This is a genomic window from Natrinema salinisoli (assembly GCF_020405205.1).
Lineage (GTDB): Archaea > Halobacteriota > Halobacteria > Halobacteriales > Natrialbaceae > Natrinema > Natrinema salinisoli.
The window spans coordinates 3,494,083-3,548,715 of record NZ_CP084469.1 but is presented as its reverse complement, the minus strand read 5'-3'; the positions used below and the strand labels follow the sequence as shown (position 1 = coordinate 3,548,715).

Genomic DNA, 54,633 nt, shown 5'->3' with positions numbered 1-54,633 from the left:
CGACGGCCTCCAGCTCTCCATCGGATCCGACCCCGCGGTCGCCCTCGAGCATCTCCGGGAGGTGATGCCGTAGATGCGCATCTCGAAGGGGGCGCTGCTGGTCGTCATCGCCATCCTCGTCCCGTTCATCGTCGAGTTCCGGACGGTGCTCTCGTGGTTCGGCGTCGAGATCTCCGTCCTCGAGTCGCTCGTACTGGGCGCGGTCGTCGTCCTCGCGATCGTGATCTGGGCTGTGTGGCCGCCCAACGGTGACGCGGAGGCCGAACCGACCCGCTCGAGCTGACCCGCGGTCCGATTTTTCAGAAAGCGTTGCGTTCGCGAAGGCGGGCGACGACGTCTCGAACTCGCTGTGACGAATCGCGCGGAGCGACGAGAATTCGATCGTCGAACGCGGCGACGATCAGGTCGTCGACGTCGAGCAGGGAGACGTGTGCGTCGGGCGCGGCGACGACGTTGTTCGACGCGTCGACGGAGAGGACGTCTCCGCCGACAGATTGATTCTCCGCGTCGTCGTTATCGGTCTCGAGCACCCGTCCGATGGCGTCCCACGTCCCGAGGTCGTCCCAGGTGACTGACAGCGGCGTCACGAAGACGTCGCTCGCACGCTCCATAATCGCGTAATCTACGCTGGCGGGGTCGATAGCGTCGAACCCGCAGTCGGGATCACCGTCCTCGAGCGCGTCGACCAGCGGCGCGAGCGGGGAGTCGCGCGCTTCGCGTAACAGCGCGCCGGGCGTCCAGGCGAAGATGCCGGCGTTCCAGTACGCACCGGACTCGAGGAGCCGGGTCGCCTCCTCGCGGTCGGGTTTCTCTGTGAATCGCTCGACTGAGGCGAACTCACCACTCTCGCTGAACTCGGTTCGGTCGGGGACGATGTAGCCGTACCCCGTCGCAGGTCTCGTCGGCGCGACCCCGAGCGTGACGAGGCCGTCCGTTTCGGCCGCTATTTCGGCGGCGCGCTCGAGTCGAGCTGCGAACGCCGCGTCGTCGTCGACGTGGTGATCGCTGGGCAGACAGACCAACACCGGCTCCGTCTCGAAGCGATCGCGCAGCCGCCATGCCGCGTAGACCAGCGCCGGGCCGGTATCCTTGCCGTCGGGCTCGACCAGCACGCCCGCTTCCGGTGCGTGCTCGTGAATCTCGCCGGCGAAGGACTCGCGCGTGAGGACGTGTCGTTCGTCGGCGAACGCCGTTCGGTCCATCGTCCGCGAAAGCAGCGACCGCTCCCCGACGAGCGGGAGGAACTGTTTCGGGCGATCGCTTCGGCTCGCGGGGTAGAGTCGACTTCCGGTTCCGCCGGCGAGGACGCACGCGATGACTGGCCGCTCCATCTTACCAGGTCTCGATCCGTCCTTCCCGGACGTCCTCGGCACAGCCTTCGCAATCGGGATGACCCTGCTCGTAACAGGCCGGTCGGAACTCCTCGTCGAGCTTCGCCGCCCGCTGTTCGGCGTACCGCCGGCAGACGATCTTCGCCCGTCCCGCGTCGTCCGACGGCAGCCCGCGAGCGTTCTTCGCCACCTCGTAGGAGTCTCGCGCCTCGTCGAGTTGCTCGTCGGTCGATCTGCGGAGCTCCTCGAACTGCTCGCCCGCCTCCTGAAGCGTCGAGCGGAGGAACCGCTCGATCTGACGCCGATCCGGCATTGGCTCACCATTTGGCCGCCGGGAACATATACTGTTGGCCGTCGGTATCGATCCGTCGTCAGCGGGACTCACCCGATCGCGCCGACCGGAGAGGACGACCGCGATGGCAACGACTTTGACCGAATGGACGAACGTCCGAACATGGACATTCACGATGCACTCCGGGGGATCACCTGTCCGACGGTGACGCCGTTCGACGACGGATCGATCGACGATGCCGCTCTCGCCGACCTGCTCGATCACCTGCAAGCAGGCGGCATCGACGCCGTCTTCCCCTGTGGAACGACCGGCGAGTTCCCCGCCCTGACGGCCGACGAGCAACGACACGTCATCGAGACGACGGTCGACCACGCCGAGGTCCCCGTCGTCGCGGGGGCGGCGGCGACGAGCGTCGAGGACACGATCGCGGCCATCGACCGCGCCGCCGACGCGGGTGCCGACGCCGCCGCGATCGTCGCGCCGTATTTCACGACCGCGAACGCGCCTGCTGGCAACGAACAGTTCTTCGAAGCGGTCCTCGCAGACGCGTCGCTCCCCGTCTTGCTGTACAACATTCCGCAATGTACGGGCCAGCGGATCGAACCGGAGACCGTCGCCGCCGTCGCGGACCACGAGCGGGCGATCGGAATCAAGGACTCGAGCGGCGACCTCGAGTACTTCCTCTCCGTGCTCGGGACGACGCCCGACGAGTTCCTGTGCCTGCAGGGATACGACGCGCTGCTGGTCCCCGCGCTGCGAATGGGTGCCGACGGCGGAATCAACGCGCTATCGAACGTCGTCCCCGAGGTTCTACGGGAGGCGTTCGAACGGGCCGACGACGAACGGGGTCGAGACCTCCAGCGCGACGCCATCTCGCCGCTGTTCGAGGCCTGTACGACCCACGACTTCGCCCCGGCGACGAAGACCGCACTCACCGAACGCGGCGTTATCTCCTCCGGCGAGGTCCGGCCGCCGCTCGTCGCCGTCGACGACCCCGGTTCCGAAGCGATCGGCGACGCCCTCGAGGCCGCACTCGCGGTCGGCGAGCGGTAGTGGAACCCGCCCGTTCCGATAGCGGCGGTACTCGCCCTACTGGAACTGACTCCACGACGCCGTCATGCGGTTTCTTTCACCGCCGTTCACTTCCGCTCCGGTGGCGGTAGTTTAAATACTATCGGGCGCGAACGGACGTATGCCTCCCAGTGAAACCAAAGAGGAGGCGTGAGACAATGAGCGACGTACGACAACACGCGGACGACATCCACGAGCAGTTTTCGGATCACCTCGACGTGAGCGTCGAGGACGTCGAAGAGCGCCTGACCACGCTCGTCGACGAGTACAAAGTACCGATGGACGAGGCGCGCCGGAGCGTCACCAACCACTACCTCGAGGAGGCCGGCCTCGAGCGCGAGGACATCTCGAGCAGCGACAGCGAGAAAGCCAGCGTCGAGGACGTCGACGAACCCGAGGAGTGGATCGACCTGACGGCCAAGGTCATCGAACTCTGGGACCCCCGCAGCGACTCGGTCGCGCAGGTCGGCCTGCTCGGCGACCCGACGGGGACGATCAAGTTCACCAAGTGGGCCAAATCCGACCTTCCCGCGCTCGAGGAAGGCGGCGTCTACGAGCTTCGCAACGTCGTCACCGACGAGTACCAGGGCCGGTACTCGGTCAAGCTCAATTCGACGACGGTGATCGAGGAGCTCGACGAGGACCTCGAGGTCGGCAACGACACCAGCGAGGTCGAGGGCGCACTGGTCGACATGCAAAGCGGCAGCGGGCTGATCAAGCGCTGTCCGGAGGAGGGCTGTACCCGCGTCCTCCAGAACGGCCGCTGTAACGAGCACGGCGAGGGCGAAGGCGAGTTCGATCTCCGCATCAAGGCCGTCGTCGACGACGGCATCGACGCCCACGAGGTCATCTTCGACAAGGACGCCACCGAGGACCTGACGGGCCTGAGCCTGGAGGAAGCCAAGGACATGGCGATGGACGCGCTGGACACGACCGTCGTCGCCGACGAGATCAGAGACGACATCGTCGGCACCTACTACCGCATCGAGGGGCCGACCTTCGGTCGCTACGTTCTGGCCGACGACGTCGAAGAACTGGACGAGCCAGCGGATCCAGAGGAACTGCTGATCAAAGCGAGGTCGATGTAACATGAGCCAGTCAGAACTCACCCGCGAAGTCGCCCGCCGCGTCTTCGCTTCCGAATTCAACGATTCGACGTACGCGTTCAAAGAGAGCGACGACGAGCGAGCGCCGAACTTCGCGCTCCTCCCGACGGGCGACCGCGCGAACCGCGTGTTCGTCGTCGGCACCCTCACCGAAACCGAGGACGTCGGCGACGACAGCGAGTACTGGCGCGGCCGCGTCGTCGACCCGACGGGGACGTTCTTCGTCTACGCCGGCCAGTACCAGCCCGAGGCCGCCTCGGTGCTCCGGGACACGGAGCCGCCGGAATACGTCTCCATCGTCGGCAAACCGCGCACCTACGAGACCGACGACGGGACCGTCAACGTCTCCTTGCGACCGGAGTCGATCGCGGTCGTCGACGACGCCACCCGCGACCGCTGGGTCGTCGAAACCGCCCGGCACACGCTCGATCGCATCGAGGCCTTCGAAGAGTGGGAAGCCGAACAGGAAGCGCCCGAAAGCGGTTCGACCGCACCGACGAACGAATACGCCGAGATGGCCCGCGAACGCTACGACTCGCCCGTCGTCAACTACCGCAACGACGTGATTCAGGCGCTCGAGAGCCTCGAGACCGTCGAGGACGACACGGAAGCGACGGTCTGAGCGCAGCCACTCTCGGTTTTTTTGTTTTCAGCTCGATAGCGACTTCCTCGGTCAGACCGCGATGGCGGTATCGATCGCCGCGTGAACCGTTACTCCTCCAGAACAGCCTCGAGCATCGCGCCGATCGCGTCGAACTCGTCGTCGGTGACTTCGTGGCCCGTGTCGGGATAGCACCGCTCGTCGACCGCGGCGTCAGCCTCCTCGAAGATTCGAATCGTCTCGGCGACGCGCTCGCGATCGACGCGCGGGTCGTCCGCGCCGTAGCCCACGAGGACCGGCGTGTCCTCGAGCGAGCCGTCGATCGAGGTCGAACGGAGCTCGCCGGTCGACCCGGGGAGCAGCCCCGAGAGGACGGCGAGTCCGCCGTAGCGGGCCGGATTTCGGCGGACGAACTCCGCGGCGACGCACGCGCCCTGCGAGAAGCCGGCGATGACGGTCCGCTCCGGTGGGACGTCGATTGCTCGCGCGGCCTCGACTGCGTCGGCCACGCAGTCGACGCTCGAGGAGAGCCACGGTTCGTTGTCCGCTCGCGGTGCGGTCGACGGCCGCGGATACCAGCGGCTTCGCTCGGCCTGCGGCGCGAGGACGGCGACGCCGTGTCGAGAGACCGGTTCCATGAGGTTGATGACGCCCTGTGCCGTCGCGCCGCGACCGTGACAGGCGATCAACGCTGCGTCCGCGGCCAGTGCGGGCGCACCGGCCGTGAGGAGCGGCTGACCGGCGTGGGGTCCCGAGACGGCATCCATCGAGCGGCCCGATTCCGTCATCGGTCCTCGGTACCTGCGGGTTCCTCGTCGGTCGATCGCCCCGTCGGGACCGTCAGCGCCGGGAGCTGGCTCTCGATCAAGTCCCGATCGTCCTCGAACCAGTCGGGCAGGTACAGCGATTCGCCGGGGTCCGTTCCGGCCTCACTCGCGGCGACGCCGTCGGTCTCGGTCGCCAGTTCGAAGAGGATCCCGCCCGGCTCGCGGACGTACAGCGAGTGGAAGACGTGGCGATCCTTGACGCGGGAGACGTCGTAGCCGCGGTCGTCGAAGAGGTCTCTCCACTCGTGGAGATCGTCCTCTTCCTCGACTCGGACCGCCACGTGGTGGAGCGTTCCCGTCCCCTCGCGGCCGAACGGGGCGTCCCGATCCAGCACGTCGACGACCGTGGCCCGCGATCCGGTGGCACGATACCGGATCCGATCGCCGTCTTCGGCCTCGTGTTCGAATCCCAGCGTCTCGAGCGTCCCCGCAGTCGCGTAGGGATTGACCGACAGCGCCGCGACACCGTGGAGCCCGCGGATCGCGTGCTCCGTCGGAACGGGACCAGCGGTCCAGCGTTCGATGTCCCCCGGAACCGGCGGCCCGGCCACGAGTTCGACCTGCGTCCCCGCGGGATCCTCGAACCGCAGCACTCGCTCGTCGAATCGCTCGAGCGGCCCCTCGACCGCGACGTCGTGATCCGCGAGCCGCGTCTCCCAGTACTCGAGGGAGTCGGTCGGAACCACGAACGAGACCGACTCGAGCTGTGGTTTTCCGGCCCGGCCGGGATCGCCGTGCGGGTCCGGGAAGTGAGTCAGGACCGTCCCCGGCGTCCCGTTCGCGTCGCCGAAGTAGAGGTGGTGCTGGAGGATGTCCTCGAAGTTGACCGTCTGCGTGACGAGTCGAACGCCGAGCACACCCACGTAGAAGTCGATCGCCGTCTGTGCGTCCCCGACGATCCCCGTCACGTGGTGGAGCCCCGGCGTGTCGGACAGCATGGGCCTCGATTGGGTCTCCAGATCAATAGCCTGCGTGGTCGTCGTCACCTGTACGCTGATTCGGTCGTACGAACCCGTTCACTCGTCCGCCCGTGCGCTCGCGTCGACGGCTCCCTCGTCGACGGCACCGCTCGTCTGACGAATTGTTAAGTATCGGGAACAACGAATGTAGCTATCGATGGGGAACAAGAACAAGACCATCTCGTTTCGGGTCAACGAGGACGCGTTCGAGGCGCTCCAGGCCATCGCCGAGGAGCGCGACATCTCGCTGTCCGCCGTCTTCCGGGACTACGTCGACCAGCTCGTCGAGCACGACGGGCAGGTCGAGGTCGTCCCCGAGGCCGAACTCGAGGCCCGAACCAGCGGCGACGGCGAGGGCGACGACATCTCGTTCCCGCCGACCGTCGAAGTCCCGAAGCGCTTCATCCGCGAACACGAGCGGCTGGAACTCGAGGCCGAACACCTGAGAGAACAACTCGACGAGTACAAGGGGTACGTCAACGACCTGCAGGATCGGCTCGAGGACGAGGAAGACGAGGTCCTGTTGCTCGACGAACTGGACGAGTTAGACGACGAAGACGAATCGTACCAGCTGCGGTAGCGACCCGACGACGGCCGTTCGAGTCGGCTTTTCGAGGTAATGCAGGCCGACGATAGGCACGTATCGGGAGGGACGGAACGCCGTATCTGCACTGCCACCGGAGAACTCAAAGCACGAACAGCGCCGTCAAGATCCCGAGGCCGATCGTCCCGGTCAGCAGACCGAAGAGCAGACTTCCGCCGCCAGACCGGACGTCGTCGAACGGGCTGGGAGACAGGTGGAGCGTCCCGTCGGGCGGTTGGGCCACGGTGAGGTCCCCGCTCGCCGTCGAACGCGCACTGTCGTCTCGAGTCGCGTATCCGAGAACGCTGACCGTGTTCCCCCGCTGGAGCGTCTGTTCGGCGTATTTCCGTTTACTCGCGTCGACTACCGTCCCCGTCGCCATCGGGTCCGCAGAGAGGCCATCAGTCGCGTCGATGAACTCGGCGACCCGCGGCGGTGGCGACTCCCCGTAATCAGTTTCGACGTGCACGTCGAACGAATCGAAGGAACATCGCAATCCCGCCACGGAAACGCCGTTCGACTCGAGCACTCGAGCCGGCGTGAACGTGTCATCCGTATCGTTCCCGACGGTTCGATCGGCTATATCGACGAGGACCCTCCCGCTTTCGTCTTCGACGTAAAACGGGACGGACCGAACGCCACACGCCGCGGCCTCCCAGCTTCGCGTCTTCGGGGTGTCGTACAGTTCGTCGATTTCCCACGCGGAGAGGACCGACCCCGGATCGCCTTTGATCGGGGACGTAAACGTGCTCCCCTCGCCGTTCGGGACGACCGTCCCTCGGACTCGGACGACGTTCGACGATTGTACGTCCGCGATCTCCGATCGCGGTGTCTCGCCGACCAGCATCGCTTTCTGGCGCTGTTTCCACCCGATATAGACGGAGAGGCAGCCCGCGAGCAAGAGGAGAACGCCGATCCACATCGCGAGTTCCCTGAGGACGCTACCGACCCAGCCCCCGGCGAACGATACCGATAGCAACACGAGCGGTGATAGTTACCGAACGATGATAATTGTACTCCACCGCACCCAGCGCGGCTACAAAACGGACTTCTCACCGTGGTCTGCAGAAACGGAAGTCGAGAGGAACCGATCCGAGACCGGTCAGCGCCCACTACTCGAGGAGTCCAGTTATCGCTCGAGTTGTTGTTTCGCCCGTCGAATCTCGTCGTACTTCTCGTCCGCGCCGTCGACGCGAGCGAGTCCCTCAGCCGCCTCGAGCGTCCGAACGCCGTTGTCGAGGAAGGAGAGGACGTCGCCGGAGTAGGCGTAGACCATGTAGTCGTCGGTCATCACGTCGACGATCGCGTCCGGGCCGAGTCCCTGCGCGCGCAACTCGAGCAGGTACTGGATGAACTTCCGCTCGGGGCAGCCACAATAGGGGTTGTTGTCACAGCCGCAGTCGAGGAAGTCCTGCGTGAAATCGAGAACCCGGTCCCGCGTCGCGTCGTCGAGTTTCTCGAGGCCGTCGCCCTGGAAGAGCATGTCCAGCGTCGCGCCCTTGAACGCTCCCTTGGGGATGTTCGTCTCGAGCTGGGAGCTGAGCTGACGGTGGTTCTTGATGTAGATCTTGTCGGTGATGGCCACGCTTGTCGGGTCTACCGGCCGTGTGCCGAAAAACGTCTCGGTCGCGAGCGGGGCTCGAGTGGGGTGAGATACCACGGATCACTCACGACGGTCGAAATCGCGCGGCACGGAGTCGCACACACGATCGCAGAGTCGTAACGTATTTTAGTCCAACCGGCTGTAGAGTAACCTGTAAGCGTGTCCGGGTTGGGGTAGTGGTTATCCTTCAGCCTTGTGGAGGCTGAGACGCGGGTTCGATTCTCGCACCCGGACTTTTTCGCGACGAGTAACACGAGGAGCGGAAAAGCCGGAAGGCGAGAATCGAATCAGGGAGTGGAGCGAACGCAGTGAGCGGAACGACCGTGGTTCGATTCTCGCACCCGAACGTTCTGTAGCGTCATCGCGAACGGAGTGAGTGGCGGTTCTCGAGTTACAGCGTGATCGTCTCTCCATCGTCGGGGACGAGAACGTTCTCCGTCCCCGAGCGCAATTCCTCGCGTGTGAGCAGGCAGTGGTTGATGGCTTCCATGTGAACGACGACAACCGTTGCGTCGGTGGCTTCGCGGACGGTGGAGACGTCCTCGACGCCCATCGTGATCGGCTCGCCCTGATTGAACTGTGCTTCACCGCCGTTGAGGACGACCATGTCGGGGTCGAACCGCTCGAGCGTCCGTTCGACCTGATCGTACCAGACCGTGTCGCCAGCGATGTACAGCGTCTCGTCGGCCTCGAGAACGAACCCCGAGACTGGCCCCATCTTTTCGGCTAACTCCCCGTGCCCGTGACGACCGGGCGTCCGGGAGATGGTGACGCCGTCGAACGAGACCGAATCGTCGACGGGACGCACGTCGGTGAACCCCTCGTCGGCGAACGCATCCGCCTCGGCGGGCTGACAGAACAACGGGACGGCTGCGTCGAGTTCCGCTTTCGCGGCGTCGTCGAAGTGGTCAGTATGACGGTGGGTGACGATCACTGCATCGTAGGACAGATCCACGTCGGGCATCGGGACGAGCGGATTCCGGCGATCGTTCGGTGTATTCTGTATCGACGGGTTCTCTCCGGGGGACGCAAACAGCGGATCGACGAGAAACGTCGTCTCGCCGACGGTCACGAGGAGCGTGGCGTTACGGACGAGCGTGACGCTACTATTGGAGTTCGGTGACATACGACGTATCCTTTAGCGAGGGGCAGGTTGTGGCTTGCGGTGGATCGGCCCCAATGCACCTGTTGTGTGAACTCGACCTCGTCGCCAACGAAGTGAACGCGGTTCGTTCCCGTCGATTCTCGCATCCGGGCCGGTTCTCTATTCGCCCGAACTGTTCGTCTCACCGAAGCGCAGCTTTTTATGTCTCGTTCCGCCAGTAGATGGCATGGTTCACGGGCTGGAGCCGACCGAGGAGTACGACGGCTCCATCGTCGTCCATCTCCTGGACGACACGGCGGGGAGAGAGAAAATCCGCTGCGGATCGTACGAGGAAGCGATCGCTGTCGTGAAGGAGAACTACCGCTCGGTCACGGTCGCGAAGATCGTCGACCGGGACGGAAACGTCGTATTCACGTCTTCGGACATGAATATCGACGACTGGGAGACCGAGTGGGAACACGCGAAACGTCGCCTGTCCGTCGACGTCGAGGAGTACGATTGTCCGTACGACAACGTCGCCTGTTTCGCCGACGATCACTGCATTCAGTGCCAGATCGACGCCGTCAAGGAAGCGTACTGAACTCGAGTCCCACCGGCGCCTCGAGGTACCTGTTCACTCCGCGCCCTCGAGGAACTCGGTCAGCCGTTCGACGAAGTACGCCGGTCGCTCCTCGGGGATCCAGTGGCCGGCGCGCTCGATGACCTCGCTTTCGACGTCGGTCGCGACCGCCTCCATGTCCCTGACCGGGAGTTCGCGGAAGGACGCCGCGCCGCCGAGGGCGAGGACGGGGATCTCGAGGGGGTCCTGAGCGTGGTCTTGGTTGTGCTCTGCGTCGGCATCGTAGGCGCGGTAGTACTCGAAGCCGCCCCGCAGCCCGCCGGCCTGGGAGTAACAGCGGACGTACTCCTCGCGGGCGTCGTCGTCGATCGCCGTCGGGTCGTACGCCCCTTCGCCGTAGAACCAGTCGAGATAGAGCCGCTCTCGGCCGGCGACCAGCCGTTCCGGCAGGTCGCGAACGCTGTGAAAGCGGGTGTGCCAGAGTTTCTTCTTCTGATCCTCGTTGACGCCCGGGAGTCCCGCCTCGAGAACGCAGAGGGCGCGGACATCCTCGCGGTACTGAGCGGCGTAGGCGTAGGCCGTCGGCATCCCCCAGTCGTGGCCGACGAGCGCGATCGGCTCGTCGTCGAACCCGAGGTGGGCGACGAGTTCCCGCACGTCGGTCGCGACCGTGTCCTTGTCGTACCCCGAGACTGGCGCTTCGGAGTCCCCCAATCCGCGAAGGTCCGGTGCGATGACGGTGTACTCCGCCGCGAGTTTCGGAATCACGTCTCGCCACTCGTACCAAGTCTGTGGCCAGCCGTGGAGCAACACCAGCGGGGGGCCGTCACCGGCGGTCACGTAGTGCAGTTTGACACCGTTGACGCGGGCGCGTCCGTGCTCGAGATCGTCACCTGTCATCGTACAACGGAATGAGGTGGCTAATATATCAGCCTTCGGCTGTGAACCCGCCGACATGCAGTCGGTACGATCGGCGATCCACCCCACGGATAGATATCGAGGGACAGTGTACCAGTGATCGATGACCGAGACGGACGAGACGTTCGAATGTGACGCCTGTGGCGATCGGGTGTCGCTCGACGAAGCGCGCCGAACGAAGACGATAGGCGGACTCGATCCGAGGACGTGGTAGACGCTTTGCTGTCCGGTCTGCGGATCGCGACTGAAGACCGTCTTCGTCGGCGAGTGAGGTCCCGGCGAACTGCGCGGTGGGACGCGCTCGAGCGGAACCGATGATGGCTCTTTCATGGTCTCGGGTTTAGGAGGGGCGGCCCGTACGTCGGTCTATGGCGGACGCTCGACTCGGCGGCACGCTCGAGGGGACGCGGCGGAACGCCGCGCTGGCCTGGGGTATCACGGTCGTCCTCGTCGTACTCGCGATCGATCACGGATTGACGGACTCCTACCGCTGGTTCGCGTTCACCGGGTTCGCGGTCGCGATCGTGGTGCTTCCGGTCGTCGCGTTTCGGGATCCGCTGGTGATGCCACCCTGGGAGCTGTTGGCTCTCGTTTTGCTCCCCGTCCTCAACGCCACGGTGCTCGGCGAGACGTTTCTGACGTCGATCACCGTCTACGTCGCCGTCGCCGCGGTCGCGCTGGTCGCCACCGTCGAGATCGACCGGTTCACTGCGGTCCGAATGAACCACCCGTTCGCGGTCGTGGTGGTCGTCCTGACGACCCTCGCCGTCGCCGGGGCCTGGAACGTGGCACAGTGGGTCGCCGACGTGACCGTCGGGACCGACTACCTCCTGGGCGGCCGCTCACAGGACGCGGCCAACCGCGCGTTGATGATCGAATTCGCCTACGCGGCGCTTGCGGGTCTGGGCGCGGGCATCGTTTTCGACCGCTATTTTCGATCCTACGGCGTGGAGGGGCGCGATCGACCACACGAACCCACGGCACAGGAGACATCGCCCGACGCCAAATCCGATCCCGTCCCGGCGCTGATTCGCGGTCGGTTAGACGTTCCCGACGAAACCGTTAGACGGCTCTCCCGCGTCATGCAGCTAGCCCTCGCCGCCGTCCTGCTCTACGGGATCGCTATTCGCGACATGACGACGGTCTCGAACGCCGCCATCGCGCTGGCGATCACTTTCCTTCCCGCTATCCTCGAGCGGGACTACCGGCTGCCCCTCGAGCCGGGGCTCGTCTTCTGGCTGACGGCGGCGGTATTTCTCCACGTCCTCGGCTCGGCCGGGTTGTACGGGAGTATCGGCCAGTGGGATAGCCTGACGCACACGGTTTCCGCGTCGATCGTCGCCGCCGCGGGGTACGCCGTCGTCCGGGCGATCGACCTCCACACCGACGAGATCTACGTTCCCCCGGCGATGCTGTTCGCGTTCATCCTCGTGTTCGTGCTGGCCTTCGGCGTCGTCTGGGAGCTCATGGAGTTCGCGATCGACTGGAGCGCCCAACGGCTCGGCCTCGAGGCGGTTCTCGCCCAGCACGGGCTCGACGATACGATCGTCGATCTCGTCTACAACGTCGTCGGTGCCGTGATCGCCGCGATCTGGGGCTCGTTCTACCTCACCGATCTCTCCCACCGCATCGCCGGGCGACTCGGAGAATAGCGTCGTCTCGATTCGCGCTCACAAACGATGGAGCACGGGACCGCGCTCACTCCGCCGCGTCGGTCAGTCGCTGTACCTCCTCCTCGCGGAGCGAGAGCTGCGACGCGGCGACGTTCGACTCGAGGTGCTCGGTGTCGGACGTGCCCGGGATCGGCAGGACGACGTCCGAGCGCTCGAGCAGCCACGCCAGCGCCACCTGCCGCCGCGTCGCGTCGTGATCGTCGGCGATCTCGTCGAGGAGATCGCCGTGTTCGGCCAGATCGTCGCCGTTGATCGGGGCCCACGGGATGAAGCCGATGCCCTCGTCGTCACAGATCTCGAGGACCTCTCGACTCCCGCGGTCGTTCAGATTGTACCGGTTCTGGACGGTTTCGACCTCGACCTGTTCACGGGCGCGATCGAGGAGTTCGGCGGAGACGTTACTGACCCCGACCGCGTCGACGAATCCCTCGTCTTTGAGTTCCGCGAACGTCGCGACGGAGTCCTCGAAGTCGGTGTCACTGTCCGGCCGGTGGAACTGATAGAGATCGATGGTATCGGTCTGGAGTCGGTCCAGCGACGTGAGTACCTGATTGCGGATGTAGTCCGGATCGCCGTGAGCGATCCAGTCGCCCTCGCTGTTGCGCAGCAGGCCGGCCTTGGTCGCGACCAGCACGTCGTCGGGGTCGCCGATCGCCTCGCCGATGAGTCGTTCGCTCACGGCCGGGCCGTAGGAGTCGGCCGTGTCGATGAGATCGACGCCGCAATCGACCGCGTGCCGGACGACCTCGCGCGCGGTCTCCTCGTCCTCGGGCGATCCGATGATGTCTTCCCCGGTGATCCGCATCGCACCGAACCCCAGCCGGTTGACGGTCGAATCGCCGATCTCGAACGTGCCGCTCTCGTTTGTGATCGAGTTACTGCTCACGTTTCTACTACCGAGCCACGGGCGGATAACCGTTGGCGGTTCCGAGGGACTTGCCGGAAACCGAGGGGACTCGGCTCTCGTCGCTGCCAGTCCCTACGAATCGGACAGTTCTCGAGTGCACCACCATACTGTCGCCTGGCGTGTGTCATGGTACCTACCCACAGTGAATAAATAAATACGGATCCAAGATACCGTGTGGTGGCGCTCGAACAACTCCACGCCGCACTCATCGGCGTCCTCCTGCTCATCGCGGTAGGGGTCAGCATTCCGGTTCTCGGGCGGATCGTCCGGGACGGCCTCGAGCGACGGCGCAAACGACAGGCCGGAGAACTGGAACGCTATTCCGAAGACGAGGAGTACGACCGAGCTGCCCGTACCCCCAGACCGGGCGACGATCCAACGGCGAACCGCCGTGTGACGTGTCGCGAGTGTGGGACGAAGAACGATCCCGCGTTTACGTACTGTCGTCACTGTACAACCCCTCTGTGAATCACGGGTTCGAACGAACGCGAAAACACGCGGCTCGGAACCGAAACCCAGCGGGCGATCCGTCTGACGGATCGCGAACTACTACTATTGCTCTGGAGACTTCCGCGATTCGCGACGAACGGCGTACTCGAGCCCGCCTTCCGACGTCGAATCCAGTTAGACGCCCCCGTCCAGTCGTGCCGAACACGTCGAGATCGAACGGAGCATCGATCCGCCAGTGTCGAACGCTCGCTCGTCGATCGGAGCGCCTGCACCGAGGACACTCGAGCGAACCAACGAAAGTCTGCGAATATGAGAAGCGGTAGCATTCTCCGCACCTTCCCGATAACGGTAATCGAGATGGTGACCGGTACCGTTCAGGTGCTGGCACCCGTTACGGTAACCGATGTCCGAGGACCACTCCGATCACGACCACCACCACGAGCGAGTCGACGAGGGCGTCGACGACCGCGAAACCTGGGCCCGCCGTCGTCGCGAGGGCGTCCCGACGAACGAGAACCTCCTCGTCGTCGCCTGCATGGACGAGCGGATCCCCATCGAGGACGCGCTGGGGATCGAGCTCGGCGACGCGCAGGTGTTCCGAAACGCGGGCGGAAAAGTAACGGACGACGTCATCCGCTCGGCCGCACTGACGACGAACTTCTTCGACACCGACGAGATCATCGTCATCAACCACACCGACTGTGGCATGATGAGCGCCCCCGACGACGCCGTTCGCGACGGACTCGAGGCACAGACCGGCGGTCTCGAGGACGCGGATCTCGATCCGTCGCTCCCCGAGTTGACCATCGGGGACGCCGACGTGATGGACTGGGTGAAGATGACGGACGACATAGACGAAGCCTGTGCGGCACAGGTGGAGTTCCTCCGCGAGTCGTCGTTCATCCCTGACGACGTGACCGTGACGGGATACGTCTACGAGGTCGAATCGGGCGAACTCCGCCGGCCCGGCGACCGCGTCGGCGAGGAGATCAGCGAGCGCCGAGTGTAAGCCGAAGCGGTTCCGTCGCGGTAGTCGTCGATATCGGCCCGCGATGGGCCACGTGACGGGCCACCGCAGTCACAGTCGAGCCGTCACCTGACGATCCAGTCGAACCCGCCAGCACAGGTCGTTGTACTGCCGAGTCCGCCGTCGTCGTCGAACCTGAGATCGTGTTCCTGACCGCGCTCGCCACAGGAAACCGTTTTCGACCACGTCCGCGCGTGCTCGTCGGGGCCCTGGATAATATAGACGGTGACGTCACCACGGGTCCAGCCCTCGAGCGGTTCCGTGGTGGTCTCGTTCGGGCCGACGACGAACGACTGACTGTTGACGCCCTCGTCGATCAGTGTCACGTTCCGGTAGCCGCTCGGCCAGACGAGTTCGGCGTACGTCACGCGCGTTCGCTCACCGCCGCTCGTCGTCACCTCGAAGTTGAGATAGCCGGCGGCATCTAGATCGTCGACGGTGTAGGCGGTCACGTGGTAGGTGACGTTGTGGTCGTTTTCGAGCGTGACGACCGGTTCGGGGGTTCCCGTCGTAGCGGCGACACCGACGAGTACCGCGCCGAGGAGGAGCGCACACAGGAGCAGTACGGAGCGGCGGGTGACCATAGTTCCGGTTTAGAACGTGATCGTAAAAATACGTCTCTTTCGGCGGAAGAGACCGATCGGTTCGGCCCGAGATGGTTTACTCGAAGGAGTACCGATAGGAATAATTACAGGGCGCGATGACTGCGAGTAGAGAGCGAATGCCCTCCAGACGCCAGCTCCTCGCCGGTCTCGGAGTCACGGTGGCCGGTGGAGCCAGTGCAGCAACGACGGCAGCGCCCGAGCCGGTATCGTCGTCACCGTTCGACTGGCCGATGTTCCAGTACGATCCCGCCGGAACCGGCTACAACCCCGACGCGGCCGGACCGAAAGATGACGTGCAGGTCGCCTGGGTTCACGACTCGACGGACTGGTTTCGGGGCGCGAGTGCGCCCGTTCGACTCGGGGACACCCTCTACGCCGTCGGCGACGGGTTGCTCGCACTCGAGGTCGACAGCGGCGAACGACGGTTCGGGCGGCGGGGGCCGTATACCTCGAGTCCGGCCGCCGCCCACGCACCGTCGTATCGGACGGCGACGCTCGCGGCGACATCGACCGGTGGCGTGTACGGCCTGAACGCGGACGGCGGGATCGGCGTTCCGGGACTCGATCGCGGCCTCGGGAGCCAGCGGTGGGTCGGACCGGGACCCGGTCGGGCGCGGCCGACGATCGAGCACCAGCCCGCGGTGAATCCCGTTACGGTCGATGACACGGTGTACGCGGCGGTTCACGGCACGAACGACATCGTGGCACTGGACGCGAACAGCGGATCGGAACGCTGGCGCGTTACACACCACGAAGACGACATCGTCAGCGTCTCGTTCGGGCGGCCGACGGTCCGCGACGGGACGCTGTTCGTCGCCAACTGGCCCAATCAGGTTTCCGCCTACGATCGCGAAGACGGGACGGAACGCTGGCAGCGGAAGCTCGAGGACCAGATGCAGTTGTGCACACCGGCGACGGATCAGGGGATCGTCGTCACGTCACGAAACGGCGTCGCGTTACTGGACGCCGACGACGGAGAGGCCCTCTGGCGGCGCGACCTCGACGGCAACGCGATCGACGGGACCGCCGCCGTCGCCGACGGAACGGTCTTTCTGAGCGACGGCGACGAGCGTTTCTATGCGCTCGACCTCGAGACGGGCGAGACGCTGTGGTCGGTGCCGTTCGAGCGGGAAACGACGCCGGTCGTCGCCGACGGGATGGTGTACGCCGTGGAGACGAACGAGTCACTGATCGGCCTCGACGCCGAAACCGGGACGAAACGGTTCAGATACGAGCCGCCGGAAATACCGCTGTCGCCACCGATCGTCGGGAACGGAGTCCTGTACGCGGTCAACCGAGGGCGAATCGTCGCGCTGGAGGAGTCGCGATGAGAGACGAACGGGAGCACGGATCGAGCGGTCGCCCCGAACCGATGCCGGTCGAACGCGGTGGACCGACGATCTCCAGCGCCGTCGCTGCTCGACTTCGCGCCGACCCGACGCTCTGGACGCCGTTTCTCGTCGCGGGCTGTCTCCTCTTCCTCATCGACCTCTGTCGGCAGCGCGACTCCATCCCCGCTGTCACGGGGATCGAGGAGTCGACGGTTCACGTCTCGTACGCCGTATTTCCGAGGGGAACGACCACGCTACATCGACCGCTCGGTGCTCTCGTCGACCTTCAGCAACCGCTGTTCTGGTACGCCCTCGGTCTCGAGATCGCGGCCATCGTTGCGATCGCTGTCGCCGGCTGGCTGACGATGGCGCGAGCGAGCGACGAGCCGTTCCAGCCGAATCGATTCCTCGTCTACGTCAGTAGCGTGTTTCTCCTCGACCTGCTCTTTCGAGTCGTCGATGCGATCGGGCTCGAGTACACCGGCGGAAGCCTACTGGTCGAGCTGGCGATCCTCGCACTCGTGATGGGCGCTTTCGTTCGTCTCTTTCTGGTTCCGGTGACGATGCTCCGCCAGGGCGGGATCGTTCGTCCGGTCGGCGCGAGCTGGCGGTACTCGCGGGGACACGGACTCACGCTGTTCGGGGTGATCGTCGTCGTCGGTATCGGCTCGTGGACGCTCGCACAGGTCCCGACGTTCGTCCGCGTTCCGGAACTCGGGACGGTCCTCAGCACGACGATCGCCGGGACCGTACACGCCGTCTCGCTGGTCGTTCTGTACGACCAGTGTACCGACGAGTGACGAAGAGTGTCCTCGCTCATACCGACATTTGGTCGAAGGAGTCACCGTCCTCAGGGCGGCGACCACACGCGACGACCGGCTCGAGACCGCGATGAGGGAGCCAGCCACGAACTCGTGGAGGCCCACTCTCGATCACTCACTGGGCGTCGCGGTGCCCCGAGCGAACTCCCGAACCGGCCAGTAGCCGATCGTCGGACGATCGAATTCCGCCAGCGTCAGGTGTTCAGATCTCTCTATTAGCGGCCGGAGTCGACGATTCAGATGGCAGTTGCCCCCGATCCGTCGCCACAGCGGTGTGAGAAAGTCCTGGCTCCGTCCGATCAGGCCGTCGGACCGGACGTGGTCCAGAAACCGGAACTCGCCGTCGTCTCGAAGCACTCGAGCGATCTCCGCCAGCATCGGCTCCATCGACGGCACCGAACAGAATACGCCGCATTCCACGACGTAGTCGAACGCGTCCGTCTCGTAGGGGAGCGACTCCCCGCGCCCGCTGACCAGCGCCATGTCGACGGTGCTGTCTGCGATCGTCTCGCGAGCGCGCTGCCGCATCGTCGGATCCGGCTCGAGGCCGTGGAGGGTCGCCCCGTGCTCGAGCGACGCCTCGTAGTACGGCACCATCGACCCCGTTCCCAGGCCGATCTCCAGGATCCGCCCCTCGAGCCCCGCCGCCAGATACTCCCGATGTTTCGGTGCCTGCACCCGCTCGAAGTACCACTGTACCGGATCGTACAGCGCAGCAACGACGGGATGGAACTCGATATCTCCCCCAGACATATTCCCTATCCAGACACGTTCGTAGGTATACAAATGCGTTCGGGTGCGCCGTTTTCGACCGGCTTCGTTTCTCACCCTTTCCAGCTGATTAGCGTCGTGACTCGAGCGGATTCCCGATCACAACCGGCTCTCGCCTCCCGAATTCGGGTGTCACCGAGACGATCGCAAAACTACCAGCGGTTCCGTCTCCACTACGCAGTTTCGGGTGTCGATATCGATCGCCGCGGCCGCCACTCGTGACCGATATCACGCATCAACAGCGCATTATCGAACGCGACTCCGTCGGCCGGAATTGCCGTCTCGAAAAAGCTCGCGTGGACGTCCTCGACGGCGAGGGGTTTCACGTGCCACTCGTCGGTGGCGAGCTCGATACCGTTCAACTGCGTGCCGTCCGGCGACGGACAGTAGCCGACGCCACCGCACTCGTGATACGCGGACGCGGACGAGAGGTCCGGAAAAATACTGTCTTCGGGAAACGTGTCCGTCTCGGTAGCTGAAACCGACATACTGACGCCGTCCGTCTCGTTTTCCATCCGAAGCTCGTAGCGACCGCCGCCTTCCGTGACGGTGAAGTCCGCGTGGAAGTGTCGACCGAAGGTTCGTGATCCGACGAGACTGTTCAACCGTGACGAGGTATCCCGTCGCGGCACGTACACGCCCGTCTTCGTCGCACCACCTTCGTCCCACTCGACTCCGATTCGATGGGCCGCGTTCTCGGAGGTGACCCCTACTGCTGCGGGGAGCCCACGCAATCGCATCTCCCGCAGACGGATACAGCAGATACCGCCGATGGCTCGAGGACCGTCGGGCCCCGCGACAGTGCGGGGGCGGAACTGATCGGGAAGAACCGACTCGAGCGGTTCGGGACTAATCCGGAAATTTACGAGGATGCGCCGATCGATGACCCCGCGGATCGTAGGCGGCCAGTACACGGATACCAGTAGTGTAACCGGACCAATATACCGTTCGATTACAACGGAACTCACGATAGCTGTTCAGATGTGATTCGCAGCGAGGTGGTCCGGGTGGCTTCGCTTCCCGGTCATTGGCGACGCACTGACTGCTCGAGTGGTCTCTGATCCCTCGCTGGCAGGGACCTGTCTGGTTCAAATCCGGTCGAATTCCATACGTGCGACTTGCAGTGTTGCTCACCGCAAAAGTATGCCGCCTCCCGGATTTGAACCGGGGACAGCTCGATCTTCAGTCGAGTGCTCTCCCAGTCTGAGCTAAGGCGGCTCACTTCTTCCTCCGTCCATGGTATAAAAAAGGATTTCGAATCGGGATCGTCGTTCCGCCCCGCTTACACGACCCCGCACCACGATTCGACAGTTCGAGTACATCAAGAATAACCAATAACGAAGCCAATACACGCAAATCCATGTGAGATTACCGCTGTCTGTTGGAATTATAGATATTCAAGGCACCCTTTTGCGCCCTGGGGGGTAATATCGTGTTATGGAAGCTCTTACCTCGAGTCAGGAGGTGCAAGAACTCGACGCCGACACGATCCTCGAGTTGCTGGCGAACCGACGCCGGCGGTACCTCCTCTACGCGTTACGCGGACGGGAGGACCCGATCGAACTCTCGACGTTGGCCGAAACCGTCGCGGGGTGGGAGCACGACGTCCCGCCCGACGAGGTCGCAAAAAACGAGTACAAGAGCGTCTACGTCTCGTCGGTTCAGTGTCACGTCCCGAAACTGGACGATGCGGGTGTCGTCGATCACGACGAAGACAACCACACCGTCGTCCTCGCGGACAGCTTCGAGCAACTCGAGCCGTACCTGCGAGTCGTCGTCGAAGACGAGCCCGAAAACTCGACGCTGCACGCGGCCTTGCAGACCGACTCGGGAGACGGGCTCCTCGGCCAGATTCGGGAGAACGTCGCCCGACTCAAGCAGTGACTACTCCCGATTCGGATCGGCGTAGCGGGATAGTAACTGATTATCCGACTCGAGATCTCGACTGCGGTCGTGTACCGATCACGGCTTTTCTCTCGACCCCACCCGATCGCGTCACGTGAGAGTACGCGTCCGGTCGACAGTGCCCGGCGACTCGAGTGAAGTCGACTTGTCATCGTAGCGGGTCTGTACTCGCAGTTGTTCGCGACAGCAACAGTGGGCTCGGGCGGGTTCGAACCGAAGCAAGACGGTCGCTCTCGTATTCGCTCGAGCGCTGCGACTTGCAGGGTTCGAACCGCTCTCGCATCCATTTCTCTGGCTCACTGTCGTTCGCAAGAGAAATGGGCTCGGGCGGGTTCGAACCACCGACCTCGGCCTTGTAAAGGCCGCGTCATGACCAGCTAGACCACGAGCCCGTATCCGGACCGAGACGGTCCGTCCGAATAACCTTTACTCTCTGGCGGTGGAGAAATCGTCCATGGCACTCGAGTACGTATGGAAAGGGCTTCTCGTGATTGCCGCTCTCTCCATCGTCGGCGTCGTCCTCGTTCAGGCCGGATTCGTCTCTGCACCGTGGGGCCCCGACAGCGGAGAAGTCCGCATCTCCGATGGTGGGTCCGACGGGTCTGCCAACGAAACCGACGAGCCGAAGGCCGTCGTCGACGTCGAGATCGCGGACGATCCCGCCGAACGCTACACGGGACTGAGCGACCACGATTCCCTCGAGCCCGGCGACGGGATGTTATTCGTCTACGACGAGGAACAGGACCTGACCTTCGTGATGCGAGAGATGGACTTCGACATCGATATCATCTACATCGGCGCGGACGGCGAGATCACGTCGATCCACCACGCCCGCGCACCTCGTCCGGGCGAGGACGGCGAAACCCTCCAGTACCCCGGCCGCGGGAAGTGGGTTCTCGAAGTCCCACGCGGGTACGCGAACGAGACCGGCATCGAGGTCGGCGACGAGGTCGAAATCGACCTCGAGTCGAACCAGACTACCATCACGAGCGTCTACTCGAGCGGGCTCGATCGACTCGCCGCGACGACGGATTCCGACGTGAGCCCACCGAAAGCCATCGCAGCGGGACCTCATTCGATTCGTCGGTAATCCTTATTGCCGGCGATCCCTGACCCCAGTTCAATGAGTGACGCCGACTGGGAGGAGGACGATCCGTTCGAGGAACAACGGGAGGAGATCGAGAACCCGATGAAGCGGCTGTTCCTCGAATACGGGTCGAACTACACCGGTGCTGCGGTCATCGGCGTCATCGCGAGTTTCTTCGCCCGGATCCTGGATCTGCTCCCGGCGCTCATGCTGGGGGTCGCGATCGACGCCGTGATTCGACAGGACATCGGGTACGTGGAGGCGTTCCCGATCGGCGGCGGACTCGTCGCACCCGTCGTCCCCGACGGACGGATGGCACAGTTCTGGCTGACGGTCAGCATCATCGCCGGCGCCTTTCTCTGTTCGGCGGTCTTCCACTGGACCCGAAACTGGGGGTTCAACACCTTCGCCCAGAACGTCCAACACGACATCCGGACCGACACCTACGACGAGATGCAGCGCCTCGACATGGGCTTCTTCGCCGACAAACAGACCGGCGAGATGATGTCGATCCTCTCGAACGACGTCAACCGCCTCGAGAAGTTCCTCAACGACGGGATGAACTCCCTGTTCCGGCTGCTCGTGATGGTGCTCGGCATCGGCGGGCTCTTGCTCGCGATCAACTGGCAACTGGCGCTCGTGGCGCTCCTTCCGGTACCGCTGATCGCCGTCTTCACCTACCTCTTCATCCAGACCATCCAGCCCAAGTACGCCCAGGTGCGCTCGACCGTCGGCAAGGTCAACTCCCGACTCGAGAACAACCTCGGCGGCATTCAGGTAATCAAATCCAGCACGACCGAGTCCTACGAGTCCGACCGGGTCGAAGGCGTCTCGCGGGAGTACTTCGACGCCAACTGGGGTGCGATCCGTACCCGGATCAAGTTCTTCCCCGGGCTGCGCGTGCTCGCGGGGATCGGTTTCGTCATCACCTTCCTCGTCGGCGGCCTCTGGGTCATCGAGGGGCCGCCCGGCCCGTTCTCGGGCGACCTGAGTACCGGGATGTTCGTCGTCTTCATCCTCTACACCCAGCGCTTCATCTGGCCCATGGCCCAGTTCGGGCAAATCATCAACATGTACCAGCGGGCTCGCGCCTCGAGCGCCCGCATCTTCGGCCTGATGGACGAACCCAACCGGGTCGGCGAAGAGCCCGACGCGCCGGATCTCGAGGTGACAGCGGGCCACGTCGAGTACGACGACGTCTCCTTCGGCTACGACGAGGAGACGATCCTCGAGAACATCGACTTCACCGTCGCGGGCGGCGAGACGCTCGCACTGGTCGGTCCCACCGGTGCCGGCAAGTCGACGGTTCTCAAGCTCCTCCTGCGGATGTACGACGTCGACGAGGGCGAGATCCGGGTCGACGGCCAGCGGGTCCAGGACGTGACCCTTCGGAGTCTCCGCGAGTCGCTGGGCTACGTCAGTCAGGACACGTTCCTCTTCTACGGCAGCGTCGAGGAGAACATCAAATACGGCACCTTCGACGCCGACCGCGAGGACGTGATCGAGGCGGCGAAGATGGCCGAAGCCCACAAGTTCATCGAGAACCTGCCGGAGGGGTACGACACCGAGGTCGGCGAGCGCGGCGTCAAACTCTCCGGCGGCCAGCGCCAGCGGCTCTCGATCGCCCGCGCGATCCTCAAAGACCCCGACATCCTCGTCTTGGACGAGGCGACCAGCGACGTCGACACCGAGACGGAGATGCTCATCCAGCGCTCGATCGACGAACTCGCCGAGGATCGAACCACGTTCGCCATCGCGCACCGACTCTCGACGATCAAAGACGCCGATCAGGTGCTCGTCCTCGAGGGCGGCGAGATCGTCGAGCGCGGAACCCACGACGAACTGCTCGCAAACGGCGGCCTCTACTCCCACCTCTGGGGCGTGCAAGCCGGCGAGATCGACGAGCTTCCCGAGGAGTTCATTCAACGCGCCCAGCGCCGGCAGGCGCGGACGGAAGTCGGCGACGACGACTAAATCCCGGGTCGACGACCGCCTCAGAAAGACTCCTGTTCGCGCTGTCCCTCTTGATCCGGTGCGCCCTCGTCCTGTCTGTCCTCGCCCCCCGCAGGGGGTGTGCGATCGCTGTAGTTTTTCCGACCGATCGCCTCGTCGCCGACCATGTTCATGATCGCCCCCTCGACCTCGCCGTAATCTCGATACTCGTCCTCGCCTAGCGGACCGATAAGCTCCTCGAGCGTCGTCGTGTTGCCGCTCATCTCGATCGTTTCGTCGCCGTGTTTCTCGAGGAGTTCGTCGTGACCGATCGGATACTCTTGATTCTCGAGTTTCTCCTGCAGGTCACCGAGTTCGATGCCGAGCTCGCGGCTATCGTCTGGCATACTCGGAGGTCGGTCACGCGGCGGAAACCGGTTGGCCCTGCGCACGCCACCGCCGCGGGGAACGCCGTACGCGGGCCGCAACCCCGCTCGCCACCGCGGGTTTCATGTCCGCACGCCCGGGATACTCCGCCATGGACCTCACAACCGCGACGTGGACGGACGTTCGTGACCTCGAGACGGACCTCGCGGTCGTCCCCGTCGGGAGCACGGAACAGCACGGTCCGCACGCTCCCCTGGGAACGGACGTGCTGACCGCCGAGGCGGTTGCCGACGCCGGGCTCGAGCGGGTCGACCGCGAGGTCGTTCGCGCGCCGGCGATTCCGGTCGGGATCGCCGAGGAGCACCGCCAGTTCCCCGGGACGATGTGGGTCTCCGAGGACACCTTCCGGGACTACGTCGGCGAGGCCGTCGCGAGCCTCGCCCACCACGGGTTCGACCGCGTCGTCCTCGTCAACGGCCACGGCGGTAACGTCGACGCTCTCCGAGAGATTAGCGGGCGACTCACGCGGGACGGCGACGCCTACGTCGTCCCCTTCACCTGGTTCGACAGCGTCGGCGACCACAGCGCCGACATGGGCCACGGCGGCCCCCTCGAGACGGCGCTCCTGCGCCACTGCGAGCCCGAATCGGTCCGCGAGGATCGGATCGAGGTCGCCCGAGCCGGCGCTGCCGACGGCTGGGGCGAGTGGACGAGTCACGTCAATCTGGCCTACGACGCGGCGGAGTTTACGGAAAACGGAGTCGTCGGCGATCCCGACGAGGGCGACGCCGAGCGGGGTGAGGAACTGTTCGAAATCGCGTCCGATGCGCTGGCTCGGCTGCTCGAGGCCGTCGCCGAACGCGACGTGTCACGGCCCGAGAACCGATAACGTCCGGTGGTGGCTCGTACAGCGTTCGACCGCTGACTATCGACTTGTTGGCAGCGAGACGAGATCGACCGATTACTCCTCGTCTTCGTCCTCGTCCGCAGCGTCGGCCTCGTCCGCGTCGTCGTCCGCTGCCTCCGAATCGTCTTCTGGGCCGGCGTCCTGGAGCGTTCCGCGAAGGGCCGGGATCGTCGACGTGAGCTCGCCGACCTGCTCGCCGGCTTCCGAGATGTCCGTGATGGCCTCCTCGAGATCGGCGATCTCTTCCTCGAGGTCGTCGGCGTCGTCGAAGGCGTCGGCACGCTGGCCCATGGTGAACCACTTCTTCGCGTCGCGGAGGTTCTCCTCGGCGTCACCGGCCTCGAGGGCCGAGTTGAGTCCGTTGAGGACGCCCAGCACGTTGTCGGCGTCGGTGTCCCAGATATCGTCGGCGTCGGGAAGCGCCGCCCAGGCGTCCGCGAGCGAGGATTCGACGTCCTCGCGCATCTCGTTGGCCGCTTCCCCGAACAGTTCCTCGTCGTCGCCGAGCGTCGCTTGGCTCATGTCACCGTCTTCACGGGCGTCGAGGTTAAAAGGTAGCCCGAAAGTGAAAGTGAAAATGGCCGGGAGCGAGTCGATATCCGTCGAACGGCGGCCAGATTTCGAAAGGAACGTCCTCGGTCGAGTACCGATCGTCGACCAGTCGGGAGCCGCGTCTCGCCGACAGAAGTGAGACGGTTTCAGAAGAGTCCGAGAAGGAATCCACCCCCCATGACGACGAGAACGACAGCGGAGACGAGCGGCAGATACGGCGTGTACGTTTCGACCGTCTCCTCGAAGTGGTGATAGCCCGCGATCAGGGCCATCGTGAGGCCGACGATTCCGACGACGACGGTGATCGCGTACGCGCTCATCAGTTCGAGACACCGGTTCGATCCGGCACAGAGCGCGATGATCTCGAACTCCTCTTCGTGTGCAAACCCCAGGACGAACGCGACCCAGGCGATGCTGAGTAACCCGCGGTCGGCGGCCTCCTCGAGGCCGTCGCTCGAATGGGAATGCGAGTGCGAGTGGGAATCGCCACCGACGAACGGGACGAATCCCGACAGTCGAGTCAGAACGCTCCCCTCCGAGTGGGACTCATCGTGGTCGTGATCATGATCTCGGTGCTCGTGCTCGTGGTCTCGATCCGTATGAGCGTGTGACTCGCCCGTGTGCGAGTGGCCGTGGAAATACTCCCGAATCCCGAGGGCGATGAGGGCGATCCCGGCGACGATACTGACGGGACCGCCGATCCGAACCCCGCCGAGAACGGTGAGCGGCTCGTTGACCTGCGTGAGGTCGAAGTACGACTTGGCGTAGAAGAATACGCCGACCATCGCGATGCTGCTGATCAGGTGGCCAATCCCGATGAGGAGACTCGCTGCCAACCCGTATATCCACTTGTTGGCCTGATCGAGGGCATACGCGGCGGCGATCGGCCACCCGTGACCCGGCTCGATACCGTGAATCGCTCCGAGTGCGATCGCACCGACGAGAAGCCCGGATACCTCCGTCCCGATCATGGATAATTGCGTATGCGTATATCAGAAAGCAGTCGCTATAGTGGTTGTTAATACCGAAACGGGGGAACGATCATACGAGCAATCTTGTGTCGTCACCGCGAACCCGTTCGTATGCGAACGAGTTTCAACATCCCCGACGAGATCGTCGAGGAGTTCGACCGCGTCTGGGCCGACGAAGGGATCGAGAACCGCTCGCGAGCGGTGCGAGAAGCGATGTCTGAGTACATCGAAGCGCACTCGAGGCTCGAGGAACGGGCCGGCGAAATCGTCGCGCTCGTCGGCTTCGACTATCGCCACCACGAGGTGATCGGGGAACTCCACGCCGTCCAGCACGACTATCAGGACGTGATCCAGAGCACGAGCCACACCCACCAGGGCGAGTGGTGTCTCGAGTCGCTGTTCTGCCGCGGGGACGCCGAACAGGTGCGCGAACTGACCTACCGGCTCCGGGATTTCGACGGCGTACAGCGAGTCAAAGTCATGGTCATTCGCGATCCGAGCCCGTAGCGCCGACTACCCGAGACCGGGGTCGCCGGGCCGGCTACGCTCGACCGCGAACGGACTCGAGTCGCATCAGCGGATAGCCGTCCTCCATTTCCATCCGCGTGACCACCTCGCAGCCCTCGTAATCGACGACGATCTCGACGTCGAGGAACCGGCCCGTCAGTTCGGTGTAGTCGGCCGTGGACTCGGCGAGCGCGGCCTCGAGTTCCGCGGTCCGAACGTCGACGGATACCTCGGTGCAGTGGGGCTGGTTCTCGATCGATTCCTCCATCGCCGTCTCGAGGCTGGCCGCGCTGTCGGGCGAAACGGGCGTGCCCGCGAACTGGTGGTAGAGCGAGCCGAACTTGATTCCCGCCTCGAAGCAGGCGGCTTCGGCGTCCGTGGGTACCGTGTCCGGTGACATGTGCGAGTGCTCGAGTGCGGTGGGCAAGGGGATTGCGATGCGATTGTGGATTGTGATCGGTACGCTGGTACTCGCAACGACGAGCGTTCTGCGTCCACTGGCAGCACGGAATCGCCACGCCCTCTCCGACCGATTTCGTCTCACGGGTGCGACGCACCCGTTCGCACGGTTCGCGGGACCGTCGGTCCCGCGCTATTTCCTCACTCATCCACCGGAAGACGCATCGCGTCTTCCGAGCAGTCGCTCGTTGTACTCGTGACGACCACGTACAGTTTCGAGTCGGGGCTCACCGTTGGCTCGTCACGACTCAGCGCGCGCCACAGCTAGCGGATCATCGGTCGAGAACGATCCGTGAGATGTCGGCGAGCCTCCGAGAGGCGATTGCCACCACCGCCCGTACCGACGCGGAACCGCATGGTACTTATCGGCGCTTTCCCTTCCACCGAACGAATGGCACAGTCAGTCCTGCTCACGGGGGCTGCGGGGCGGGTCGGAGAGGCCATCCTCGGTGGCCTCGCTGAGGAGCACGAGTGGCGGTTACTGGACCGAGATCCACCGACCGAGGACCAGCCGGGCGAGTTCGTCGTCGCGGACATCACCGACGAGGACGCCGTCCGCGAGGCGATGGAGGGGATCGACGTCGTGATCCACCTCGCGGGCGATCCGCGTCCCGAAGCGCCGTGGGACAGCGTCTTGACCAATAACATCGACGGCACGCAGACCGTCTTCGAGGCCGCCGTCGACGCGGGCGTCGAGAAGGTCGTCTTCGCCTCGTCGAACCACGCCGTCGGAAACTACGAGACCGACGAGCGGACGCCGGACATGTACCGCGAACACGACGAGTATCTGCTCGACGGCACCGAGCTCCCCCGACCGAGCAACCTCTACGGCGTCTCGAAGGCCGCCGGCGAGACGCTGGGCCGCTACTACCACGACGAACGCGACCTCTCGGTCGTCTGCGTCCGTATCGGCAACCTCACCGAAGGCCACCCGCCGATCGACTACGAACGCGGGCAGGCGATGTGGCTCTCCTACCGGGACTGTGCGCACCTGTTCGACCGCTGTATCCGCGCCGACTACGAGTACGAGATCGTCTACGGCATCTCCGACAACGACCGGAAATACTACTCGCTCGAGCGCGCCCGCGACGCGCTCGGGTACGACCCGCGGGACAATTCCGCGTACTACGACGGCGAGGAACGGGTCGTCGAGCCGGACGCCTGACCCGGGATACGGTCCCTACAACTCCGGGAGCCCCTCACCGAGAGCCGGCAACCGGCTCGGTAGACCACGACGTTTTGTCGCCGGCCGTCGCAACTGGTTGTATGGAGTACACGACGCTCGGATCCACCGGGATGACGGTCAGCCGGCTCTGTCTCGGCTGCATGAGCTTCGGGACCGGCAGAGAGTGGATGCTCGAGCCCGACGAAAGCAACGAACTCATCGAGCGCGCGATCGACCTCGGGATCAACTTCTTCGACACCGCAAACGTCTACTCCACGGGCGAATCCGAGGAGATTCTCGGCGACGCCCTCGCGGGCTACGACCGCGATTCGCAGGTCGTTGCCACGAAGGTCTTCGCCGAGATGGATCCCGACAATCCGAACGCGAGCGGCCTCTCCCGCAAAGCGATCGAACAGGAACTCGAGGCGAGCCTTGACCGCCTGGGGATGGACACCATCGACCTCTACCAGACCCACCGATGGGACTACGACACGCCGATCGAGGAGACCCTCCGCGCCCTCGACGACGCTGTCCGGCGCGGACAGGTGCGCTACGTCGGCACCTCCTCGATGTGGGCCCACCAGTTCGCCGAGGCGCTGCACACCAGCGACGCGCTCGGGCTCGAGCGGTTCGCGACGATGCAGAACCACTACAACGTCCTCTACCGCGAGGAGGAGCGGGAGATGTTGCCGCTGTGCGATAGGGAGGAGATCGGCGTGATTCCGTGGTCGCCCCTGGCTCGCGGGGTTGCGACTCGCCCCCACGAGGAGATCGACTCGACGACGCGCGGACAGACCGATCAGTATCTCGCACAGATGTCGTACCTCCAGGGCGGCGGCGAGGAGATCAACGAACGAATCCAGGAGCTCGCCGCCGAAAAGGGCGTCTCGATGGGACAGATCTCGCTCGCATGGCTGTTGCACAAAGAGTGGGTCGACGCCCCGATCATCGGGACGACCAGCATCGACCACCTCGAGGACGCCGTCGAAGCGCTCGAGATCGACCTCTCCGACTCGGACATGGAATACCTGGAAGAGCCGTACGAGCCGCTACCGGTCGCGGGCCACGAGTAATCGTCGGTCGTCGGCGGAACCTCCTCAGAGCAGGTCGGTTTCGGCCAGCACCTCGGCGACCCGTTCGACGTGAGCCGTATGTTCCTCGCCCTCGAGTCCCTGGTACATCGTCGTGACCGAGAGGTAGTCGGCGCCGAGGTCTCGCCAGGCCTGCGCGCGGTCGATCCACTCGTCCTCCTCGTCGGGAACGGCGTACATGCGGCCGCCGAGGCCGATCTCGTCGGGGTCGCGGCCGGCGTCCTCGGCGTACTCGTAGAGGTCCGCGAGGTGGGCCTCCGCCTCCTCGCCGGGCTGGAACTGGGGCAACCAGCCGTCGGCGATACGGGCGACGCGGCGCTTGACCGGCTCGGCCATGCCCCCCATCCAGATCGGAATCGGCTGTTGGACCGGCAGCGGTCGGATACCGGCGTCCGGAATCTCGTGGAACTCGCCATCGAACTCGACGAGGTCATCCGTCCAGAGGCGTCGCAGGACGTCGACCTGTTCCTCGATGCGCCGCCCTCGCCGCGAGAAGTCCTCGCCGAGCGCGACGTACTCGGGTTCGTTCCAGCCGACGCCGACCCCCATGCGGAACCGGCCGTCGGTAAATCGATCCAGCTGTGCGGCCTGCTTCGCGACGAGCGCGGTCTGGCGCTGCGGGAGCACCAGAATGCCAGTCATGAACGTCAGCTCGTCGGTCTGGCCGGCCAGATAGGAGTAGGTTGTCAGGGGCTCGTGGAACGTACTCTCGTAGTCGTAGGGTCCGTCCCAGTTCTCCCGGTCCGGATTCACGCCGAGGACGTGATCGTACGCCAGCACGTGTTCGTATCCCGATTCCTCGACTCGCTGGGCGTAGTCGGTTATCGTCTCCGGGTCGTGACCGATCTCGAGTTGAGGAAGTACGGTACCGATTTCCATACGTTGCCTTCGACCGGGTCGAACTTGAAAATGTAGCCGTCGCTGAAGCTACGACGATCGGACGATCGTTAGAACAGCCCTTCCACGTCCTCCTCGCGGGCCCGCCGTCTGCCGACGTGGTCACTCAACCGCTGGGAGATGATCCCGCGGTTCTCGTCCTCGCGGACGAAATCGAACAGGAGCGTGATGAATACGCTGTCGTCCTCGCCGGCCTCGAGGTCCTGCCGTGCGTACCCCCGTGCCCGAGCGACCGGCTCGTCGTCGTAGCCGAACTCCTCCGCGAGGACGACCGCCGCGATCGCCGTCGCCTCGAAGCCGAGCGACGGCAGCGTCGGATGATCGCCGTCGTGTTCGATTCGTACCGGCTTCCGGCGCTCGAGGAGTTCGGGATCCGCCGCGAGTCGAGACAGAAACGACCGAACCGGCTCGAGTCGAACGTCGCGGTAGTCGGCGGGCAGACCCGCGAGGTACTCGCCCGCGCTTTCCGCGAGCCCGACGGTCCCCTCCCAGTTGCGCTCGCGGGCGTGGAACACCGCACCGCTGTACTGGATCAGGCCGTGGAGCAATCGCTCGTCGTCGCTCCCCGACTCGAGTTCGAGCCAGCGGTTCTCCCAGGCGTCGTGAGCGGCGTGGTAGTAGCCGTCGTTGAAGATGGCAGCCCCCGCCCGGAGCCGATCGCGCATAGCCCTCGTTGGTGCTCGAGACTCGAGAACGTGACGAAAACGGTGGGTGCCGGATATCCTGCCCCAGCGGCGACCGGATCCACGGGACGCAAGTGAAACCGGCTGTCGGGAGCCGATCTCCGGCCGATTGCTGTCTGCCGGCGGTTTCGGATACGATCGGACGTCCACACGGGAGGACGCAGCGACGTCTCGTCTCGAATAATGTGCTTTCCGCGCGTGGTAAGAACGTAGTACCACATCCCGGCGGTCGAAAATCGGATCCTCTCTTTTCGGCCGCTGCTCGGCGCCGTTGCTACGCTTCGAATCCGTCCTCGAACCGAAACACACCGTTGCGCTGGACGACCTCGCCGTCGACTTCGAGTCGGGAATCCTCGCTGACGTCGGTGATCAGGTCGACGTGGACGGCCGACTCGTTGCCGGACTCGCCGTCCGGCAGACAGGCGTCGTAGGCCCGTCCGAGCGCCAGATGAACAGTATCGCCCATCTTTTCGTCGAAGAGTATGTTGTCCGTGTAGCGGTCGATCCCGCGATTCATTCCGATTCCGAGTTCTCCGAGTCGACGCGCCCCCTCGTCCGTCTCGAGGATCTCGCCGATCACGTCCTCACCCTGCTCGGCGTCGTACCCGACGACCTCGCCGTCGGCGAACTCGAGGCGCACGTTTCGGACGGATTCGCCGCGCAACGTCATCGGCACGTCGAAGGTCACCTCGCCCTCGGTCGCGTAGGGCGCGGTGAAGACCTCACCGCTCGGCAGGTTGTGGGAGTCGTAGGCGACCGAAGCGGCGCTGTTGACTGCCGTTCGGCCCCCGATCTGCATGGTGAGATCAGTGCCGTTCGAAACGAGCCGCACCTCCGACCCGTCGTCGAGCAGTTCCTTGAGTCGGGCCATCTCGTCGGCCAGCGCTTCCCAGTCCCTGAGGATGGCGTTATAGGCGAACGTCTGGTACTCCTCGTAGGCCATGTTGGCCTGCTGGGCCAGCGAGCGCGTCGGGTGGACCGTCGAAACCCAGCGGGTTCCCAGTCGAGTCTCGCGGATCTCGGTTCTGGCGTTGTTGTACGACCGTCGCTGATCCCCTGAGACGTCCGCGGTCGCACTCGTGTTCCGCCCGCCACCGAGCGAGAGGTAGACATCCGCGTTCTCGACCAGTGCGAGTTCGTGGGCCGGGTTCTCGTCGAACTCGCCGTCGTGGGCCCGCAAGTAGGCCCGTGTGATCTCCCCCGAACTGTAGGTCGCGAGGAGGTTGGCACCCCGCTCACCGAGTTTCTCGGCGACGGCGACCGCCAGTTCGTGAGCGTCCGGCCCCACCGAGCAAACGACGTCGTCGCCCGCTTCGACGCGAGCGCTCCAGTCGACCAGTACCGCGGCGTGTTCGCGTACGCGCTCGTCCATACTTCCTCCTCTCGAGCGGGCTACTAAACGCTCCCCGTTCGGAACGCGGAGACGAGGATCTGCTCGCAGAGACCGTCTCGAGACGCGGGGAATCAGGCAGTCGATGCGTCGTCGGTGACCAGTCCCTCGCGCGAGCGCACGACCGAGACGATCGCGTAGACGATCGGCGTGTCGAGGACGGCGATCGCGAGCTTCAGCAGGTACTGACCGACCATCAACGAGAGGATGACGGGCGTCGGAAGCACGACACCGACACCGAGGACGGCGGGCGCGATGGCGAACGCGACCGAGACGAAGATGACGGTATCGATCGCCTGGCTGCTCGCCGTCGACGCGATGTTGCGGAGCCAGAGCTTCTCGGCGCCGGTATACTCCCGAATGCGGTGGAACACGAGCACGTCCCAGTTCTGGCTGACGAGATACGCCAACAGGCTCCCGAGAACCACGTTCGTCGACGCTCCGAGCACCGTCTCGAACGCCCCGGGATCGACGCTCGAGGCGGCGGCCGGCGCAGCGATCGTCGACCAGACGAGCGCGAGGACGACGAAGTTGAGGACGAACCCTACGTTGACAACGATCTGACCCGCTCGCCGGCCGTACAGCTCGGTGTAGCAGTCGCTCGCGAGGAACGTCAACGCGTACGCGAGCGCCGCACCGGGCAACGCGAGCTGTGCGCCCGCGACCGGGAGCGCGAACGGAAGTTCGAACGCCAGTACCTTCGACGCGGTCAACTGTGCCGTTACGAGCGCCGTCACGAAGAGACCGATCAGCGCGACCTGCGCGACCGTCGGCCCGGTGTGAGACTGCCGCGGACTCATACCGGCGCGTACCGATCGGATCCACCTAAACGATGCTATTCGGCTATTACTCGAGGAAGATAACCCACAGTGGTATTTGTTATCGTGGGTTACACAGGCTGTGGCCGCCGAATAGCCCTCGAAACGGGTACGACTGGCTCGTGAATCGTTCTGGACGAACGGTCGATTGAAGATAGGTACTATTCGAGAGCATTGACTCATCTTTGTCTGTTTTCACCCTACAGTGGAAGGAGATGTCTCGACGTCGAAACAGCTACTGTCCCGCTTGAAGGGGGGATTGCGAGTTGAACCATCCGCTAAGCCTTGTCGACGGACGAACAAACGCTGACTTAGCGATAACTCTGGATTCTGGACAGCGACTGTCGTATTCCACGCTCGAATTATTTCGTTTCGACATATTATCTATAACACAACTGTTATACGTATCCCGGGCCTCGATTGAATTGCAATGGCGAAAGGAAACGTTGATTTCTTCAACGACACAGGCGGCTACGGTTTCATTGAGACGGACGACGCGGACGATGACGTTTTCTTCCACATGGAAGACGTTGGCGGTCCGGACCTCGAAGAAGGCACAGACATCGAATTCGATATCGAACAGGCCCCCAAGGGCCCCCGCGCCACCAACGTCACCCGCCTGTAATACGGCTTTTTACGTTCGGTAACGGGTTTCACATATCACTATCATTTTTCGGGACGCTACCTAACTGCCAGCGAGAGCCGTGTCGAACGGACACGACGACCGGCCCCTCGAGAGTGACGCCACTCGCTGTCCGCGTGTCGCCCTCGAGTATCGAGTGAATACGCCATCACTCTCCCCTATCTGCCTCGTGTGTTTGCCGGTAGAGATACCGAGCCGGTTGGTAACGAAGCGAATTCATCGAACGTAGGCAGTCGTTACTAACCGTAACGACAGACGGTATCACGATTATCTCAGTTAGCTTCGATGAACGTACTGAAAACAGTTGATACGAAATCGATAACAAATAGTCGGGTTCCCGTCCGTCCACCCGATACAAAATGGACGATTTGACAGGGTTTCAACGCGACCTTCTGTACGTGATCGCAGGGGCCGATCAACCGTCGGGTCAGGACGTCAAAGACGAAGTCGAGACGTATTACAATAGTGAAATCAATCACGGACGATTATATCCGAATCTCGATACGCTGGTCAACAAGGACCTCGTCGAAAAGGGGCAGCTCGATCGACGGACCAACTACTACGAGATCAGCGATCGCGGCCAACAGGCTATCGAGGAACGTCGACAGTGGGAACAGGAGTATATCGAAACGTAAATCATTGCCTCACCGTCCCGTGACCCGCCACTGGTAGCAACTTCACGAACAGCCGATAACGCAATACGGTCGACGGCAAGAGCGATATTGCCCCCACCGATCAGCCTAGCAGACGCCCGAGCGGCGAAGCCCCTGGTACGAATCGCCACCCCTTCGAACGCGTGATCTCACAGTCGCACTCGATGTGATTCCGGCGACGAACACTGTACGCTACTGATACACTAGCCGCCGAAACGGGTAGCACACTACTCGCACCGCCGTCGTGTGATTCGATGTGTAGTGACTACGGTGGCGACGATAGTGACTGGAAGCCACTGGGAACAGTCCCTCGAGATATCCCGATTCGTTGCCTTCAGTTTGAAACCCAGAACTACTTACGTCGGGAGAGTCGTTGATTCACTAACCGAAATAGGCGCTGTCCCTGGCACAGTTGGGACTGGCCTTCGATTCGACCCACCGAGGACGTGATCGAAGCCGTACTCACGTCGGAAGACGTCTCTCCCAGCAGCCCCTCCGGCTGCACGACTGTCCACAGGACTGCTATGATCGGCCCTACCCATGGAAATTGAAATTGCGACAATTGGCGGCTACGAGGAAGTCGGGCGACAGATGACGGCTGTCCGCGCCGGTGACGACATTGTGATCTTCGATATGGGGCTCAACCTGTCGAAGGTCCTCATTCACGACAACATCCGAACCGAAGGGATGCACAGTCTCGACCTGATCGATATGGGCGCTATCCCGGACGATCGGATCATGAGCGACCTCGAGGGAGACGTCAAAGCGATCGTCCCCACCCACGGCCACCTCGACCACATCGGTGCGATCAGCAAACTCGCACACCGATACGACGCACCCATCGTCGCGACGCCGTTCACGATCGAGCTGGTCCAAGGCGAACTCGAGGAAGAAGGCAAGTTCAACACCGATAACGAACTCGTCAAGATGGACGCCGGCGAAACGATGTCGATCGGCGACACCGGCGCGGTCGAGCTCGAGTTCGTCAACGTCACCCACTCGATCGTCCAGGCGATCAACCCCGTTCTCCACACCCCCGAAGGCGCCGTCGTCTACGGACTCGACAAACGGATGGATCACACGCCCGTCATCGGCGACCCGATCGACATGGAGCGGTTCCATGAAATCGGCCGCGAAGGCGAGGGGGTCCTCTGTTACATCGAAGACTGTACCAACGCGAACAAGAAGGGACGTACCCCCTCCGAAAACGTCGCCCGCGAACACCTCCGAGACGTCCTCTACAGCATGGAGGACTACGACGGCGGCATCGTCGCGACGACCTTCTCGAGCCACATCGCTCGCGTGAAATCGCTGATCGAATTCGCTCGCGACATCGATCGGACGCCGATCCTCCTCGGCCGCTCGATGGAGACGTACTCCGGGACCGCGAAACAGATCGGGATCGACTTCCCCTCCGACGTCGAGATGGTCGGCTACCGCCAATCCATCGAACAGACGTTCGAGCGCATTATGAACGAAGGCAAGGAGAACTTCCTGCCCGTCGTCACCGGCCATCAAGGTGAGCCTCGCGCAACGCTCACACGGATGGGTCGCGGCGAAACGCCGTACGAGCTGGAAGACGGCGACAAGGTCGTCTTCTCGGCTCGCGTGATTCCGGAGCCGACGAACGAGGGCCAACGCTACCAGGCCGAAAAGCTACTCCGCATGCAGGGTGCACGCATCTACGACGACATCCACGTCTCCGGCCACCTCTGTCAGGAAGGTCACTACGAGATGCTCGATGCACTGCAACCCGAGCATATCATCCCAGCCCATCAGGACATGAGCGGATTCTCGGGGTACGTCGAACTGGCATCCAACCGTGGCTACAAGCTCGGACGCGACCTGCACGTTACCTCGAACGGTAACGTCATCGAACTGGTCTAAGCTGTAGCGACTCCGGCTTTTATTCCCAAACCCGTTGAAATGTGAGTGGCGGCGCTACTGAAACGAAATAAATAGCAAAACCCACACAGCAGTTGCTGTGTGGGTGTAAGTATGAGTGGAAGCGGCGAATCGGGGTTCCCAGAGGCTCGCGCACTCCAGTACTGACCGAAACGTAGGCGAGCTTATCTTCCGTGTTCGGGATGGGTACGGGAGGAACCTCGCCACTGTGGCCGCTGTAATGCCGATCGGCGGAATCGAACCGCCGTTAGACCACGATCGGTCGCTCGACCATATTGGTCGATATGAGTGGTGGCGGCGAAACGAATTTCCCAGAGGGTCGCCCACTCCAGTACTGATCGTAACGCAGGCGAGCTTATCTTCCGTGTTCGGGATGGGTACGGGAGGAACCTCGCCGCTGTGGCCGCCGTAATGCCGATCAACGGGATCGAACCGTTGTGATACCAATATCGGTCGGTGTGTCCAAGACCGTAGTATACGTGTAGTCCAGTTTGCGTCCGGACCCGTTCTCGCGTCACGGATCCAATGCGATGTAGTATGAATGTGTGGCTCGATCGATTAGTGCTCGCGGGCTCAACACCTCGTTGCCTTGGTGCGTACACCCCGAGTCTATCGAACTCGTCTTCTACGAGTGATCTCAGTGGTATCTCTTTTTCAGGTGGGTTTCGAGCTTAGATGCGTTCAGCTCTTACCCCGTGGTGCGTCGCTGCCCAGCACGTGCCCTTCCGGACAGCTGGTACACGAGTGGCACCCATTCGTAGTTCCTCTCGTACTATACGAACGTTCCCGTCAGATACCGTAACACCCCCAATAGATAGCAGCCGACCTGTCTCACGACGGTCTAAACCCAGCTCACGACCTCCTTTAATAGGCGAACAACCTCACCCTTGCCCGCTTCTGCACGGGCAGGATGGAGGGAACCGACATCGAGGTAGCAAGCCACTCGGTCGATATGTGCTCTTGCGAGTGACGACTCTGTTATCCCTAAGGTAGCTTTTCTGTCAGCAATTGGCCGCATCAAGCAGCCTAATTGGTTCGCTAGACCACGCTTTCGCGTCAGCGTCCGTCGTTGTGCCGGACACTGTCAGACTTCCTTTTGCTCTTGCGCTCTTCCTCGGGTCTCCGACCCGAGTGAGGAAATCTTGGGGCGCGCCCGATATCTTTTCAGGCGCGTACCGCCCCAGTCAAACTGCCCGGCTACCAGTGTCCTCCGCCAGGAGTGAGAGTCGCAGTCACCATCGGGTAGTATTTCAATGTTGGCTCGGTGGCCCGCTAGCGCGGGTACCTGTGTAACGCCTCCTACCTATGCTGCACAATGGCGACCACGTCTCAGTGACAGCCTGCAGTAAAGCTCTATAGGGTCTTCGCTTCCCCTTGGGGGTCTCCAGACTCCGCACTGGAACGTACAGTTCACCGGGCCCAACGTTGGGACAGTGGCGCTCTCGTTGATCCATTCATGCAAGCCGCTACTGAAGCGGCAAGGTACTACGCTACCTTAAGAGGGTCATAGTTACCCCCGCCGTTAACAGGTCCTTCGTCCCCTTGTACGGGGTGTTCAGATACCTGCACTGGGCAGGATTCAGTGACCGTACGAGTCCTTGCGGATTTGCGGTCACCTATGTTGTTACTAGACAGTCGGAGCGCCCGAGTCACTGCGACCTGCCTCTTCGCGAGGCAGGCATCCCTTATTGCGAACGTACGGGACTAACTTGCCGAATTCCCTAACGTCGGTTGATCCCGACAGACCTTGGCTTTCGCCGCCATGAGTACCTGTGTCGGATCTCGGTACGGACAGTGTGCTCGCTTTTTCACGGGCTCTGGGTAGACCTGACTTGCGCGATCCTGCCATTCGAACGCTTCGTGCCATTACGGCTTCCACGCTCTTCGACAGTTCGACCGGGCGAAAGCCCGGCTCAGGCGGCCCCAAAGCGTCAGCTTTGAGTGCACACTGGCATAGGAATATTAACCTATTTCCCTGTTGTCTGCGTCGACTTACGGGCAGACTTAGGACCGGCTAACCCTCAGCTGATCAGCATTGCTGAGGAACCCTTACTCGTTCGGCCGTCGGGGTTCTAACCCGACTAACGCTGCTACTATGACCAGGATTTTCGTTACTGAACGGTCCACACGAAATCTCTTCCGTGCTTCCACCCGAACAGAACGCCAACCTACAAGATTGCGGTGTGAACCGCACTGCTAGGTCTCGGTGGTAGACTTGAGCCCCGATCATTTTGGGCGCCTCAAACCTCGGCCGGTAAGCTGTTACGCTTTTCTTAGAGGGTAGCTGCTTCTAAGCTCACCTCCCGGCTGTCTAGGGCTTGAGACCACCTTCGATCGCACTTAGTCTACACTTGGGGACCTTAACCCAGCTCTGGGTTGTCTCCCTCACGGTACACAGGCTTACCCCGTGCACCGGACTCCCTGCGTCAAACGACGTTTGTAGGTTCGGAGTTGGACAGGGGGGCGCACTCCTCTCGGAGTGCGGTCCCCCAATCCGTTGCTCTACCCCACAAACTATCTCGGCAGAGGTCATGCTTCGACATGTTTCGGTTGGAACCAGCTGTTTCCGGACTCGATGGGCCTTTCACCCCTAGACGTAGGTCACGAGAGGGTATTGTAGGACACCAACTCTAACAGACTTCCACGTGCCTTTCGGCACGCTTCATCTTGCCCACGCCTAGATCGTCCGGTTTCGGGTCGTACCCGTTTGACTCCCCGCGCTTGAACACGGTGGTCCTGGTGCAAAGCACTGCGACCATATCGGTTTCCCTACGCCTTCCCAGATGATCTGGTTAGACTCGTCAAACAGCACACTCCCTGGTTCGTTTTTCAAAACGTACGACAGAACACCGGCTTCCCAAACTTCTTACTACAGGTTCGCACCTGATTCATTTTGTCCGGGACCTTGTGTGCCCTGTCGCTCCATCGCCAACTGATTTCACGCCCTATTGCACCTCCCTTCGTGGGGTGCTTTTCAGCGTTCGCTCACGCTACTTGTTCGCTATCGGTCTTGAGGAGTGTTTAGTCTTCGCGGTCGATGCCCGCGATATTCACGAGGGATATCCAACCCCCGCTACTCTGGAACTGACTCGTCTCTTACTCGTCGACAATACGGGACTGTCACCCTGTTTCGTGCTCTATTCCAAGAGACTTCCTGTCGGCTTCCGGAGAGTGATTGTCAGTCCGAACACCACATTGCCCGTGAAGGCTTCGGTTTGGACTGTGTCGCGTTTATTCGCCATTACTAACGACATCGCGTTTGCTTTCTTTTCCTGTCGATACTAAGATGTTTCAATTCTCGACGTTCCCCATTGCGCGAAGCAATTGCGGTGGGGATTCCCATTCGGAGATCCTGAGTTCTTCGCCTCCGTGCGGCTCCCTCAGGCTTATCGCAGCTTGGCACGTCCTTCGTCAGCTCTCAAGCCGAGCGATCCACCAGCTGGCACAGTAGCCACGTTCATCGGATCGGCAGTCGTAACGGATGTTACGACCACGTAGTGACCCGGGAACGGGTCCAGTGGACGCCTGGACTACACGTACACACGGTCTCATCTGCACGCCGTAGACGCGGCATGCATTAACCCTTCCCACCCGCGTTTACACGGGGTGGTGCATCGGTTCGTTCGGATTCAATCGTCGGGCCGTCTCCCACTTAAGGGGCACGATCCGAGATTTCCTCCGAGACATGGACCCACAGGGATTCGAACCCTGGGCATCCTCCTTGCAAAGGAGGCACTCTACCACTGAGCTATGGGCCCACGTCCGCCCACGATGGGCGGACAGAGCGTATTGTGTTAGCCTCGGTAGTTCAAAGGTGCCCGATCGGCCGAACGCTGGTCGATCGAACGTGGACTGCGTGGCGCAAAGCGCCACGAGTCAAGGTGGGTCAGGCACGACGGCCTGATCCCGGTCTGTGGAGGTGATCCAGCCGCAGATTCCCCTACGGCTACCTTGTTACGACTTAAGCCCCCTTGCGGAGCCCAGATTCGACCAGCGTTGCACTGGCCTCATCCGGACCCCACTCGGGTGCTTTGACGGGCGGTGTGTGCAAGGAGCAGGGACGTATTCACCGCGCCCTTCTGAGGCGCGATTACTACCGAATCCAGCTTCATGAGGGCGAGTTTCAGCCCTCAATCCGAACTACGACCGAGTTTCGGAGATTAGCGCCCCCTTTCGGGGTTGCATCCCACTGTCTCGGCCATTGTAGCCCGCGTGTCGCCCAGCACATTCGGGGCATACTGACCTACCGTTGCCCGTTCCTTCCTCCAGTTTGGCACTGGCAGTCCTCCTAATGTACCCAACCACCACAAGGGTGTTGCTGGCAATTAGGAGTGCGGGTCTCGCTCGTTGCCTGACTTAACAGGACGCCTCACGGTACGAGCTGACGGCGGCCATGCACCTCCTCTCAATGGCTCCAGTAAGATCATCAATCTGACCTTCACTGCACATTGTCGATGCTGGTGAGATGTCCGGCGTTGAGTCCAATTAAACCGCAGGCTCCTCCGGTTGTAGTGCTCCCCCGCCAATTCCTTTAAGTTTCATCCTTGCGGACGTACTTCCCAGGCGGTCTGCTTCACGGCTTCCCTACGGCACAGCACAGGCTCGTAGCCTGTGCCACACCTAGCAGACATCGTTTACAGCTCGGACTACCCGGGTATCTAATCCGGTTCGTGACCCGAGCTTTCGTCCCTCACCGTCGGATCCGTCTTCCAGAGGCGCTTTCGCCACCGGTGGTCCGTCCAGGATTACGGGATTTCACTCCTACCCCGGACGTACCCCTCTGGTCTTCCGGTCCCAAGCCACACAGTTTTCACCGGACGCCCGCGCGTTGAGCGCGCGGATTTCCCGATAAACTTGCGTGGCCAGCTACGGACGCTTTAGGCCCAATAATAGCGGTCATCACTCGTGCTGCCGGTATTACCGCGGCGGCTGGCACCGGTCTTGCCCAGCACTTATTCTACGACCACCTTACGGTCGTGAAAAGCGAGGGCTATATGCCCTCGCACTCGGAGTCCCCTTATCGCACTATCGTGCAGTGTAAAGGTTTCGCGCCTGCTGCGCCCCGTAGGGCCCGGTATCTTGTCTCAGATACCGTCTCCGGGCTCTTGCTCTCACAACCCGTACCGATTATGGGCACGGTGGGCCGTTACCCCACCGTCTACCTAATCGGCCGCAGCCACATCCTATGGCGCCGTAACGTTTCGCGTTCAGGCCACTCCAGGCGATGAACGGTATCCCGGATTAGCCTCAGTTTCCCGAGGTTATCCGGATCCATAGGGCAGTTTGGCCACGTGTTACTGAGCTATCTGCTACGAGTCTGAACTCGTGCAACTAGCATGGCTAAATCGGACTCCAATAGCAATGACCTCCGGCAGGATCAACCGGAATGCTATATGTTACTCCCCGTGAGGGGAGGGTCTGTTGGCGGTGAATGTTGATACACACTCACACATAATGGTCCACGTTCGATGACACGTTGATCGTCGACCGATCGGGCGTCACCGAACTACCAAGGCTAACATCAGATCCCATCTGTACGGCGGACCGCAGGGGTGGAATCCTCATCTCTTGCGGATGTATTCGTAGTCCGTCTGGGGTACATAACCCCTTCGGACTCGAGCCATCCAAGGTGGCGAAGTGCGTCGTGCACCTCGCCTCTTCCTTCGTATCTATTCATAGTCCCGGATCACTACTTAAGGCCTGCGAACCGCACCGTCGAAGGTAGATAGTAACACACAACGCGACAGTGGAGATTGCGTACTTATAGAATGGAACTAGAGAGGATACGCATCGATTAGTTCCATCTCGAGACCGGTATAGCATCGTTCGGAGAGACCAAGTCCGAAGCGCTGGCGATGCTCGCGGAGGCCCTCGAGTTGCACGAGGGGAGGGTGGTGAGCCGGTCACCGACGTAGACCTCGAGGAATAAGAGCTCGATTCCGATGCAAGCGGAGAGAAAGAACGCCCTGAGTTCATACAGTAAATGGTTCGGACGACGTTCTCCGGACAGGAAATCGCGAACGTCCTGCAGGATCACGGCTACAGACCGGTCGACCGAAGGGGAATCACCTGAAGCTTCGGTACGAACACCCCGAAACGGACGAGACCCGGATCGCCACTCTAGCGGCCGTTCAATGCGAATCGTGGTAGTTCACCCCCGAATACTGCCCTGATTCCCTCTCAATAACCCGCTCGAGACGGTCGGTAACCTCGTCGTAGTCCCGGAGATACGACAGCCGGGCGGGTGGACCGTCGTCCGTCTCGATGACCACCGTTCCGTATCCCCCAATCCAGGCATCGATCCCGCGTTCGAGGGACACTCCCGTCATATCCTCGTATGCGAGTCGCCAGACCGGTTCCTCGAGCCAGTGATCGTGACAGACCAGTTGCTCGTCGTAGAACTCGTACACCAGAGTCGCGTGTCGTGGTAATATGAACACCAATACGGGGACCACAGCGAACACCAGTGCAGTAGTGAACGAAATAAGTGGGAGGATCAGTTGAACGTCCACTACGAGAGTAAAGAGTGCGAAGATAAGGAAGAAGATGGCTTCCCCAGTACGAGAAATTAATAGCCCGAGAATCGGGCTAACTCCGAGAATCCGCCAGATACTATGACGGACCGTCGCTTGCGGCTGCCTAGTCGGTCGCTCCACACGAGGTAGTGTAGTGGCCGTCACGCCAACAGCCTGGAAGTCTAACCCACCACCGGTCTGGTCTTCGAACGGGTTCACGTCGTGTTCGGTCACCTCGAACCGGTTCCTGTCATGACACCGGAACAACAACGTCATCGCGATTTTTCCGGCAACGAGTATGTATGACAGTCCGGAACCGGTGATATCCCCATCTCGAAGCCACAATAAGACAACGAGAAGAGTAACGCCTACGCCGGTCCTGAACCACGATTGAAACGCCTGCCTCGCTGGGGCTCGCTCGTACGTTGCTCGTCAAAGTATACCTTTGCGGTCAAGAAATGTGTCCCCGCCAGGATGCCAGCGATGACTGCAACGCTCTCGACCGTCTCGTGTGATGAATAGTAGACTGAAGATGACGGAACGAACAGCGCGAGCCCTGAAATGCAAAAAGCGAATAGAAACCCTAACTGAGCACCAACAACTGACGCGTTTCGAACATAGCCTGTGAGAGGCCCCATACTGAGTGTTCCATGTCGGCTCTTGAGCAACGGCTTGGAACGTGGCTCTGGCAGTGGGGTGTCTACGAGTCGGGTCGGAAACGTTTTTGCAATACCGACGATGGTGCCGACCACGGCTTCGACCCAGTAGACAACCAACAACTCAGTCACTCCCCACTGGAACCCCGCTACCCCGATCAGCGGGGGGAGATTTGCGATCATGACGACACAGACGACCCACGAAGGAAATGCAAAAAGCCGTTTCTTTCTTCGGAAGCCATACTATACATGAGATATTGATACGATATTTGATAAAAAGTTGTACGAACTAGATTTCGGATTCTCCAGTCGATATCGTACAGTTCGCTCGCTCGAACGAACTCGCTACACATCGACCCCACCTCCGTAGCGGCCGGGCGATGTCTCTGGATCTGGAACTGGTACGTCGACGCCAGCTGCAGAACCCCGGCTCAACCGACCGTAGCTATCGCAGTCGCCACAGCGGTGAGCCCGGTCGTCATCGTCACCGAAGACGCGACGGAACTGGTCCGTGACGTGGGCACCGCAGTGGCGACACGTCGAGTTGTCGACCGACGGCCACGGTGCGACCGTCACGCTGACCACCCCGTTTCGGCTACTAATTTCGCAGGACGGCGACGACCCGGAACTGGTGACTTGTTCGGATCCGGTTCAGTGACCGGTGATATCGAAGTGGAATATTGACGTTTCGACCCGTTCAGAAACCGCTCTGAAGCCAATTCAATTCGGCTACGCTTCGTGTTTTTTGCGGATGGGCCCTGACGGATTCGAACCATCGACCACTCGGTTATGAGCCGAGCGCTCTAACCAGACTGAGCTAAGGGCCCTCCAATCGGGAGAAATCGCGCGTGCTAATTAACGTTTGCTGTCCAGTCTGCACGATAAAAAGGATGGACGACGCCTACGCACGCAACGCCTCGAGTTCGTCGTCGCTCAGTGCAGCGTCCAGTTCGTCTTCGCTGTGGTTCTCGAGTACGTCCGCACGCTCCTCGGCTTCGAGGTCGGCCAGGGATTCGAAGTGATGACACATAGCATTCGAATGGACGTGTTCGCGTTCAATAAAGGCTGGTTCAGGGATGTTGACTGCTCGCCGGTGGAGTCACTGCAGACTCTCTGATGAAGGAGGAGACGAGCGTCGAGGCTATTCGTGCTGATAGTCCGCGAGCGTCTGGTCGCTCGTTCCGGCGCGGTGACGTGTCGCCAGTCCGGCGAGGTGTGGCGTCTCGGGGACGATCAGTTCCTCGCAGGCGGTTTCGCAGGCGCTCTTGCTGCCGGGAAGGCAGAAGACCGGCGTGTCGACGGCGATCCCAGCTGTCGCGCGCGAGGCCATCGCCCGAGTACCGACTTCGTCCCACGAGAGCGAGCGGAACAACTCGCCGAATCCCGGTAGTTCCCGCTCGAACAGGGACGCCGTCGCCTCCGGGGAGACGTCGTCGACGGTGACGCCGGTACCGCCAGTAGTACACACCACGTCGATATCTCGGCGCGCGACCAGCCCTCGAACAGCAGTCCGAATTGCTGAATAATCGTCGCGAACCAGCAGGCGTTCGCTGATCTCGTGGCCCCCGGCCTCGAAACACGCTTGAATCGTGTCTCCGCCAGGATCGTCGGGATCGTCTTCGCCCGCGCGTGAACTCGAGACGGTGACGATCCCGACGTGGAGCGGGTCGATGATGTCGTGGCCGTGATCGTCGGTACTCCGTCGGTCGTCGTGATCGCTGGTCATGTATTCACATCGCTGCTGGAGAACGATAATACCTCCCTCGGATAGCCGAGTGATGTGCCACCATACCGGGTAGTCATCCACGTCGATCGCGGATCGGGAACGATCACGGTTGTCGAAGTTCCTCGAGCGCCCCGTCCTCCTCGTTCGCTCGAACCGGATGGACACGCGCCCGATTGGTGGCAGATAGCGAATAGTGTCCGGAGAGCGTTCGACAACGAACTCACAACGGAAGTCTACCGGGAGCAGTAGCTCGCACTATCGATCGTGAGTCAGGAAGAAGCGCCGAAGCCAGGACTCGAACCTGGGACAACCTCGTTAACAGCGAGGTGCTCTACCATCTGAGCTACTTCGGCTCATCTTCTGATAGCCGGGTGCATTTGATAGGGCTTTCGTTTTGCCTGCATCGGGTTCGATACTCTTTCACGCACCGCTCGAGTACGCTCACCCAATGAGCGAGGAGGACGACGAGTCCGACGATCGAGACGGGAATCGCGACCTCGAGCGAGTCGTCGCCGAGGTTCGAGACCGCGTCGATCCGAAAGCGGACGAACGCGCACGGCTCCGCGAGGTGGCCGATCGGCTCATGGACCGTGCCGAAGCCGCGGCGACGGAGCGGTGTGCCGGCGCTGACGTGTTGCAGGTCGGGTCGACCGCCCGCAACACCTGGATCAGCGGCGACCGGGATATCGACATTTTCGTTCGGTTCCCGCCGGAACTCGACCGGGAGACTCTGGAGGAGTACGGCCTCGCAGTCGGCCATGCGACCCTCCCGGACGGGCACGAAGAATACGCCGAACACCCCTACGTGAAAGGAGAAATCGACGGATTCGACATCGACGTCGTCCCTTGTTTTCGGCTCGAGTCGGCCACCGAGATTCGCTCGGCCGTCGATCGGACGCCGTTCCATACGCAGTACCTTCGAGAGCGACTGAACGACGACCTCGCCGGAGACGTCCGCGTTACGAAACAGTTCCTGAAGGGGATCGGGGCCTACGGGAGCGATCTCCGAACCCGTGGGTTCAGCGGCTACCTCACGGAGCTGCTCGTCTGTGAGTACGGTGGCTTCCGGTCGCTGATCGAGGCCGCGGCCGATTGGCATCCACCGGTCATCCTCGATCCCGAGGATCACGGGTATGCGAGCGAGACGGCGAACTCGTCTCGGGATGCAGCGGTCGGCGACGCCGACCTCCCGTTCGACGATCCGCTGATCGTCATCGATCCCACCGACCCGGAACGCAACGTCGCCGCCGTCTGCTCGGCGGCGAACGTCGCCCGGTTCCAACACTACGCCCGCGAACTCCTCGAGGCGCCACAACTCGACCGCTTCGAGTCCGACGAGCCGGAGCCGTTGGCCGAATCAGAACTCCGTGAACATCTCGACGGCCGAGGGACGACTCCCGTGGCGATCCGATTCGAAGCGCCCGACCTCGTCGAGGATCAGCTCTATCCGCAACTCCAGAAGTCTCTCGACGGAATCACGCAGGGGCTGGACGACCGCGGATTCGATGTCTTCCGGGCGACGGCGATCGCAGACGACACCGCCGTCGTCTTCGCGGAACTCGCCGTCAGCGAGCGTCCCGCCGTCGAGCGCCACCAGGGACCGCCGGTCCACGTTCGCGACCACGCCGTCGGATTCTACGACACCTACGCGGACGATCCGGCTGCCTACGGTCCGTTCATCGAAGCGAACCGCTACGTCACCGAGCGCGAGCGGGAGTTCACTACCGCTCGCGAGTTCCTCGAGAGCGATCGGCTCTTCGACGTTGGACTCGGCGCTCACGTCGAGACAGCGCTCGAGGACGGGTACGAGGTACTGGTCGATGAGGACGTTACCGGGCTCCTCGAGGAGTTCGGAACGGACCTTGCAGCATACTTCGAGCCCCACCCCTGAATTCGATCGGGGAGGACGGCTCAGCTGATTCGACTCGCGCTACAGCTCGTCGACGTCCAAATCGAGATCGTGTGCCTCGCAGACGTCCTCGAGCGCCGATTCGACGTTCTCGTCCGGCTCGTCGTCGGGTTCGATCGGCTCGCGGCCGTCGAACGTTTCGTGGACGAGCGCGACGCTGTCGGCGAGCACGTCCAGTCCGTAGCCGCCTTCGAGGACGAACGCCAGCGCGGCGTCGGTGTCTTCGGCGAGCGACCGGACCCGGTCGCTCATCAGGGCGTAGGCCTCCGTCGAGAGTCGAATACGCGAGATCGGGTCGTGGCGGTGGGCGTCGAAGCCGGCGCTGATCAACAGCAGATCCGGATCGTACTCGGTGAGTGCGGTGGCGATCGGCCCATCGAAAGCGGCCAGATACTCGCGGTCGTCGGTTCCGGCCGGCATCGGAATGTTCATCGTCGTCCCTTTACCCTCCCCCTCGCCGGTTTCGTCGACGTCGCCGGTTCCGGGATAGAGCCCTTGCTCGTGAAGCGAGACGAAAAAGACGTCGCCGCGGTCGTAGAAGATATCCTGCGTACCGTTACCGTGGTGGACGTCCCAGTCGATGATCGCGACCCGGTCGACGTCGTACTCGTCGTGATCGAGCGCGTGTTGGGCAGCAACGGCGACGTTGTTGACGAAACAAAACCCCATCGCGTTGTCGTAGACGGCGTGATGTCCCGGCGGGCGACCGATCGAGAAGGGCGTATTCCGACCCGTCGCACCCTCGAGAGCCGCTTCGGCGGCCCAGCAGGCGAGCCCGGCGCTCCGACCGGCCGCCTCCCACGTTTCTTCGACGGCGGTCGTGTCGGGGTCCCAGCTGCCGCCGCCGTCGGCGCAGAATTCCCGGACGGACTCGAGATAGTCCCGTTCGTGGACGGCCGCCATCGTGTCGAGGTCGCAGGCGTCGGCCTCGACGTACTCGACGCCGTGTTTCTTCTTCAGTCGCTCCCGGATCGCGCGTAGCCGGTCCGGCGACTCTGGGTGGCGCGAACCGGGATCGTGTGCGAGACAGAGCTCGCTGTAGCCGAACTGCATCTGCTTACTCGAACAACGAGAAGTACGTCTCGATGTCGTCGTCGGTGATGGTCCGCCGGTCGGCGTGGTGCGCGAGAATCGCGGCCGCCCGGGCGACGTTGTCCGCGTAGTCTTCGAGAATATCGGCCAGTGCGACGCGGGCGTCCATCGAGACGCGATAGCGGTCGTCGATTTCGAGTCTGGCGATTCGGTCGACCGGGGCGACCGGTAGCTCGAGGTCGTCCTTGTCGACGACCCGCTCGACGCCGAAATCCTGGGCCATCAGCGTCTTGCGGCCGTCCGTCGTCGCCTCCTCGGCCGCGTCGATTGCGAGGTCGCTCCCGTGTTCCTGAATCCGCGTTGCGAGTTGCTTCGACGCGTCAGCACTCACCCGAAGGTCGCCCGCGTTCCGCCGGATGATCGTATCCACCGGGGCGAACGGGAGTTCGACGTTCATATCATGATAGGCGAAGCTAACTCCCTTAACGCTTTTCCTAGGTGGCCGATGAGGTTGCTCGCGGCGTCAGAACACGTCGTTTGCCTCGAGGCGTCCGTCACGGACGATCCCTCGGGCGGTTACCTCCTCGCCGAGCCCGACGTCGACGTCGGTCGTGACGCTCATCGTCGTCTCGCCGTCGTCGAGAACGATCGGATCTCCCGCCTGCACGACGACGCCGGTGAACTCGAGTTCCTCTCCATCCGAGGGGTCGTCCGATTCGGTATCGGTACCGTCGGTATCGTCCTGCTCGGTCGTGGCTTCGGTAGCTGTACCGGACGCGTCACTCGAGTGAGTCGAACCGGTCCCGTCCGCCGCCGTCTCCTCGTCCGATCCGTCGTCACCGGCGAAGGCCGACAGACCGGCGTTTTCGTCGCTCGAAGCGTCGGTATCGGTTTCGCCACCGCCGGAGCCGGCCGAGTCCGACTCGAGGACCGCGATCGTCGACTGCCAGCCCGCGGAGGCTTCGAGGTCGTCCTGCCAGCCGTCCTGGATCTCGACGTCGCCGAGTGCAACTTCGTCGCCCGGGCCCACGTCGATGTCGGCTTTGTCGCCCCAGAGGGCGACGCGGATATCGCCGGTCGCGTCCTGCACGCGGATGTTTCGAACCTGTCCCTCGGAGCCGTCGTCCCGGTCGAAGGTTCGTTTCGGATCGGCCGAGCGGACGACGCCCGCGATGTCGACCATCTGGTCGATCTCGAGGTCGTCGATCGGCGTACTCTCGGGGACGTACTCGACGTCTTCGTCGACTTCCTCGACCGCCCCGCGGTTGCCGACGTGGAGTTCGAGGCTCCCGTCGCGTTCCTTGACGTAGCCGTCGATCACCTCGACAGTCGTGCCGGCCTCGAGTTCCGTCGCGAGGTCGGCCTGCTCGTCCCAGAGCGTGACCCGGATGCGACCCGTCGAATCGCCCAGAACGAGGTTCGAGACTTTCCCCTCGGAGCCGTCGTCCCGGTCGAAGGTACGCACGCTGTCGGTGTCCAGGAGCAGCCCGACGAGATTGACGTTCGAGAGGCCGAGCGAGAGGTCCTCGACGGTGTACGTGTCGGAGATCTGGACGTCGATCTCGGTGTCCGGATCGGGTTCGACGTTGTCGACGCTGATCTCGACGCCGCTGAAGCCCTCCTTGGGTCGGCCCTTGATTCGCAGGACCTGTCCCTCTTCGAGCTCTTCGATCGCGGCTTCCGCGTGATCGTCCCAGAAGGCCGCTCGGACGGAGCCGGTCTCGTCCGCTACCTCGACGTTGACGACCTGTCCGTCCTCGTCCTCGCCGTCGCGTTCGAATGTCCGTTTCTCGCCGATCGAGAGGACCTTGGCGACGAACTTCGCCTCCTCCATTCCGGGTTCGATGTCGGCGATACCGCCGACTTCGCTCTCGCCGACTTCGTGAGCGACGAGCATCGCCGCCGTCTCCTCGTCCGCGAGTCCACCCATCTGCTCGACTTTCGCCTCGACGGCCTCGCGAAACTCCTCGAGAGAAACGTCGGCCTCGAGGTCCTCATATACGCCCTCGATGTCGCTCATTCTATGCTCGTGCATGGGTAGCCCGCGCATAAGCGTTATCCATTCGGTGTCCCGGTGTCGTACCGCGTTCGACGTGAACGGGACCCACGAAGCGAGAATCGCGGAAATCGTCCGGGGCCGATCCGACAGAGACCGTCGGTCGAGCGCACACGCCAGCCGTCCTCGAGCGGGGAGTCATACCACGCTCTGCCCTCGTGATCCTATATAAATCACGGCACGAAAATCGGACGGACGGCCGACTCGAGCATGGCTCGATCCGCGTCGCCGCGGTCAGTCGCTCCCGGCGGTCGCGTTCTCGATCTCCGTTTCGCCGTCAGCAGCGTCGTGCGTCACCGTGACGGTCTCGGGAATCGTCCCCTCGATCTCGATCGTCGCCGTGTAATCGACCCGACCGAGGCAGTCTCGACAGACGCCGCCCTGCGCCTCGAGGCCCACGGTCACGGCGAGTTCGCTCGCAGAGACGAACTCGATGGTCGAGAGCGCCGCATCGTAACACGGCGTCGGAGATTCGATCGACCCGGAGAGTTCGACGCCGGCCGCAGTAATCGTGACGAGCGCGTCCTGATCGGCCTCTGATCCCTCGGCACAGACGCTCTCGGAGGCGACTCGTTGCCCGACGACCGTTCCCGGTTCTTCGGTTTCCGAATCCGATTCACCCTCTCGAGCCTGTAGACAGCCCGCGACGGTCCCCATCGTAATCGCCCCGGTACCGGCACCCAGCCGCTCGAGAAGTCCCCGTCGTCGCATACGTCGTCTCGGTACTCGGCTGCTAAATCCGTTCCTATCGTTTCGGCGGGCGGGAGGAGGCGACTCGGGTGGAAGATACGGTACTCGAAGTGCCGAAAACGTCGACGGAGCGGCACGAAACCCCGAGGCGGCGACGGGAGCCTTTCGAAAGGGCTTTAATGTTCACCGGGGTATGAAGAGATGAGTCCTGATAGGGTAGTGGACTATCCTCTTGGCTTGCGGAGCCAGGGACCGGAGTTCAAATCTCCGTCAGGACGCTCACTCCTTACGAGTGCTTCACGTTGCTCAGCACTCGCTTCGTCGTTCGGTCCTGACGTGCCTCACGCTCACTGCGTCACCGGCGGCGAAGCCGCCGGTTTCCAGCGGGACCTCCGGTCCCGCCCGGTTCGCGTGAGACTCCGTCAGGACGTTTCTGTCGACACCAAACCGCGAGTGAAGCGTGGCGCGTTAAGCTGTCGCCGGAAGGTCGATAGCACTCCCGACGCCGACGGAGCGGAACGCATCCGGAAGACGGTCCGAGAGGATTTTCTCTGCCTCGAAGCCGGTGCAATGCGTCCCGGCGAATAGCTCGAGTTTGCCGTCTAGCCAGTCCGCAATGTCGTGGATTTCCGGCTCCTCCTTGGCGACGAGATGAGTGCCGCCGATGACATAGCGAACCGCCGTCCCCGTGACCGTCTCGGCGTACTCGACGGTGTTTCGAAGCCCCGCGTGACAGCACCCGAGGACGAGCGCCGTGCCGTCGGTCGTTCGGACGGCGACGGCTTGATCGTCCGTGACCGGATCGTCGACCAGTTCGCCGTCCTGCCTGCGGAGATGGACGGGATTATCGGCGTGGTCCCGGGGGATTTCACCGAGGGCGAAGACCCCGTCGCGTACCTCGACGGGGTCGCGGTGTTCGACGACATCGGCTCCGGTGTCGACTTCGGCCCGCGTGTAGGGGATTCCGATGTGGATCGGATCCTCGAGCGTCCTCCCGTCCGCCGGTTCTCGAATGAATCGCTCGCTCCAGATGTCGGGATGGCAGTACACGGTCGGCTTGTCGGACGGGTCGAGGAACGCGTCGAGGCCCATCGTGTGGTCGTAGTGAGCGTGGCTCAATACGATATCGTCGAAGTCAGTGGTGACGCCGAGGCGACGAGCGTTGTCGAGTGCGCTCGAGGATTGGCCAGTGTCGAGCAACACGTCTCCGACTGCCGCCGCGAACCCCCACTCGCCGCGAAGCCCTTTCGGAATCCCGGTCGCGACCGTATTATCGGCCAGAATCGTAACTGTCACCATCTGTTTTCGGGACGGCAGTTGCGACGAGGAGTATCGGAACGGTTCGGTGCAGTGCGTCGGTCGTCCGTGGAACAGTGTCCACGGGGCGATCGGTCGTTCGAGAGCACGATTATAGAGACGGAAACATAATTGATTGCTGTTTTCACTTCAATTCTGAACTCAACACGTTGAGAATATAACAATCGTAACTGTCACGCCGACCATCCTCGAAGTAGCGCCGGAAATTCGAGCGAAGAGCGAACGCTACACGCTTGGCAGGTGCCTTTGAAAATACTAAGCCACCTCATAAAAAATACCGCCGATAGGGTCGGTGGACGGACTAACGGATGGGAGGGACATGTGGCTTGCCAACGGAATCGAGCGACCTCATAACCGGCTATTCTGACTGGCTAGTCTCGGAAGAGAGCAGTCCGAGGACGTCGAACGGCGTCGTCACTCGAGGATTCGAAACTGGGTGAGAGGAGTAAGCCCCCTTCTGTTCGTCCCGGCATTCGGCTGAGCGTCCGCGCCGTCCGCGGCGACGCCGCGGGGTGTTCGGGCTACCACGGCACGGACTTGCACCGGTGGGGATTCGCCGTTCCATCGCTCCTCGGCCGTCTGTGTGCGGTCGATCACGTCGAACGTGATCCATGGGTTCGAACCATGCGTCGTCGACCGCACGCCCTCTGCGGGTCAACTCCCCTTCCTCTCGGTCGGGTTCGCACGCATCATCGGTCGGGCCGAGACGTGTCGTTTCTGTTCCAGAGCCAGCGGTCTCCCGCTCCGGACTTGCGTCCGGTCACCTGCCCGAACAGGTGGGGGGACTTTCCTCGCGAGCGTTGCGCGTCCCAGGGGGACGGGCAACGTTGGGGCCGTGAAGCGTCCCGAAGAGACGGGTCACGATAGGTGGTGGTTCCACCGTTGCCGGAGGAACCATCGCGGCAGCCAGGCTCTCTCTCCCAGTCCTGATAGGAACCTCTAGCGAATAAGTTCCCCGGTCGTCGGAGACTGGTTCTGCAACGCCAGCCCTCGTCGCTCGTTCGAACGTCGATCCGTCCGACAGTTCCCGCGACCGAAATTCAGGAATTTATTTCAATTCAGTGTCGTAACATAGTCTCGAGAGGAATGGAAGCGTTTTAGGACGACTAATCCCTTGTCCATCTGTATGTCCCAGCGACAGGGCGTCGACCTTTCCTACGAAGACGGTGCTCGCGCGGTCGAACTCGCGCGCGAGTCCGTCGAGTCTTACGTACAACACGGGCAACGAGAACAACCGGGTAGCATGCGCGAGGCCTTCTACGAACGGACCGGCGCGTTCGTCCGCCTCGAGTCGACCCGCGGCCGGGGGAGCCTGCGGGGCTGTGCGGGCGGCTATCGCTCGGGCGACCAGCTCGGCCACGTCATCGTCGACGCGGCGATCGAAGCCGCGAGCGAGGACTCCTGTGGCTCGGAGGTCAGCCCCTCGGAGCTACCGAACCTCACCGTCTCGGTCTGTACCGTCAAGAACGTCCTCCTGACGGACGACCCGCTGGCGGACCTCGAGCTCGGAACCCACGGCGTCGCCATCGACGGCGGCGAGGGCGGCTGGCTCTACCCGACAGTGCCGGTCCAGAACGACTGGAGCGCACGCGAGTATCTCGATCGGACGTGCCGAAAGGCGAAGCTCGCGCCGGGTGCCTGGCAGGACGACGACGTCGTCGTCACGCTGTTCGAGGGACAGGTTTTCAGGGAGCGCGAGGCCGACGGCAGTATCGAAGAAGTCTAACGTCGTCCGTTTCTGCTGCGGAATTTCGCCGAACGCTCGAGAGCGTGTCTCCTCTTCGGGCCGATGGCGCTACGGTCGGTCGCTGTCGGATTGTTCCGTCCAGTCGATCGCTTCGAGTTTCGCCTCGAGTAAATCGTCCAGCGCGGCCAAGACGGCACGGATCGTGAACCAGAGCGCCAGAACGATCACGAGTCCGGCGCCGAGGAGGGCGATCGGGCCGACGTCGAAGGCGAAAAGCACGATCGGGGCGGATAGGACGAGCGTCACGAACAGGATGGCACTGAGTTCCGCGGTCAACTCGGTCGCGATCTGATTATGCGTGGGAGTCGGCCGGTCGGACGAGTTCATACCCGGTCATCGATCCCGAAATAAATTATTTTGTTGATCTATCGAATCCGACCGCCTTAGCATCCGCGAGACACCGCTCGGTCGCTCCATCCAGATCGAATTCACGAACGATGTCGCCGTCGCGAATCAGGGGCTCGAGCAGCGCCGTTCCCTCGTCCGGTCCCTC

At 62.7% G+C, this 54,633-nt stretch carries 55 protein-coding genes, 7 tRNA genes, 4 rRNA genes, 1 other RNA gene and 2 pseudogenes (2 of these 69 cut by a window edge); 27 read left to right on the top strand and 42 right to left on the bottom strand.

Features of this window, described 5'->3' with window-relative positions; all coding sequences use genetic code 11:
- Together LDB05_RS17545 and LDB05_RS17540 are read left to right on the top strand one after the other, a co-directional pair.
- A protein-coding gene (locus LDB05_RS17545; RefSeq protein WP_226005262.1) for a b(o/a)3-type cytochrome-c oxidase subunit 1 crosses the window boundary here: on the top strand, positions 1-73 show its end. 1,667 nt of this gene lie to the left of the window's left edge; the window shows 73 of its 1,740 coding nt (coding positions 1,668-1,740); its start codon lies off the left edge, out of view; the stop codon is at positions 71-73.
- Complete coding sequence (locus LDB05_RS17540; RefSeq protein WP_226005261.1) at positions 74-283, top strand: CbaC protein; 210 nt, start codon at positions 74-76, stop codon at positions 281-283.
- A gap of 16 nt (positions 284-299) precedes the next feature.
- Here the strand turns inward: LDB05_RS17540 and LDB05_RS17535 are convergent, their stop codons facing one another.
- On the bottom strand, positions 300-1,331 hold the full coding sequence (locus tag LDB05_RS17535; RefSeq protein ID WP_226005260.1) for a mannose-1-phosphate guanylyltransferase: 1,032 nt from the start codon (positions 1,329-1,331) through the stop codon (positions 300-302).
- Between the two features lies 1 nt (position 1,332).
- Positions 1,333-1,644, bottom strand: a complete 312-nt coding sequence (locus tag LDB05_RS17530; RefSeq protein ID WP_226005259.1) for a DUF7091 family protein — start codon at positions 1,642-1,644, stop codon at positions 1,333-1,335.
- A gap of 141 nt (positions 1,645-1,785) precedes the next feature.
- On the opposite strand from LDB05_RS17530, the gene LDB05_RS17525 reads away from it, so the two are divergent.
- The 3 genes from LDB05_RS17525 (at position 1,786) to LDB05_RS17515 (ending at position 4,422) form a co-directional block, all read left to right on the top strand.
- A complete protein-coding gene (locus LDB05_RS17525) occupies positions 1,786-2,676 on the top strand; it encodes a dihydrodipicolinate synthase family protein (protein ID WP_226005258.1) in 891 nt (296 codons plus the stop codon).
- Between the two features lie 176 nt (positions 2,677-2,852).
- On the top strand, positions 2,853-3,782 hold the full coding sequence (locus LDB05_RS17520) for a replication factor A (protein WP_226005257.1): 930 nt from the start codon (positions 2,853-2,855) through the stop codon (positions 3,780-3,782).
- Position 3,783: 1 nt separating this feature from the next.
- Complete coding sequence (locus LDB05_RS17515; RefSeq protein WP_226005256.1) at positions 3,784-4,422, top strand: RPA family protein; 639 nt, start codon at positions 3,784-3,786, stop codon at positions 4,420-4,422.
- A gap of 89 nt (positions 4,423-4,511) precedes the next feature.
- On the opposite strand, the gene LDB05_RS17510 is transcribed toward LDB05_RS17515, so the two are convergent.
- Both LDB05_RS17510 and LDB05_RS17505 read right to left on the bottom strand, forming a co-directional pair.
- Positions 4,512-5,189 carry an alpha/beta hydrolase gene (locus LDB05_RS17510; protein ID WP_226005255.1) on the bottom strand — a complete coding sequence of 226 codons (678 nt, stop codon included), beginning with the start codon at positions 5,187-5,189 and terminating at the stop codon, positions 4,512-4,514.
- A complete protein-coding gene (locus LDB05_RS17505; protein WP_226005254.1) occupies positions 5,186-6,166 on the bottom strand; it encodes a VOC family protein in 981 nt (326 codons plus the stop codon). The genes LDB05_RS17510 and LDB05_RS17505 overlap by 4 nt, the downstream gene beginning before the upstream one ends.
- A 178-nt stretch (positions 6,167-6,344) precedes the next feature.
- Between LDB05_RS17505 and LDB05_RS17500 the strand changes: the two genes are divergently transcribed.
- Positions 6,345-6,767 carry a DUF8146 domain-containing protein gene (locus LDB05_RS17500; RefSeq protein WP_226005253.1) on the top strand — a complete coding sequence of 141 codons (423 nt, stop codon included), beginning with the start codon at positions 6,345-6,347 and terminating at the stop codon, positions 6,765-6,767.
- A gap of 106 nt (positions 6,768-6,873) precedes the next feature.
- Here the strand turns inward: LDB05_RS17500 and LDB05_RS17495 are convergent, their stop codons facing one another.
- Both LDB05_RS17495 and LDB05_RS17490 read right to left on the bottom strand, forming a co-directional pair.
- Positions 6,874-7,752: a hypothetical protein gene (locus LDB05_RS17495; RefSeq protein ID WP_226005252.1), complete on the bottom strand. Its 879-nt coding sequence runs from the start codon at positions 7,750-7,752 to the stop codon at positions 6,874-6,876.
- A gap of 147 nt (positions 7,753-7,899) precedes the next feature.
- Positions 7,900-8,355 (bottom strand): DUF5814 domain-containing protein, encoded by a 456-nt coding sequence (locus LDB05_RS17490; protein WP_226005251.1) that lies wholly within the window; start codon positions 8,353-8,355, stop codon positions 7,900-7,902.
- 180 nt (positions 8,356-8,535) lie between these two features.
- Here LDB05_RS17490 and LDB05_RS17485 point away from each other — a divergent pair.
- Positions 8,536-8,607 (top strand) — tRNA-His (locus LDB05_RS17485).
- A 157-nt stretch (positions 8,608-8,764) separates the two neighbouring features.
- On the opposite strand, the gene LDB05_RS17480 is transcribed toward LDB05_RS17485, so the two are convergent.
- A complete protein-coding gene (locus LDB05_RS17480; RefSeq protein WP_226005250.1) occupies positions 8,765-9,499 on the bottom strand; it encodes an MBL fold metallo-hydrolase in 735 nt (244 codons plus the stop codon).
- Positions 9,500-9,704: 205 nt separating this feature from the next.
- On the opposite strand from LDB05_RS17480, the gene LDB05_RS17475 reads away from it, so the two are divergent.
- Positions 9,705-10,058, top strand: coding sequence for a hypothetical protein (locus LDB05_RS17475; RefSeq protein ID WP_226005249.1), 354 nt, complete (start codon positions 9,705-9,707; stop codon positions 10,056-10,058).
- A gap of 33 nt (positions 10,059-10,091) precedes the next feature.
- On the opposite strand, the gene LDB05_RS17470 is transcribed toward LDB05_RS17475, so the two are convergent.
- Positions 10,092-10,937 carry an alpha/beta fold hydrolase gene (locus LDB05_RS17470; RefSeq protein ID WP_226005248.1) on the bottom strand — a complete coding sequence of 282 codons (846 nt, stop codon included), beginning with the start codon at positions 10,935-10,937 and terminating at the stop codon, positions 10,092-10,094.
- A gap of 386 nt (positions 10,938-11,323) precedes the next feature.
- Here LDB05_RS17470 and LDB05_RS17465 point away from each other — a divergent pair, with 386 nt between their 5' ends.
- Positions 11,324-12,607, top strand: a complete 1,284-nt coding sequence (locus tag LDB05_RS17465) for a DUF2238 domain-containing protein (protein WP_226005247.1) — start codon at positions 11,324-11,326, stop codon at positions 12,605-12,607.
- A gap of 46 nt (positions 12,608-12,653) precedes the next feature.
- On the opposite strand, the gene LDB05_RS17460 is transcribed toward LDB05_RS17465, so the two are convergent.
- A complete protein-coding gene (locus LDB05_RS17460; RefSeq protein WP_226005246.1) occupies positions 12,654-13,514 on the bottom strand; it encodes an aldo/keto reductase in 861 nt (286 codons plus the stop codon).
- Between the two features lie 198 nt (positions 13,515-13,712).
- On the opposite strand from LDB05_RS17460, the gene LDB05_RS17455 reads away from it, so the two are divergent.
- Positions 13,713-14,003, top strand: a complete 291-nt coding sequence (locus LDB05_RS17455) for a DUF7577 domain-containing protein (protein WP_226005245.1) — start codon at positions 13,713-13,715, stop codon at positions 14,001-14,003.
- A gap of 385 nt (positions 14,004-14,388) precedes the next feature.
- Positions 14,389-14,994 (top strand): beta-class carbonic anhydrase, encoded by a 606-nt coding sequence (locus LDB05_RS17450; RefSeq protein WP_226005244.1) that lies wholly within the window; start codon positions 14,389-14,391, stop codon positions 14,992-14,994.
- A gap of 83 nt (positions 14,995-15,077) precedes the next feature.
- On the opposite strand, the gene LDB05_RS17445 is transcribed toward LDB05_RS17450, so the two are convergent.
- A complete protein-coding gene (locus tag LDB05_RS17445; protein WP_226005243.1) occupies positions 15,078-15,596 on the bottom strand; it encodes a hypothetical protein in 519 nt (172 codons plus the stop codon).
- A 137-nt stretch (positions 15,597-15,733) separates the two neighbouring features.
- On the opposite strand from LDB05_RS17445, the gene LDB05_RS17440 reads away from it, so the two are divergent.
- Both LDB05_RS17440 and LDB05_RS17435 read left to right on the top strand, forming a co-directional pair.
- Positions 15,734-16,948 (top strand): outer membrane protein assembly factor BamB family protein, encoded by a 1,215-nt coding sequence (locus tag LDB05_RS17440; RefSeq protein ID WP_226005242.1) that lies wholly within the window; start codon positions 15,734-15,736, stop codon positions 16,946-16,948.
- Complete coding sequence (locus tag LDB05_RS17435) at positions 16,945-17,748, top strand: hypothetical protein (protein ID WP_226005241.1); 804 nt, start codon at positions 16,945-16,947, stop codon at positions 17,746-17,748. Before LDB05_RS17440 ends, LDB05_RS17435 begins: the two co-directional genes overlap by 4 nt.
- A 132-nt stretch (positions 17,749-17,880) precedes the next feature.
- On the opposite strand, the gene LDB05_RS17430 is transcribed toward LDB05_RS17435, so the two are convergent.
- The 3 genes from LDB05_RS17430 to LDB05_RS17420 form a co-directional block, all read right to left on the bottom strand.
- Positions 17,881-18,522, bottom strand: a complete 642-nt coding sequence (locus LDB05_RS17430; protein WP_226005240.1) for a class I SAM-dependent methyltransferase — start codon at positions 18,520-18,522, stop codon at positions 17,881-17,883.
- A 191-nt stretch (positions 18,523-18,713) separates the two neighbouring features.
- A complete protein-coding gene (locus tag LDB05_RS17425) occupies positions 18,714-19,454 on the bottom strand; it encodes a DUF2071 domain-containing protein (protein ID WP_226005239.1) in 741 nt (246 codons plus the stop codon).
- Positions 19,455-19,684: 230 nt separating this feature from the next.
- A tRNA-Phe gene (locus tag LDB05_RS17420) sits at positions 19,685-19,758 on the bottom strand.
- A 219-nt stretch (positions 19,759-19,977) separates the two neighbouring features.
- Between LDB05_RS17420 and LDB05_RS17415 the strand changes: the two genes are divergently transcribed.
- Positions 19,978-20,424 carry a DUF7344 domain-containing protein gene (locus LDB05_RS17415; protein ID WP_226005238.1) on the top strand — a complete coding sequence of 149 codons (447 nt, stop codon included), beginning with the start codon at positions 19,978-19,980 and terminating at the stop codon, positions 20,422-20,424.
- A gap of 339 nt (positions 20,425-20,763) precedes the next feature.
- On the opposite strand, the gene LDB05_RS17410 is transcribed toward LDB05_RS17415, so the two are convergent.
- Positions 20,764-20,837 (bottom strand) — tRNA-Val (locus LDB05_RS17410).
- 62 nt (positions 20,838-20,899) lie between these two features.
- On the opposite strand from LDB05_RS17410, the gene LDB05_RS17405 reads away from it, so the two are divergent.
- Positions 20,900-21,535 (top strand): DUF192 domain-containing protein, encoded by a 636-nt coding sequence (locus tag LDB05_RS17405; protein WP_226005237.1) that lies wholly within the window; start codon positions 20,900-20,902, stop codon positions 21,533-21,535.
- Between the two features lie 33 nt (positions 21,536-21,568).
- On the top strand, positions 21,569-23,506 hold the full coding sequence (locus LDB05_RS17400; RefSeq protein WP_226005236.1) for an ABC transporter ATP-binding protein: 1,938 nt from the start codon (positions 21,569-21,571) through the stop codon (positions 23,504-23,506).
- Positions 23,507-23,526: 20 nt separating this feature from the next.
- On the opposite strand, the gene LDB05_RS17395 is transcribed toward LDB05_RS17400, so the two are convergent.
- Positions 23,527-23,871: a DUF5789 family protein gene (locus LDB05_RS17395; protein WP_226005235.1), complete on the bottom strand. Its 345-nt coding sequence runs from the start codon at positions 23,869-23,871 to the stop codon at positions 23,527-23,529.
- A 131-nt stretch (positions 23,872-24,002) separates the two neighbouring features.
- Between LDB05_RS17395 and LDB05_RS17390 the strand changes: the two genes are divergently transcribed.
- Entirely contained in the window at positions 24,003-24,740 is a 738-nt protein-coding gene (locus LDB05_RS17390; protein WP_226005234.1) for a creatininase family protein, read from the top strand.
- Between the two features lie 72 nt (positions 24,741-24,812).
- Here the strand turns inward: LDB05_RS17390 and LDB05_RS17385 are convergent, their stop codons facing one another.
- Complete coding sequence (locus tag LDB05_RS17385) at positions 24,813-25,280, bottom strand: DUF5790 family protein (RefSeq protein WP_226005233.1); 468 nt, start codon at positions 25,278-25,280, stop codon at positions 24,813-24,815.
- 176 nt (positions 25,281-25,456) lie between these two features.
- On the bottom strand, positions 25,457-26,281 hold the full coding sequence (locus tag LDB05_RS17380) for a hypothetical protein (RefSeq protein ID WP_226005232.1): 825 nt from the start codon (positions 26,279-26,281) through the stop codon (positions 25,457-25,459).
- A gap of 111 nt (positions 26,282-26,392) precedes the next feature.
- Between LDB05_RS17380 and LDB05_RS17375 the strand changes: the two genes are divergently transcribed.
- A complete protein-coding gene (locus tag LDB05_RS17375; RefSeq protein ID WP_226005231.1) occupies positions 26,393-26,788 on the top strand; it encodes a CopG family ribbon-helix-helix protein in 396 nt (131 codons plus the stop codon).
- Positions 26,789-26,822: 34 nt separating this feature from the next.
- On the opposite strand, the gene LDB05_RS17370 is transcribed toward LDB05_RS17375, so the two are convergent.
- Positions 26,823-27,188 (bottom strand): dihydroneopterin aldolase family protein, encoded by a 366-nt coding sequence (locus LDB05_RS17370; protein WP_226005230.1) that lies wholly within the window; start codon positions 27,186-27,188, stop codon positions 26,823-26,825.
- A gap of 450 nt (positions 27,189-27,638) precedes the next feature.
- Between LDB05_RS17370 and azf the strand changes: the two genes are divergently transcribed.
- Together azf and LDB05_RS17360 are read left to right on the top strand one after the other, a co-directional pair.
- Entirely contained in the window at positions 27,639-28,412 is a 774-nt protein-coding gene (azf, locus tag LDB05_RS17365) for an NAD-dependent glucose-6-phosphate dehydrogenase Azf (RefSeq protein ID WP_226005229.1), read from the top strand.
- Positions 28,413-28,513: 101 nt separating this feature from the next.
- Positions 28,514-29,485: an aldo/keto reductase gene (locus LDB05_RS17360; RefSeq protein WP_226005228.1), complete on the top strand. Its 972-nt coding sequence runs from the start codon at positions 28,514-28,516 to the stop codon at positions 29,483-29,485.
- 24 nt (positions 29,486-29,509) lie between these two features.
- On the opposite strand, the gene LDB05_RS17355 is transcribed toward LDB05_RS17360, so the two are convergent.
- From LDB05_RS17355 to LDB05_RS17340, 4 genes are all read right to left on the bottom strand, one after another.
- Positions 29,510-30,382 carry an LLM class F420-dependent oxidoreductase gene (locus tag LDB05_RS17355; RefSeq protein ID WP_226005227.1) on the bottom strand — a complete coding sequence of 291 codons (873 nt, stop codon included), beginning with the start codon at positions 30,380-30,382 and terminating at the stop codon, positions 29,510-29,512.
- A 68-nt stretch (positions 30,383-30,450) separates the two neighbouring features.
- On the bottom strand, positions 30,451-31,065 hold the full coding sequence (locus LDB05_RS17350) for a DUF309 domain-containing protein (protein ID WP_226005226.1): 615 nt from the start codon (positions 31,063-31,065) through the stop codon (positions 30,451-30,453).
- A 292-nt stretch (positions 31,066-31,357) separates the two neighbouring features.
- Positions 31,358-32,455 carry an aminopeptidase gene (locus LDB05_RS17345; protein WP_226005225.1) on the bottom strand — a complete coding sequence of 366 codons (1,098 nt, stop codon included), beginning with the start codon at positions 32,453-32,455 and terminating at the stop codon, positions 31,358-31,360.
- Positions 32,456-32,547: 92 nt separating this feature from the next.
- Positions 32,548-33,273, bottom strand: a complete 726-nt coding sequence (locus LDB05_RS17340) for a queuosine precursor transporter (RefSeq protein ID WP_226005224.1) — start codon at positions 33,271-33,273, stop codon at positions 32,548-32,550.
- Positions 33,274-33,721: 448 nt separating this feature from the next.
- Between LDB05_RS17340 and LDB05_RS17335 the strand changes: the two genes are divergently transcribed.
- The 3 genes from LDB05_RS17335 (at position 33,722) to LDB05_RS17325 (ending at position 36,474) form a co-directional block, all read left to right on the top strand.
- The gene (locus LDB05_RS17335) at positions 33,722-33,916 is read left to right on the top strand and encodes a cold-shock protein (RefSeq protein WP_006187181.1); all 195 of its coding nucleotides are present in this window, start codon (positions 33,722-33,724) and stop codon (positions 33,914-33,916) included.
- Positions 33,917-34,293: 377 nt separating this feature from the next.
- A complete protein-coding gene (locus LDB05_RS17330; protein ID WP_226005223.1) occupies positions 34,294-34,569 on the top strand; it encodes a helix-turn-helix transcriptional regulator in 276 nt (91 codons plus the stop codon).
- A gap of 558 nt (positions 34,570-35,127) precedes the next feature.
- Entirely contained in the window at positions 35,128-36,474 is a 1,347-nt protein-coding gene (locus tag LDB05_RS17325; protein ID WP_226005222.1) for a ribonuclease J, read from the top strand.
- 116 nt (positions 36,475-36,590) lie between these two features.
- On the opposite strand, the gene rrf (LDB05_RS17320) is transcribed toward LDB05_RS17325, so the two are convergent.
- The 5 genes from rrf (LDB05_RS17320) to LDB05_RS17300 form a co-directional block, all read right to left on the bottom strand.
- Positions 36,591-36,712: ribosomal RNA gene (gene rrf / locus LDB05_RS17320) — 5S ribosomal RNA — on the bottom strand.
- 69 nt (positions 36,713-36,781) lie between these two features.
- Positions 36,782-36,903, bottom strand: a 5S ribosomal RNA gene (gene rrf, locus LDB05_RS17315).
- Between the two features lie 129 nt (positions 36,904-37,032).
- Positions 37,033-39,952 (bottom strand): 23S ribosomal RNA (locus LDB05_RS17310).
- A gap of 226 nt (positions 39,953-40,178) precedes the next feature.
- Positions 40,179-40,250, bottom strand: a tRNA-Ala gene (locus LDB05_RS17305).
- Between the two features lie 156 nt (positions 40,251-40,406).
- Positions 40,407-41,880 (bottom strand): 16S ribosomal RNA (locus LDB05_RS17300).
- Together the 16S, 23S and 5S rRNA genes with 1 tRNA gene alongside form the textbook arrangement of a ribosomal RNA operon.
- A 416-nt stretch (positions 41,881-42,296) precedes the next feature.
- Here LDB05_RS17300 and LDB05_RS23650 point away from each other — a divergent pair.
- Positions 42,297-42,421, top strand: a pseudogene (locus tag LDB05_RS23650) (type II toxin-antitoxin system HicB family antitoxin); the annotation flags it as partial.
- A gap of 202 nt (positions 42,422-42,623) precedes the next feature.
- On the opposite strand, the gene LDB05_RS17295 reads toward LDB05_RS23650, so the two are convergent.
- From LDB05_RS17295 to LDB05_RS17270, 7 genes and pseudogenes are all read right to left on the bottom strand, one after another.
- Positions 42,624-43,283 (bottom strand): YdbT family protein, encoded by a 660-nt coding sequence (locus tag LDB05_RS17295; RefSeq protein WP_226005221.1) that lies wholly within the window; start codon positions 43,281-43,283, stop codon positions 42,624-42,626.
- Positions 43,284-43,375: 92 nt separating this feature from the next.
- Positions 43,376-43,855: pseudogene (locus LDB05_RS23645) on the bottom strand (DUF6498-containing protein); the annotation flags it as partial.
- A gap of 153 nt (positions 43,856-44,008) precedes the next feature.
- Entirely contained in the window at positions 44,009-44,248 is a 240-nt protein-coding gene (locus LDB05_RS17285; protein ID WP_226005219.1) for a DUF7563 family protein, read from the bottom strand.
- Between the two features lie 167 nt (positions 44,249-44,415).
- Positions 44,416-44,490 (bottom strand) — tRNA-Ile (locus LDB05_RS17280).
- 74 nt (positions 44,491-44,564) lie between these two features.
- Positions 44,565-44,693 (bottom strand): hypothetical protein, encoded by a 129-nt coding sequence (locus LDB05_RS23430; protein ID WP_284145777.1) that lies wholly within the window; start codon positions 44,691-44,693, stop codon positions 44,565-44,567.
- A 111-nt stretch (positions 44,694-44,804) separates the two neighbouring features.
- The gene (locus LDB05_RS17275; protein WP_226005218.1) at positions 44,805-45,389 is read right to left on the bottom strand and encodes a MogA/MoaB family molybdenum cofactor biosynthesis protein; all 585 of its coding nucleotides are present in this window, start codon (positions 45,387-45,389) and stop codon (positions 44,805-44,807) included.
- A 280-nt stretch (positions 45,390-45,669) separates the two neighbouring features.
- A tRNA-Asn gene (locus LDB05_RS17270) sits at positions 45,670-45,742 on the bottom strand.
- Between the two features lie 95 nt (positions 45,743-45,837).
- Between LDB05_RS17270 and cca the strand changes: the two genes are divergently transcribed.
- Positions 45,838-47,280 carry a CCA tRNA nucleotidyltransferase gene (cca, locus tag LDB05_RS17265; protein ID WP_226005217.1) on the top strand — a complete coding sequence of 481 codons (1,443 nt, stop codon included), beginning with the start codon at positions 45,838-45,840 and terminating at the stop codon, positions 47,278-47,280.
- Between the two features lie 39 nt (positions 47,281-47,319).
- Here the strand turns inward: cca and LDB05_RS17260 are convergent, their stop codons facing one another.
- The 4 genes from LDB05_RS17260 to LDB05_RS17245 form a co-directional block, all read right to left on the bottom strand.
- The gene (locus LDB05_RS17260; RefSeq protein WP_226005216.1) at positions 47,320-48,351 is read right to left on the bottom strand and encodes a histone deacetylase family protein; all 1,032 of its coding nucleotides are present in this window, start codon (positions 48,349-48,351) and stop codon (positions 47,320-47,322) included.
- A 4-nt stretch (positions 48,352-48,355) separates the two neighbouring features.
- Positions 48,356-48,787, bottom strand: coding sequence for a histone family protein (locus tag LDB05_RS17255; protein ID WP_226005215.1), 432 nt, complete (start codon positions 48,785-48,787; stop codon positions 48,356-48,358).
- A gap of 66 nt (positions 48,788-48,853) precedes the next feature.
- Entirely contained in the window at positions 48,854-50,350 is a 1,497-nt protein-coding gene (locus tag LDB05_RS17250) for a single-stranded DNA binding protein (protein ID WP_226005214.1), read from the bottom strand.
- A gap of 270 nt (positions 50,351-50,620) precedes the next feature.
- Positions 50,621-51,097: a hypothetical protein gene (locus LDB05_RS17245; protein WP_226005213.1), complete on the bottom strand. Its 477-nt coding sequence runs from the start codon at positions 51,095-51,097 to the stop codon at positions 50,621-50,623.
- Positions 51,098-51,281: 184 nt separating this feature from the next.
- Here LDB05_RS17245 and LDB05_RS17240 point away from each other — a divergent pair.
- Positions 51,282-51,354: transfer RNA gene (locus LDB05_RS17240), tRNA-Arg, on the top strand.
- 190 nt (positions 51,355-51,544) lie between these two features.
- On the opposite strand, the gene LDB05_RS17235 is transcribed toward LDB05_RS17240, so the two are convergent.
- Both LDB05_RS17235 and rnpB read right to left on the bottom strand, forming a co-directional pair.
- On the bottom strand, positions 51,545-52,375 hold the full coding sequence (locus tag LDB05_RS17235; protein ID WP_226005212.1) for an MBL fold metallo-hydrolase: 831 nt from the start codon (positions 52,373-52,375) through the stop codon (positions 51,545-51,547).
- Between the two features lie 452 nt (positions 52,376-52,827).
- Positions 52,828-53,204: RNase P RNA component (gene rnpB / locus LDB05_RS17230), an RNA gene on the bottom strand.
- Positions 53,205-53,519: 315 nt separating this feature from the next.
- On the opposite strand from rnpB, the gene LDB05_RS17225 reads away from it, so the two are divergent.
- Positions 53,520-54,119, top strand: coding sequence for a TIGR00296 family protein (locus LDB05_RS17225; RefSeq protein WP_226005211.1), 600 nt, complete (start codon positions 53,520-53,522; stop codon positions 54,117-54,119).
- A 69-nt stretch (positions 54,120-54,188) separates the two neighbouring features.
- Here the strand turns inward: LDB05_RS17225 and LDB05_RS17220 are convergent, their stop codons facing one another.
- Positions 54,189-54,467: a hypothetical protein gene (locus tag LDB05_RS17220; RefSeq protein ID WP_226005210.1), complete on the bottom strand. Its 279-nt coding sequence runs from the start codon at positions 54,465-54,467 to the stop codon at positions 54,189-54,191.
- Between the two features lie 25 nt (positions 54,468-54,492).
- On the bottom strand, positions 54,493-54,633 hold the 3' portion of the coding sequence (locus tag LDB05_RS17215; RefSeq protein ID WP_226005209.1) for a nicotinate phosphoribosyltransferase. Its footprint extends 1,020 nt past the window's final position; only the last 141 of its 1,161 coding nucleotides appear in the window; its start codon lies beyond the right edge, outside the window; its stop codon occupies positions 54,493-54,495.

What these genes read in the sequence shown, in the direction of transcription:
- LDB05_RS17225 (WP_226005211.1), top strand. Translation starts at nt 53,520, where the DNA reads ATGTCCCAGCGACAGGGCGTCGACCTTTCCTACGAAGACGGTGCTCGC.
- LDB05_RS17435 (WP_226005241.1), top strand. Translation starts at nt 16,945, where the DNA reads ATGAGAGACGAACGGGAGCACGGATCGAGCGGTCGCCCCGAACCGATG.
- LDB05_RS17505 (WP_226005254.1), bottom strand. Translation starts at nt 6,166, where the DNA reads ATGCTGTCCGACACGCCGGGGCTCCACCACGTGACGGGGATCGTCGGG.
- LDB05_RS17445 (WP_226005243.1), bottom strand. Translation starts at nt 15,596, where the DNA reads ATGGTCACCCGCCGCTCCGTACTGCTCCTGTGTGCGCTCCTCCTCGGC.
- LDB05_RS17220 (WP_226005210.1), bottom strand. Translation starts at nt 54,467, where the DNA reads ATGAACTCGTCCGACCGGCCGACTCCCACGCATAATCAGATCGCGACC.
- LDB05_RS17360 (WP_226005228.1), top strand. Translation starts at nt 28,514, where the DNA reads ATGGAGTACACGACGCTCGGATCCACCGGGATGACGGTCAGCCGGCTC.
- LDB05_RS17515 (WP_226005256.1), top strand. Translation starts at nt 3,784, where the DNA reads ATGAGCCAGTCAGAACTCACCCGCGAAGTCGCCCGCCGCGTCTTCGCT.
- LDB05_RS17475 (WP_226005249.1), top strand. Translation starts at nt 9,705, where the DNA reads ATGGTTCACGGGCTGGAGCCGACCGAGGAGTACGACGGCTCCATCGTC.
- LDB05_RS23430 (WP_284145777.1), bottom strand. Translation starts at nt 44,693, where the DNA reads ATGTGTCATCACTTCGAATCCCTGGCCGACCTCGAAGCCGAGGAGCGT.
- LDB05_RS17530 (WP_226005259.1), bottom strand. Translation starts at nt 1,644, where the DNA reads ATGCCGGATCGGCGTCAGATCGAGCGGTTCCTCCGCTCGACGCTTCAG.
- LDB05_RS17350 (WP_226005226.1), bottom strand. Translation starts at nt 31,065, where the DNA reads ATGCGCGATCGGCTCCGGGCGGGGGCTGCCATCTTCAACGACGGCTAC.
- LDB05_RS17535 (WP_226005260.1), bottom strand. Translation starts at nt 1,331, where the DNA reads ATGGAGCGGCCAGTCATCGCGTGCGTCCTCGCCGGCGGAACCGGAAGT.
- LDB05_RS17255 (WP_226005215.1), bottom strand. Translation starts at nt 48,787, where the DNA reads ATGAACGTCGAACTCCCGTTCGCCCCGGTGGATACGATCATCCGGCGG.
- LDB05_RS17395 (WP_226005235.1), bottom strand. Translation starts at nt 23,871, where the DNA reads ATGCCAGACGATAGCCGCGAGCTCGGCATCGAACTCGGTGACCTGCAG.
- LDB05_RS17540 (WP_226005261.1), top strand. Translation starts at nt 74, where the DNA reads ATGCGCATCTCGAAGGGGGCGCTGCTGGTCGTCATCGCCATCCTCGTC.
- LDB05_RS17275 (WP_226005218.1), bottom strand. Translation starts at nt 45,389, where the DNA reads ATGACCAGCGATCACGACGACCGACGGAGTACCGACGATCACGGCCAC.
- LDB05_RS17245 (WP_226005213.1), bottom strand. Translation starts at nt 51,097, where the DNA reads ATGCGACGACGGGGACTTCTCGAGCGGCTGGGTGCCGGTACCGGGGCG.
- LDB05_RS17330 (WP_226005223.1), top strand. Translation starts at nt 34,294, where the DNA reads ATGGACGATTTGACAGGGTTTCAACGCGACCTTCTGTACGTGATCGCA.
- LDB05_RS17465 (WP_226005247.1), top strand. Translation starts at nt 11,324, where the DNA reads ATGGCGGACGCTCGACTCGGCGGCACGCTCGAGGGGACGCGGCGGAAC.
- LDB05_RS17375 (WP_226005231.1), top strand. Translation starts at nt 26,393, where the DNA reads ATGCGAACGAGTTTCAACATCCCCGACGAGATCGTCGAGGAGTTCGAC.
- LDB05_RS17250 (WP_226005214.1), bottom strand. Translation starts at nt 50,350, where the DNA reads ATGAGCGACATCGAGGGCGTATATGAGGACCTCGAGGCCGACGTTTCT.
- LDB05_RS17480 (WP_226005250.1), bottom strand. Translation starts at nt 9,499, where the DNA reads ATGTCACCGAACTCCAATAGTAGCGTCACGCTCGTCCGTAACGCCACG.
- LDB05_RS17355 (WP_226005227.1), bottom strand. Translation starts at nt 30,382, where the DNA reads ATGGAAATCGGTACCGTACTTCCTCAACTCGAGATCGGTCACGACCCG.
- LDB05_RS17370 (WP_226005230.1), bottom strand. Translation starts at nt 27,188, where the DNA reads ATGTCACCGGACACGGTACCCACGGACGCCGAAGCCGCCTGCTTCGAG.
- LDB05_RS17385 (WP_226005233.1), bottom strand. Translation starts at nt 25,280, where the DNA reads ATGAGCCAAGCGACGCTCGGCGACGACGAGGAACTGTTCGGGGAAGCG.
- LDB05_RS17340 (WP_226005224.1), bottom strand. Translation starts at nt 33,273, where the DNA reads ATGAGTCCGCGGCAGTCTCACACCGGGCCGACGGTCGCGCAGGTCGCG.
- LDB05_RS17510 (WP_226005255.1), bottom strand. Translation starts at nt 5,189, where the DNA reads ATGACGGAATCGGGCCGCTCGATGGATGCCGTCTCGGGACCCCACGCC.
- LDB05_RS17430 (WP_226005240.1), bottom strand. Translation starts at nt 18,522, where the DNA reads ATGTCTGGGGGAGATATCGAGTTCCATCCCGTCGTTGCTGCGCTGTAC.
- cca (WP_226005217.1), top strand. Translation starts at nt 45,838, where the DNA reads ATGAGCGAGGAGGACGACGAGTCCGACGATCGAGACGGGAATCGCGAC.
- LDB05_RS17450 (WP_226005244.1), top strand. Translation starts at nt 14,389, where the DNA reads ATGTCCGAGGACCACTCCGATCACGACCACCACCACGAGCGAGTCGAC.
- LDB05_RS17525 (WP_226005258.1), top strand. Translation starts at nt 1,786, where the DNA reads ATGGACATTCACGATGCACTCCGGGGGATCACCTGTCCGACGGTGACG.
- LDB05_RS17380 (WP_226005232.1), bottom strand. Translation starts at nt 26,281, where the DNA reads ATGATCGGGACGGAGGTATCCGGGCTTCTCGTCGGTGCGATCGCACTC.
- LDB05_RS17390 (WP_226005234.1), top strand. Translation starts at nt 24,003, where the DNA reads ATGGACCTCACAACCGCGACGTGGACGGACGTTCGTGACCTCGAGACG.
- LDB05_RS17500 (WP_226005253.1), top strand. Translation starts at nt 6,345, where the DNA reads ATGGGGAACAAGAACAAGACCATCTCGTTTCGGGTCAACGAGGACGCG.
- LDB05_RS17520 (WP_226005257.1), top strand. Translation starts at nt 2,853, where the DNA reads ATGAGCGACGTACGACAACACGCGGACGACATCCACGAGCAGTTTTCG.
- LDB05_RS17325 (WP_226005222.1), top strand. Translation starts at nt 35,128, where the DNA reads ATGGAAATTGAAATTGCGACAATTGGCGGCTACGAGGAAGTCGGGCGA.
- LDB05_RS17295 (WP_226005221.1), bottom strand. Translation starts at nt 43,283, where the DNA reads ATGACGTTGTTGTTCCGGTGTCATGACAGGAACCGGTTCGAGGTGACC.
- LDB05_RS17400 (WP_226005236.1), top strand. Translation starts at nt 21,569, where the DNA reads ATGAGTGACGCCGACTGGGAGGAGGACGATCCGTTCGAGGAACAACGG.
- LDB05_RS17260 (WP_226005216.1), bottom strand. Translation starts at nt 48,351, where the DNA reads ATGCAGTTCGGCTACAGCGAGCTCTGTCTCGCACACGATCCCGGTTCG.
- LDB05_RS17415 (WP_226005238.1), top strand. Translation starts at nt 19,978, where the DNA reads ATGGAAGCTCTTACCTCGAGTCAGGAGGTGCAAGAACTCGACGCCGAC.
- LDB05_RS17335 (WP_006187181.1), top strand. Translation starts at nt 33,722, where the DNA reads ATGGCGAAAGGAAACGTTGATTTCTTCAACGACACAGGCGGCTACGGT.
- LDB05_RS17440 (WP_226005242.1), top strand. Translation starts at nt 15,734, where the DNA reads ATGCCCTCCAGACGCCAGCTCCTCGCCGGTCTCGGAGTCACGGTGGCC.
- LDB05_RS17470 (WP_226005248.1), bottom strand. Translation starts at nt 10,937, where the DNA reads ATGACAGGTGACGATCTCGAGCACGGACGCGCCCGCGTCAACGGTGTC.
- azf (WP_226005229.1), top strand. Translation starts at nt 27,639, where the DNA reads ATGGCACAGTCAGTCCTGCTCACGGGGGCTGCGGGGCGGGTCGGAGAG.
- LDB05_RS17405 (WP_226005237.1), top strand. Translation starts at nt 20,900, where the DNA reads ATGGCACTCGAGTACGTATGGAAAGGGCTTCTCGTGATTGCCGCTCTC.
- LDB05_RS17345 (WP_226005225.1), bottom strand. Translation starts at nt 32,455, where the DNA reads ATGGACGAGCGCGTACGCGAACACGCCGCGGTACTGGTCGACTGGAGC.
- LDB05_RS17235 (WP_226005212.1), bottom strand. Translation starts at nt 52,375, where the DNA reads ATGGTGACAGTTACGATTCTGGCCGATAATACGGTCGCGACCGGGATT.